Annotated in this window: 55 protein-coding genes and 4 tRNA genes (2 of these 59 running past the window's edge); 28 read left to right on the forward strand and 31 right to left on the reverse strand. The window is 60.6% G+C overall.

The window, feature by feature from the left end; all coding sequences use genetic code 11:
• Together H559_RS21625 and H559_RS0108345 are read left to right on the forward strand one after the other, a co-directional pair.
• A protein-coding gene (locus tag H559_RS21625) for an SUMF1/EgtB/PvdO family nonheme iron enzyme (RefSeq protein WP_051279124.1) crosses the window boundary here: on the forward strand, nucleotides 1–905 show its 3' portion. It extends 787 nt beyond the left edge of the window; only the last 905 of its 1692 coding nucleotides appear in the window; its start codon lies beyond the left edge, outside the window; the stop codon is at nucleotides 903–905.
• Nucleotides 906–1114: 209 nt separating this feature from the next.
• Nucleotides 1115–2323: a hypothetical protein gene (locus H559_RS0108345; protein ID WP_028452334.1), complete on the forward strand. Its 1209-nt coding sequence runs from the start codon at nucleotides 1115–1117 to the stop codon at nucleotides 2321–2323.
• A 105-nt stretch (nucleotides 2324–2428) separates the two neighbouring features.
• Here H559_RS0108345 and H559_RS0108350 read toward each other — a convergent pair whose 3' ends face one another.
• From H559_RS0108350 to H559_RS0108360, 3 genes are all read right to left on the reverse strand, one after another.
• Nucleotides 2429–2920, reverse strand: a complete 492-nt coding sequence (locus tag H559_RS0108350; RefSeq protein ID WP_028452335.1) for a 2-thiouracil desulfurase family protein — start codon at nucleotides 2918–2920, stop codon at nucleotides 2429–2431.
• Nucleotides 2921–3120: 200 nt separating this feature from the next.
• Entirely contained in the window at nucleotides 3121–4053 is a 933-nt protein-coding gene (locus H559_RS19530; RefSeq protein WP_051279128.1) for a TIGR01777 family oxidoreductase, read from the reverse strand.
• A 137-nt stretch (nucleotides 4054–4190) separates the two neighbouring features.
• Complete coding sequence (locus tag H559_RS0108360) at nucleotides 4191–4592, reverse strand: hypothetical protein (RefSeq protein WP_028452336.1); 402 nt, start codon at nucleotides 4590–4592, stop codon at nucleotides 4191–4193.
• Nucleotides 4593–4790: 198 nt separating this feature from the next.
• Between H559_RS0108360 and H559_RS0108365 the strand changes: the two genes are divergently transcribed.
• A complete protein-coding gene (locus H559_RS0108365; protein ID WP_034640403.1) occupies nucleotides 4791–5156 on the forward strand; it encodes a VOC family protein in 366 nt (121 codons plus the stop codon).
• An 80-nt stretch (nucleotides 5157–5236) separates the two neighbouring features.
• On the opposite strand, the gene H559_RS0108370 is transcribed toward H559_RS0108365, so the two are convergent.
• From H559_RS0108370 to folD, 12 genes are all read right to left on the reverse strand, one after another.
• The gene (locus H559_RS0108370) at nucleotides 5237–5806 is read right to left on the reverse strand and encodes a DUF922 domain-containing protein (protein WP_028452338.1); all 570 of its coding nucleotides are present in this window, start codon (nucleotides 5804–5806) and stop codon (nucleotides 5237–5239) included.
• A 2-nt stretch (nucleotides 5807–5808) separates the two neighbouring features.
• Entirely contained in the window at nucleotides 5809–6459 is a 651-nt protein-coding gene (nth, locus tag H559_RS0108375; RefSeq protein WP_028452339.1) for an endonuclease III, read from the reverse strand.
• Complete coding sequence (locus tag H559_RS0108380) at nucleotides 6456–6704, reverse strand: hypothetical protein (RefSeq protein WP_028452340.1); 249 nt, start codon at nucleotides 6702–6704, stop codon at nucleotides 6456–6458. The genes nth and H559_RS0108380 overlap by 4 nt, the downstream gene beginning before the upstream one ends.
• 10 nt (nucleotides 6705–6714) lie before the next feature.
• A complete protein-coding gene (locus H559_RS0108385) occupies nucleotides 6715–7437 on the reverse strand; it encodes an electron transport complex subunit E (RefSeq protein WP_245579350.1) in 723 nt (240 codons plus the stop codon).
• 13 nt (nucleotides 7438–7450) lie between these two features.
• Nucleotides 7451–8077 carry an electron transport complex subunit RsxG gene (rsxG, locus tag H559_RS0108390; protein ID WP_028452342.1) on the reverse strand — a complete coding sequence of 209 codons (627 nt, stop codon included), beginning with the start codon at nucleotides 8075–8077 and terminating at the stop codon, nucleotides 7451–7453.
• Nucleotides 8074–9135: an RnfABCDGE type electron transport complex subunit D gene (locus H559_RS0108395; protein ID WP_028452343.1), complete on the reverse strand. Its 1062-nt coding sequence runs from the start codon at nucleotides 9133–9135 to the stop codon at nucleotides 8074–8076. The genes rsxG and H559_RS0108395 overlap by 4 nt, the downstream gene beginning before the upstream one ends.
• Before the next feature lie 10 nt (nucleotides 9136–9145).
• Entirely contained in the window at nucleotides 9146–9688 is a 543-nt protein-coding gene (locus H559_RS0108400) for an RBBP9/YdeN family alpha/beta hydrolase (RefSeq protein WP_028452344.1), read from the reverse strand.
• The gene (rsxC, locus tag H559_RS19535) at nucleotides 9685–11955 is read right to left on the reverse strand and encodes an electron transport complex subunit RsxC (protein WP_245579351.1); all 2271 of its coding nucleotides are present in this window, start codon (nucleotides 11953–11955) and stop codon (nucleotides 9685–9687) included. Before rsxC ends, H559_RS0108400 begins: the two co-directional genes overlap by 4 nt.
• Nucleotides 11952–12509 carry an electron transport complex subunit RsxB gene (gene rsxB, locus H559_RS0108410; RefSeq protein WP_028452345.1) on the reverse strand — a complete coding sequence of 186 codons (558 nt, stop codon included), beginning with the start codon at nucleotides 12507–12509 and terminating at the stop codon, nucleotides 11952–11954. The genes rsxC and rsxB overlap by 4 nt, the downstream gene beginning before the upstream one ends.
• Before the next feature lie 15 nt (nucleotides 12510–12524).
• The gene (rsxA, locus tag H559_RS0108415) at nucleotides 12525–13103 is read right to left on the reverse strand and encodes an electron transport complex subunit RsxA (RefSeq protein WP_028452346.1); all 579 of its coding nucleotides are present in this window, start codon (nucleotides 13101–13103) and stop codon (nucleotides 12525–12527) included.
• A gap of 166 nt (nucleotides 13104–13269) precedes the next feature.
• On the reverse strand, nucleotides 13270–14298 hold the full coding sequence (locus tag H559_RS0108420; RefSeq protein WP_028452347.1) for a quinone-dependent dihydroorotate dehydrogenase: 1029 nt from the start codon (nucleotides 14296–14298) through the stop codon (nucleotides 13270–13272).
• 3 nt (nucleotides 14299–14301) lie between these two features.
• Nucleotides 14302–15156 (reverse strand): bifunctional methylenetetrahydrofolate dehydrogenase/methenyltetrahydrofolate cyclohydrolase FolD, encoded by an 855-nt coding sequence (gene folD / locus H559_RS0108425; RefSeq protein WP_028452348.1) that lies wholly within the window; start codon nucleotides 15154–15156, stop codon nucleotides 14302–14304.
• Between the two features lie 135 nt (nucleotides 15157–15291).
• Between folD and H559_RS0108430 the strand changes: the two genes are divergently transcribed.
• From H559_RS0108430 to H559_RS19540, 6 genes are all read left to right on the forward strand, one after another.
• Nucleotides 15292–15368: transfer RNA gene (locus H559_RS0108430), tRNA-Pro, on the forward strand.
• 21 nt (nucleotides 15369–15389) lie between these two features.
• Nucleotides 15390–15466, forward strand: a tRNA-Arg gene (locus H559_RS0108435).
• A 58-nt stretch (nucleotides 15467–15524) separates the two neighbouring features.
• Nucleotides 15525–15600, forward strand: a tRNA-His gene (locus H559_RS0108440).
• A gap of 173 nt (nucleotides 15601–15773) precedes the next feature.
• Complete coding sequence (locus H559_RS0108445) at nucleotides 15774–16196, forward strand: hypothetical protein (protein WP_028452349.1); 423 nt, start codon at nucleotides 15774–15776, stop codon at nucleotides 16194–16196.
• A gap of 123 nt (nucleotides 16197–16319) precedes the next feature.
• Nucleotides 16320–17762 carry an exodeoxyribonuclease I gene (sbcB, locus tag H559_RS0108450; protein ID WP_028452350.1) on the forward strand — a complete coding sequence of 481 codons (1443 nt, stop codon included), beginning with the start codon at nucleotides 16320–16322 and terminating at the stop codon, nucleotides 17760–17762.
• Between the two features lie 124 nt (nucleotides 17763–17886).
• Entirely contained in the window at nucleotides 17887–18198 is a 312-nt protein-coding gene (locus H559_RS19540; protein ID WP_081412951.1) for a carboxymuconolactone decarboxylase family protein, read from the forward strand.
• A gap of 188 nt (nucleotides 18199–18386) precedes the next feature.
• Here the strand turns inward: H559_RS19540 and H559_RS0108460 are convergent, their stop codons facing one another.
• A complete protein-coding gene (locus tag H559_RS0108460) occupies nucleotides 18387–19529 on the reverse strand; it encodes a hypothetical protein (RefSeq protein ID WP_028452351.1) in 1143 nt (380 codons plus the stop codon).
• A gap of 98 nt (nucleotides 19530–19627) precedes the next feature.
• Here H559_RS0108460 and H559_RS19545 point away from each other — a divergent pair, with 98 nt between their 5' ends.
• Nucleotides 19628–20569: a LysR substrate-binding domain-containing protein gene (locus tag H559_RS19545; protein ID WP_051279131.1), complete on the forward strand. Its 942-nt coding sequence runs from the start codon at nucleotides 19628–19630 to the stop codon at nucleotides 20567–20569.
• A gap of 505 nt (nucleotides 20570–21074) precedes the next feature.
• Here the strand turns inward: H559_RS19545 and H559_RS23005 are convergent.
• From H559_RS23005 to H559_RS0108490, 5 genes are all read right to left on the reverse strand, one after another.
• On the reverse strand, nucleotides 21075–22829 hold the full coding sequence (locus tag H559_RS23005; RefSeq protein ID WP_155845340.1) for a glycoside hydrolase family 19 protein: 1755 nt from the start codon (nucleotides 22827–22829) through the stop codon (nucleotides 21075–21077).
• Nucleotides 22830–23141: 312 nt separating this feature from the next.
• A complete protein-coding gene (locus H559_RS0108475) occupies nucleotides 23142–24101 on the reverse strand; it encodes a glycosyltransferase family 2 protein (protein ID WP_028452352.1) in 960 nt (319 codons plus the stop codon).
• Between the two features lie 33 nt (nucleotides 24102–24134).
• Nucleotides 24135–24515 (reverse strand): GtrA family protein, encoded by a 381-nt coding sequence (locus H559_RS0108480; protein WP_211230911.1) that lies wholly within the window; start codon nucleotides 24513–24515, stop codon nucleotides 24135–24137.
• Between the two features lie 26 nt (nucleotides 24516–24541).
• Entirely contained in the window at nucleotides 24542–26581 is a 2040-nt protein-coding gene (locus tag H559_RS0108485; protein ID WP_028452354.1) for a DUF2298 domain-containing protein, read from the reverse strand.
• Between the two features lie 18 nt (nucleotides 26582–26599).
• The gene (locus tag H559_RS0108490; protein WP_028452355.1) at nucleotides 26600–28648 is read right to left on the reverse strand and encodes a DUF2298 domain-containing protein; all 2049 of its coding nucleotides are present in this window, start codon (nucleotides 28646–28648) and stop codon (nucleotides 26600–26602) included.
• A 775-nt stretch (nucleotides 28649–29423) separates the two neighbouring features.
• Here H559_RS0108490 and H559_RS0108500 point away from each other — a divergent pair.
• The 12 genes from H559_RS0108500 to H559_RS0108555 all read left to right on the forward strand — a co-directional run bounded on the left by H559_RS0108500 (nucleotide 29424) and on the right by H559_RS0108555 (nucleotide 40807).
• Nucleotides 29424–31412 carry a glycosyl hydrolase family 18 protein gene (locus H559_RS0108500; RefSeq protein WP_155845350.1) on the forward strand — a complete coding sequence of 663 codons (1989 nt, stop codon included), beginning with the start codon at nucleotides 29424–29426 and terminating at the stop codon, nucleotides 31410–31412.
• A 259-nt stretch (nucleotides 31413–31671) separates the two neighbouring features.
• The gene (gene gspG, locus H559_RS0108505) at nucleotides 31672–32103 is read left to right on the forward strand and encodes a type II secretion system major pseudopilin GspG (protein WP_028452358.1); all 432 of its coding nucleotides are present in this window, start codon (nucleotides 31672–31674) and stop codon (nucleotides 32101–32103) included.
• A 16-nt stretch (nucleotides 32104–32119) separates the two neighbouring features.
• Nucleotides 32120–33301, forward strand: coding sequence for a type II secretion system F family protein (locus tag H559_RS0108510; protein ID WP_028452359.1), 1182 nt, complete (start codon nucleotides 32120–32122; stop codon nucleotides 33299–33301).
• Nucleotides 33298–34956, forward strand: coding sequence for a GspE/PulE family protein (locus H559_RS0108515; protein WP_028452360.1), 1659 nt, complete (start codon nucleotides 33298–33300; stop codon nucleotides 34954–34956). The genes H559_RS0108510 and H559_RS0108515 overlap by 4 nt, the downstream gene beginning before the upstream one ends.
• 34 nt (nucleotides 34957–34990) lie before the next feature.
• Complete coding sequence (locus H559_RS21630) at nucleotides 34991–35731, forward strand: hypothetical protein (protein ID WP_051279132.1); 741 nt, start codon at nucleotides 34991–34993, stop codon at nucleotides 35729–35731.
• The gene (locus H559_RS0108525) at nucleotides 35728–36390 is read left to right on the forward strand and encodes a hypothetical protein (RefSeq protein WP_028452361.1); all 663 of its coding nucleotides are present in this window, start codon (nucleotides 35728–35730) and stop codon (nucleotides 36388–36390) included. The genes H559_RS21630 and H559_RS0108525 overlap by 4 nt, the downstream gene beginning before the upstream one ends.
• Nucleotides 36387–36920, forward strand: a complete 534-nt coding sequence (locus H559_RS0108530; protein ID WP_028452362.1) for a hypothetical protein — start codon at nucleotides 36387–36389, stop codon at nucleotides 36918–36920. The genes H559_RS0108525 and H559_RS0108530 overlap by 4 nt, the downstream gene beginning before the upstream one ends.
• Nucleotide 36921: 1 nt before the next feature.
• Nucleotides 36922–37446, forward strand: coding sequence for a recombinase family protein (locus H559_RS22630; protein WP_155845342.1), 525 nt, complete (start codon nucleotides 36922–36924; stop codon nucleotides 37444–37446).
• Nucleotides 37443–39443: a secretin GspD/PilQ domain-containing protein gene (locus H559_RS19570; protein WP_051279141.1), complete on the forward strand. Its 2001-nt coding sequence runs from the start codon at nucleotides 37443–37445 to the stop codon at nucleotides 39441–39443. The genes H559_RS22630 and H559_RS19570 overlap by 4 nt, the downstream gene beginning before the upstream one ends.
• 8 nt (nucleotides 39444–39451) lie before the next feature.
• Nucleotides 39452–39934 carry a type II secretion system protein gene (locus tag H559_RS0108545; RefSeq protein ID WP_245579352.1) on the forward strand — a complete coding sequence of 161 codons (483 nt, stop codon included), beginning with the start codon at nucleotides 39452–39454 and terminating at the stop codon, nucleotides 39932–39934.
• A 5-nt stretch (nucleotides 39935–39939) separates the two neighbouring features.
• Complete coding sequence (locus H559_RS0108550) at nucleotides 39940–40338, forward strand: type II secretion system protein (protein WP_211230912.1); 399 nt, start codon at nucleotides 39940–39942, stop codon at nucleotides 40336–40338.
• A complete protein-coding gene (locus H559_RS0108555; protein ID WP_028452365.1) occupies nucleotides 40313–40807 on the forward strand; it encodes a membrane protein in 495 nt (164 codons plus the stop codon). The genes H559_RS0108550 and H559_RS0108555 overlap by 26 nt, the downstream gene beginning before the upstream one ends.
• 153 nt (nucleotides 40808–40960) lie before the next feature.
• On the opposite strand, the gene H559_RS0108560 is transcribed toward H559_RS0108555, so the two are convergent.
• The 3 genes from H559_RS0108560 to H559_RS0108570 all read right to left on the reverse strand — a co-directional run bounded on the left by H559_RS0108560 (nucleotide 40961) and on the right by H559_RS0108570 (nucleotide 43672).
• Nucleotides 40961–42019: a bifunctional nicotinamide-nucleotide adenylyltransferase/Nudix hydroxylase gene (locus H559_RS0108560; protein ID WP_028452366.1), complete on the reverse strand. Its 1059-nt coding sequence runs from the start codon at nucleotides 42017–42019 to the stop codon at nucleotides 40961–40963.
• A 59-nt stretch (nucleotides 42020–42078) separates the two neighbouring features.
• A complete protein-coding gene (gene nadA / locus H559_RS0108565) occupies nucleotides 42079–42996 on the reverse strand; it encodes a quinolinate synthase NadA (protein WP_028452367.1) in 918 nt (305 codons plus the stop codon).
• A 211-nt stretch (nucleotides 42997–43207) separates the two neighbouring features.
• Nucleotides 43208–43672, reverse strand: coding sequence for a hypothetical protein (locus H559_RS0108570; protein ID WP_155845343.1), 465 nt, complete (start codon nucleotides 43670–43672; stop codon nucleotides 43208–43210).
• A gap of 104 nt (nucleotides 43673–43776) precedes the next feature.
• Between H559_RS0108570 and H559_RS0108575 the strand changes: the two genes are divergently transcribed.
• On the forward strand, nucleotides 43777–44928 hold the full coding sequence (locus tag H559_RS0108575) for a pyridoxal-phosphate-dependent aminotransferase family protein (protein ID WP_051279146.1): 1152 nt from the start codon (nucleotides 43777–43779) through the stop codon (nucleotides 44926–44928).
• 171 nt (nucleotides 44929–45099) lie between these two features.
• Entirely contained in the window at nucleotides 45100–45843 is a 744-nt protein-coding gene (locus H559_RS0108580; protein ID WP_155845344.1) for a hypothetical protein, read from the forward strand.
• 106 nt (nucleotides 45844–45949) lie between these two features.
• On the opposite strand, the gene gltX is transcribed toward H559_RS0108580, so the two are convergent.
• A complete protein-coding gene (gene gltX / locus H559_RS0108585; protein ID WP_034640412.1) occupies nucleotides 45950–47341 on the reverse strand; it encodes a glutamate--tRNA ligase in 1392 nt (463 codons plus the stop codon).
• A gap of 112 nt (nucleotides 47342–47453) precedes the next feature.
• Nucleotides 47454–48917, reverse strand: coding sequence for a membrane-bound lytic murein transglycosylase MltF (gene mltF / locus H559_RS19575; RefSeq protein ID WP_081412952.1), 1464 nt, complete (start codon nucleotides 48915–48917; stop codon nucleotides 47454–47456).
• A 109-nt stretch (nucleotides 48918–49026) separates the two neighbouring features.
• Between mltF and H559_RS0108595 the strand changes: the two genes are divergently transcribed.
• Nucleotides 49027–49116, forward strand: a tRNA-Ser gene (locus H559_RS0108595).
• Between the two features lie 257 nt (nucleotides 49117–49373).
• Here H559_RS0108595 and H559_RS0108600 read toward each other — a convergent pair.
• Complete coding sequence (locus H559_RS0108600) at nucleotides 49374–50252, reverse strand: ATP-binding protein (protein ID WP_034640414.1); 879 nt, start codon at nucleotides 50250–50252, stop codon at nucleotides 49374–49376.
• A gap of 364 nt (nucleotides 50253–50616) precedes the next feature.
• On the opposite strand from H559_RS0108600, the gene H559_RS0108605 reads away from it, so the two are divergent.
• The 3 genes from H559_RS0108605 to H559_RS21635 all read left to right on the forward strand — a co-directional run bounded on the left by H559_RS0108605 (nucleotide 50617) and on the right by H559_RS21635 (nucleotide 53553).
• A complete protein-coding gene (locus H559_RS0108605) occupies nucleotides 50617–50760 on the forward strand; it encodes a hypothetical protein (protein WP_155845345.1) in 144 nt (47 codons plus the stop codon).
• Between the two features lie 356 nt (nucleotides 50761–51116).
• Nucleotides 51117–52685, forward strand: a complete 1569-nt coding sequence (locus tag H559_RS0108610; protein ID WP_034640418.1) for a GGDEF domain-containing response regulator — start codon at nucleotides 51117–51119, stop codon at nucleotides 52683–52685.
• A 61-nt stretch (nucleotides 52686–52746) separates the two neighbouring features.
• Nucleotides 52747–53553 carry a class I SAM-dependent methyltransferase gene (locus tag H559_RS21635; protein WP_028452375.1) on the forward strand — a complete coding sequence of 269 codons (807 nt, stop codon included), beginning with the start codon at nucleotides 52747–52749 and terminating at the stop codon, nucleotides 53551–53553.
• Nucleotides 53554–53621: 68 nt separating this feature from the next.
• Here the strand turns inward: H559_RS21635 and H559_RS0108620 are convergent, their stop codons facing one another.
• From H559_RS0108620 to argJ, 4 genes are all read right to left on the reverse strand, one after another.
• Nucleotides 53622–53963: a hypothetical protein gene (locus H559_RS0108620; protein WP_028452376.1), complete on the reverse strand. Its 342-nt coding sequence runs from the start codon at nucleotides 53961–53963 to the stop codon at nucleotides 53622–53624.
• Nucleotides 53964–53981: 18 nt separating this feature from the next.
• Nucleotides 53982–54302 (reverse strand): hypothetical protein, encoded by a 321-nt coding sequence (locus H559_RS0108625; RefSeq protein WP_028452377.1) that lies wholly within the window; start codon nucleotides 54300–54302, stop codon nucleotides 53982–53984.
• Nucleotides 54303–54395: 93 nt separating this feature from the next.
• Nucleotides 54396–55031 (reverse strand): Crp/Fnr family transcriptional regulator, encoded by a 636-nt coding sequence (locus tag H559_RS21640; RefSeq protein ID WP_162143309.1) that lies wholly within the window; start codon nucleotides 55029–55031, stop codon nucleotides 54396–54398.
• 67 nt (nucleotides 55032–55098) lie between these two features.
• Nucleotides 55099–55470: the final stretch of a bifunctional glutamate N-acetyltransferase/amino-acid acetyltransferase ArgJ gene (gene argJ, locus H559_RS0108635; protein ID WP_028452379.1), read on the reverse strand. The gene runs 855 nt beyond the window's last position; only the last 372 of its 1227 coding nucleotides appear in the window; its start codon lies beyond the right edge, outside the window; it ends in the stop codon at nucleotides 55099–55101.

Raw genomic sequence — 55470 nt, forward strand, 5'->3', positions numbered from 1 at the left:
CAACCATCGCCAGCAAAGCTACTCGCGGCAGCTACACGCTGCCCGCCTATGCACCGGGCAAGTCCTTCCGGGAATGCGACGACTGCCCGGAAATGGTCTGGCTACCGCAAGGCAGCGGCATCATGGGCAGCCAGCCCGGAACCGATAACCGCAGCGAAGAACAGCCACAACACGCGATCCGCATTGCCTACCCGCTGGCAATGGGGCGCAGCGAAGTGACACGCGGTCAATGGGCGGCCTTCGTCGAGGAAACCGGCTACGACGCCCCGCTGGGTTGCTGGGTCTTCAACGGGCGCGAGCCGCAGAAACAACCCGACAAATCCTGGCGCAATCCCGGCTTTGCGCAGAGCGAGAACGACCCGGTGGTCTGCGTGAATTATGAAGATGCCGAGCGCTACCTGGCCTGGCTCAGCCGCAAGACCGGCGGCAAATACCGCCTGCCCAGCGAGACGGAATGGGAATACGCCGCCCGCGCCGGCAGCAAGACCAGCCGCCCCTGGGGCGACAGCCCGGACGAATCCTGCCGCTACGCCAACGGACTGGACCAGAGCAGCATCGGCAAGCTCGCCGGCACCGCCGCCGAAGCTCGCCCGGCCTGCACCGACAAGGCGATCTACACCAACGCCATCGCCAGCTACCAGCCCAATGCCTTCGGCCTGTACGACCTGATCGGCAACGTCAGCGAATGGACGGCGGATTGCTGGTTCGCTGACTACACCAAGGCACCGAGCGACGGCAGCGCGCGCAGCGAAGGCTGGGGCTGCGATGCAGCCAGCCTGCGCGGCGGCGACTGGCTGACCAGCAGCACCGAATTGCGTACGGCAGTACGCGACCAGCGCCTGCGTACCTACCGTGGGCAATATTTCGGTTTCCGCGTCGTGCGGGAAGTGGCATCTGGGCGTTGAAAAAATAGCTCCGGATAATAAAAACCCCTGGTTCTGAGAACCCGGGTTGCCCCGGATATGGCAAACCACCAGCCCTGATGCACCACTTAGCACGAGGCAGGCAGAGGGCCGGCTGCATTGTCTTCCCGGCCCCCCACTGCAATCCCTCTCCCGGCGTGGCAGCCGCCTCTGCCTCGCTCTATGCTGGAATGGCAGCGCAGGAGCATGCCATGACCAGCACACAGCCAGCCCAAGCCAATAAAGAGCAAAAGCAGAACCAGGATTTCTCTCTGGTGCTGGGTGGGCCGCTTTTCCAGCTCTGGTTGCGCTCCCGCTTGTCCGACGATGCCGAAGGGCTTTTGCAGCGGCGCATCGTGGTGATTGCACTGCTGACGTGGCTGCCCTTGCTGCTGATCTGTGCAATCAGCGGCGAGGCGCTGGGCGGGGCAGTTGCCATACCCTTCCTGCTTGATGCCGAAGTGCATGTGCGCTTGCTGCTGGCCATTCCAGTCCTGGTGTCAGCCGAGCTGCTCGTGCACCTGCGCCTGCGCAAGGTAATGCAGCAGTTTCTTGATCGGGGCCTCATTGCCGAGGCCGATCTGCCACACTTTCACAACGCGATTGACAGGGCAATGCGGTTGCGCAATTCGCCGCGCGCCGAGCTGCTGCTGATTGGCATCGTTTATGCGTTCGGGCTTTTGATCTGGCAGCAATTTGTCGTGCTCGACACCAGTACCTGGTACGCGCACTCTGGCCCGGACGGGCTGCACTTCACGCCTGCCGGCTGGTGGTATGTGCTGGTGAGCCTGCCGGTTTTCCAGTTCCTGCTGCTGCGCTGGTATTTCCGCATTTTCATCTGGGCACGACTCTTGTGGCAGATTTCGCGCCTGCCGCTGCAGCTATTGCCCACGCACACCGACCATCTGGGCGGGCTGGGCTTCATTGCCGGTACCTTTTATGCCTTCACACCACTGGCCACCGCGCACGGGGCGATGCTGGCAGCGATGCTGGCCAACCGCATTTTCTTCGATGGTGCGGTACTGACCGACTTCAAGGTGGAAGTCCTGCTGATGGTGGTATTCATGGAGCTGTTGGTACTCGGCCCCCTGTTGCTCTTCACCCCGCAGCTGGCGCAGGCCAAGCGTGACGGCAATCGGGAGTATGGTGCACTGGTAATGCGGCACAACCGTGAGTTCGACAATAAATGGCTGCGTGATGGCACGCAGGATGGTGTGGAAATGACGGGCAATTCCGACATGTCGTCACTCGTCGACCTGGGCAGCGCCTATGAGGTGGTACGCGCAATGCGCACCGTACCGGTCACCCGCGATGCCATCCTCATTCTTGCCGCCAGCACTGTCGCACCACTGCTTCCACTGTTGCTGACCATGATGTCGGCCGAAGATCTCCTGCGCAAGCTCGCCGGAATGCTGTTCTGAGCGCGGGTATGACATTCAAGCCCACTAATTGCAAGGGCTAGCAGCCTATACAAACGCAAGTATCAGTTCATGCAGCAATGGACGGCATGGCCGGCCGTGTACCGGTCAAGCTTGTTCCGCCTCCTGCAGCAGTTGCTCAAGCTCCAGCTCACTGAATACCGCCAGGCCAGCGCGGCGCAGAGCAGCCGCGCATACACCGTCACCGTTCTTGTGCCGGCCATCAAAGTCGCCGCTGTAGATCGTACCGCTGCCACAGGATGGACTATTGGCTTTCAGTAGCGCGACATGGCAATCATGCTCGCGCGCCAGATCTGCCGCGCGTGTGGCACCACGGCAAAAGGGCAAGCTGAGATTATCCCCTGCAGCAGTCATGACCTCCGCCCGGCCAGCGAGCACATCGTAACCATCACCGCCGCGAATCTCGCACGGCGCACGCGGGGCGGGCAGCCCGCCAGCCATTTCCGGGCAAACGGGAACAATGGCAAAGCGCGCGGACAGCCTAGCCGCCCATTCCGCAGGCAGCGGTTTGCCAGTGGCGTCGTAGCGCACGGCCTGTCCGCACAGGCAGGCACTCATCAGCAGGGCCGGTTTGCTCATGGCTTTATCCTCGGCGTATTCAGGGGAAAGATGAAAATCCGCCCCGGCCACGTTTCTGTCAAGCGCAGGATGGGAGTGCGCGGCCACGGAGAGCCTGCCCTGCCATTGCGGCGAATCTCGCAGACAGAACAGGGTATGCCCATGCAGCCTTTTCAAATAAATGGCCACATGAATATACCCGAATCAACACCACTGCCAGTTTATGCGGCAAGATAGTCGGCCAGTGCCTTTTCCAGATCGGGGTAGAGGAACACATAGCCCTCGTCCTGCAAGCGCCGGGGCACGACGCGCTGGCCGCGGGTGAACAGTGCGCCCATTTCGCCGGCCAGACCATCGATCAGCCATGCCGGCGTGGCAAAGAGATTCGGCCGGTGCAACAGCCGAGCAGCCAGCGCGGCGAATTCGCCTTGCGTCAGCGCTTGCGGCGCGGTCAGGTTGTAGGCGCCCTGCATGCCCGGATTGGCAATCGCGCGGGCAATCACCGCCAGCACGTCGTCACGGTGCACCCAGCTCATCACCTGCCTGCCGTCACCCATGCGCCCGCCCACCCCCAGCCGGAAAGGCAGTAGCAGCTTCGGGAAGGCGCCACCGGGGCCGAACACCAGGCCGAGGCGCAGGCGCACGACACGAATGCCGAAGGCCTCGGCCTTGATCGCCTCGGCCTCCCATTCGCGGCACAGCTGCGCCTGGAATTCGCCAGCCGGCGAATCGGCGCTTTCATCAATTTCCTCATTACCACGGCAGCCGTAGTAGCCGATGGCCGAGCCATTCACCAGCACCGCCGGCTTGTGCCGCGCCCGCGCCAGCCAGCCAAGCAGCCCTGCGGTCGTTCCCAGGCGGCTGTCGAGCAAGGCTTGCTTGCGCGCTGCCGACCAGCGCGGTCCGACCACTGGCGCGCCAGCCAGATTGATGATGGCGTCGAAGTGTTCGGTATCGCTCAACTCATCCCAGCGCGAAAACGCCCCGACCCGCCCCTGAAAGCAGGACTTCGCAGCGCCGGGCTGGCGCGAATACAGCATGACGATATGGCCGGCGGCGAGCAGTTGCCCGACCAGCGCGCGGCCGATGAAACCGGTGCCGCCGGTGACCAGCAGGCGCTGCTCGGGCAATGAGGCAAAGGGGTTCTGATTCATTGCATGCTCCACGGACTCAATCAGTGCAGCATAACAAGATGCAGGGGAAATCGTGCAAGTCTTGCGCAGCACCGGCAGACAATCAGCGACGCGAATTGCCTGTTTTGGCCCCATCAGTCATTGCGACCTCGCCGGCCTCAATCCAGCTCCAGCTCGATTTCCTGATCGCGCAGGCGCTGCTCTGTCGCCAGCACTTCGCGGTGCAGGCTGATCACGGAAGCCACGATCAGGCACTGGCTGCGGGCGCTTTGCAGGGTGAGCGTGTAATTGCCGTCCTCGTCCTCGAAGGCCCAGACGAAATTGTCGAAATCGCGCCAACCGTCCGGGCCGGTCTTGCGCTGCAGGAGCTGGACCAGATCATCCAGCCTGGCGGGCAGGAAAAACACCAACTGGTGTTCGCCACAGGGGCTGACAGCCGGGGTGTTGCCGTCGAAGAGGTAGTCAAGTCGCTGCTGCAGCGTGGCAAGGTCGGTCACCCGACCCAGCCGCCGCAAGCGGGCAACCTGCAATTTCTGCCTGAGATGCTCTGCACTGCTCATGCCTGATCCTTGGTCATGCCTGGCAGCGGCACAGCCCTGTGCCACCGCGCTGTAAGCAAGTGTCCGGCAGATGGATTGCGGTGGTCAAGCACCGTGTGGCGGAGCTCACCAGGATGCTACTGACACCACGTTGTCAGGAGCCTGCGTGCATGCTTCATCCCGCTGCACCTGCGGCCCAACATCAACAAGGAGAATCTCATGCACGCCATCAACTGGTTCGAAATTCCGGTACTTGACCTCGAACGCGCCGGCCATTTCTACGCCACCCTGTTTGCCACCCCGCTCACCCGCACCGAGTGCGGCGAGGGCGGTTTCCTGCTGCCCTACCAGGAACCGGGCGTAGGTGGCGCCCTGGTTTCGGGCGAAGGCACACCGGGTCGCACTGGCGTCATGCCCTATCTGAATGCCGACGGCCAGCTTGATACGATGCTCGCGCGCCTGCAGGCGCTGGGCGCCGAACTCGTCTGCCCGAAAACCGAAATCAGCCCCGAAATCGGCCACATGGCGATCTTCATCGACTGCGAAGGCAACCGCATCGGCCTGCATTCGGCTCCCGCCGCCTGATCGGCCCGCTCCGGCCCGCCAAGCGCCAATGGTGAGACGATGCGGGCCGTGCCAACGCAATGACCGGATGCAATGCAGGCTCAGTCGAGAAAGGCCCCCTGGCTGCGTCCATAGCCGGTGCGCAGGTCGTAGTCACGCTGCGCCTGTGCGGCATTGCTGGTGATGAGCGCCGTTTCCCGGTTTATCGCCGCCTCCAGTGCGTCGCAGGAGGCTGCAGCCGGCATGCCCATGATGCGCTGATCAATCCGCGCGGCAGCGTCGGTCCCGATCTGCACATGGCCCAGCTCATGTTCCTTGAGGCGCGGTAGAAACACATCAAACCGGGCCTTCTTGGCGGGTGTCGCCTGAATGAGCTGCGGCAGTTGCACGACACAGCGCACCGTAGTGAGCGAGCTGGCGATCCTGCACTCACCGGATGGCGCACTATTCCAGCGGTAATCCCAGCGCGTATGGCAAGAGGTATAGCCATAGAAGATCTTTCCCTGCTCGCGAATTGGCGATGCCCGGTTCAGGTCGTCAGCCAGGCGGCCCGTGCCAAGTGCGTATAGCGGATATGGCTCGTATTCGACACTCTGTCGCAATTCAGCGCCGGCATGGCCGCTCAGCAGAACAGGGACAAGCGCAAACAGCTGCAGCCATGAATGCCGCATGATCAGCGGCCTGGCGGCGGAGTTAGCGGCTTGGATTTGTAGTCGCACACGTCATTGACCACGCATCGCCAGCATTCGGGCTTGCGGGCCTTGCACACGTAGCGGCCGTGCAGAATCAGCCAGTGGTGCGCGTTCAGCAGGTATTCGGGTGGCGTTACTTTCAGCAGCTTGTCTTCGACCGCGCGCACGTCCTTGCCGGGAGCAAGACCGGTGCGGTTGCCCAGGCGGAAGATATGCGTATCGACGGCAATCGTCGGCACGCCGAATGCGGTATTGAGCACCACGTTCGCGGTCTTGCGGCCGACGCCGGGCAGGGCCTCAAGGCTTTCGCGGTCGCGCGGCACTTCACCGCCGTGCTGTTCGATCAGGATGCGACAGGTCTCCAGCAGATGCTTCGCCTTGCTGCGAAACAAACCGATGGTATTGATGTAGGACTCAAGCCCCTCCTGGCCAAGCGCCAGTATCCCCGCCGGGGTATTGGCAACCGGGAACAGGATTTTCGTCGCCTTGTTCACACCGACATCGGTCGCCTGCGCGGAAAGCAACACCGCAGTGAGCAGCTCGAACGGCGTGCTGTAATTCAGCTCGGTGGTCGGATTCGGATCCAGCTCGGCCAGCCTGGCGTAGAAAATGCGGCGGGTTTCCTTGTTCATGACTGCGCCTCCCGCTCCTTGCGCTCCATCTCGCGCAGATCTTCGTCAATCCCGTCAAACGGTGCCGACATCACCCGCAGATAAAGACGGATGGCGTACCCGAACAGCGCAACGCAAAGAATCAGTAATGTCCAGCGTCCCCAGCTTCCGGCCGACATCAGAAACCACACCAGCCCGAGCACCAGCAGGTAGGCCAGGCCCTCGGCGATCAGGGGCAGAATGCGGAAAGGCAATGCACCTTTCATGGCAGCAAACTCAGCAGTGGCTCTGGCCTTCGACTAGGCCCGCCGGCTCGGCCGCTTTCGCTGCGAGCCTGGCGCGGGCTTCGGCACGACGATCCAGCGCCATCTTGCCGGCAATCAGGAAACCCAGGCCGATAAAGGCGCCCGGAGGCAGGATGGCCAGCAAAAACTGGTAGTTCCATTCGGCAGGGATGACGTGAATCACCCAGCTTTTTGCGGCCGGACCAAACACCAAATCAATGCCGGACAAGAGCGTGCCCTTGCCGATCAGCTCGCGACCGGCTCCCAGAATACCGAGCACCACGGTGAGGCCGATGCCCATGAAAAAGCCATCCAGCGCAGAATGCGCGACGCCGTTCTTCGACGCAAACGCTTCGGCGCGCGCCAGCACGATGCAGTTGGTGGTGATCAGCGGGATGAAAATCCCCAGCACCACGTATAGATCGTGGACATACGAATTCATCAGCAGATCGACCATCGTCACCAGCGCGGCGATGATCAGGATGAAGATCGGACTGCGCAGTTCGTTCGGAACGAATTCACGGATTGCGGCAATTGCGGCGCCAGAGACCAGCATCACCAGACTGGTCGCCAGCCCCAGCGAGACGCCATTGATGATGTTGTTCGACATCACCAGCACCGGGCACATGCCGAGAATGGCAACCACGCCCTGGTTCTGCTTCCAGATGCTGTTGTGAATGATGGCCTTGGCTTCGGCCCAGCTCATGATGCTCATCGCGTTTCTCCGTTTACGCGCCGAACAGGCTGGCGCGCTGCTCGTTCACGAAACCCAGTACATTGTGCACGGCCTTGACGACCGCTCGCGGGCTGATGGTGGCGCCGGCGGTCGAATCGAACTGGCCGCCATCCTTTTTCACTTTCCAGCCGTTATCAGCCGGATTCGTCAGCGACTTGCCGCCAAACTGTTCGCTCCAGGCCGATTTCGCTGCATCGATGTAGTCACCCAGCCCCGGGGTTTCCTTGTGCGCGATGACGCGTACGCCCTGCACCACGCCATCGCGGTTCACGCCGACCAGCAGCTTGATCTTGCCGGAATAGCCATCGGGCGCCACGGTTTCGATGACGGCGGCGACGGTCTTGCCGTCTTTTTTCGCCAGATAGATCTGGCAACCGGCCTCGTTATTAAGCCGTTTGCAATCCGCTGAGCTTGCCGCCTTCACATCCTGCAGCAGATTGTTGTCGTAACTGCCCTTGGGCAGCACCTGCGCCAGCAAGGCGGTTTTGGCATCCAGCTCGTTCTTCTGCACGATGTTGCGCGTGAAGGTGTACGTGCCTGCCATCAGCGCGGTAAATACGACGGAGAAGGCCAGCAGGGTCAGCGCGCCACGCGTGCTGTTTTTCAGCATGGTTTTCATGGTTTCGCCCCCTTCTTGCTGCTGTCGTTCTGTTTGGCCTTGCGGCCAAAGACTGCCGGCTGCGTGTACTGGTCAATAAACGGCGCGGCAATATTCAGGATGATCACGGCAAAGGCCACGCCATCGGGGTAACCGCCAAACACGCGGATCAGGTAGGTCAGCACGCCAATGCTGGCGCCGAAAATCAGGCGGCCGCGCGGCGTGGTCGGGCCGGATACCGGATCGGTAATAATGAAGAAGGCGCCCAGCATCGCCGCACCGCCAAACAGATGGAAGAGCGGCGAGGTGTAGTGGTTGGGGTCGTACAGATGCATGGCTGCGGCCATCAGGCCAAGCCCCGCGATGAAGGACAGCGGCGTCTGCCAGGGAATGATGCGGCTGAAAAGCAGATACAGGCCCCCGGCCAGATAGGCGAGCGCAATCCAGCCCATCTGGCTGGGCAGCAGGCCGCCACTGGTGAACAGGGTTGTCTGCAGCACGTCCCCCAGCCCACCGTGCTGGATCAGCACCGTTTTCACCGTATCCAGCGGCGTAGCCGACGCAATCGCGTCAAAGCCGATGCCGCCCGGCAGCCTGCCGGTAAAGATGTACGCCAGCTGTGCGCCGGCATCGAGTGGGCCGGACTGCAGCGCCAGCGGCGCAGCCCAGCGCGACATCTGCGCCGGAAACGACACGATCATCACCGCAAAGCCGATCATCGCCGGGTTGAACGGATTCTGCCCGAGACCACCGTAGAGATGCTTGGCCACGGCAATGGCGATAAGGGTTGCCAGTACCACCATCCACCAGGCTCCCAGCGGCGGCAGGGACAAGGCCAGCAGCCAGGCGGTGACAATCGCCGAGCCATCCAGCAAGAAAGGCTTGACCGGGTACTTGCGCAGCTTCAGGCAGGCCGCTTCTGTAGCCAGCGCAGTCAGCGTGGCCAGCGTGAGCTGCACCAGAATGCCGATGCCGAACACATGCACATACACGGCAATCGCCGGCAGCAAGGCGGCAGCCACTTTCAGCATCACCACCTGCAGCGGCGTCGGCTTAACAAAAAATGGGGAAGTAATCATCGTTGGTCCATTACTCGGTCACGGACTGCGTTTGCAATTGTTCAAACAGCACCCAGCCCTGCGGCCAGTCGCCCAGTTTCGATTCGGCGTTGATGTGGCCAGCCTCGCCCGCATCGACCAGCTGCGCCCCCCAGGCGGCAGCCAGGGTTTCGCTGAAATCGAAAGCGGCATAAGGATCATTGCGGCTGGCGACAAGCAGGCTGGCAAACGGCAGTTGTGCCAGCTCCAGCGAGGCAAAACTCGCGGCGGCAGCAGGGAAACCGGTACGCCAGGGATTGGGGGGCGCTACCATCAAGGCCGCGGCGACCTTGCCGGCATCATGCCGCGCAGCCCAGTGCGCCACCAGCAGACAGCCAAGGCTGTGGGCGACCAGATATACCGGCGCAGCGGCAGCGGCAACCGCGGCATCCAGCGTCGCGACCCACTCGGCAACAGCCGGCTGCTCCCAGCTTTGCTGTTCCACGCGGACAAGCCCCGGGTACAAGGCTTCCCAGCGGCTTTGCCAGTGCGATGCGCCCGAACCCTGATAGCCCGGCAGGATCAGCACACTCATGCCTCGCCGCCCTCTTTGGCCGCCTTGCGTGCCTTGGCGGCTTCCATCGCGGCACGAATCTTGGCGGCCTTGTCCGGATCGATGGCAGGTTTTGCCTGGGTATCCACCTGCCCCACTTCACTCGCAAGGGCCGCGGACGCAGCCCCTGCAGGGGTATCAGTCGGCACGGCTGGCGCAGGTGCGCGGCCTTCCTTCTTGGCCTTGGCGGCTTCCATCGCTGCGCGGATTTTCGCGGCCTTTTCGGGATCGAGAGCAGGTTTAGATGGGGTATCAACCTGCACCTCTTCATTTGCAAGGGATCCAGCAACCTCCCCGACGGGGGTATTATCCGATACAGAGGGCGCGAGGGCGCGTCCTTCCTTCTTGGCCTTCGCAGCTTCCATCGCTGCGCGGATTTTTGCAGCCTTTTCCGGATCGATGGCCGCTTTGGCGACAGGCTCGGTCGCATCGGCAGCAGGCGCTGTCACGCCACCGTCAGTGGCGGCCTTGCGTGCTTTGGCCGCTTCCATCGCGGCACGAATCTTGGCGGCCTTTTCCTCGTCCAGCGCAGCGGCCGGCTTGGTCGCCGGCGTTTCGCCACCCGCTTCAGCAGCAGCCCTGGCGGCCTTCTTGGCAGCGGCGGCTTCCATCGCGGCGCGGATTTTGGCGGCCTTGTCGTCGTCGACACTCACGGCTGGCGCAGCGGTCTCGTTAGCGGGCGCGGCACCGGCCTTCGCGGCTGCGGCGCGCTCCATCGCCGCCTTGATCTTGGCGGCCTTGTCCGGATCAACCGCAGCCGCGGCAGCTTCCGGCTTGGGCGCGGCGCGCGCAGCGAGGCGTGCGGCCTTTTCTTCCTGCTCCCGCTCTTCGCGGAACTGCTTGAATTCGTGACGCTGCCGCGCCAGATCGGCGGCTTTCTTGGCCGATTCGGCAGCCCAGATTTCCGACTTGGCAAAGCGGTAATAATCGACCAACTGGATGCTGGACGGGCAGACATAGGCGCACGCCCCGCATTCGATGCAGTCAAACAGGTTCCATTCCTGCGCCTTGCCGAAATTCTTGCTGCGCGAGAACCAGTACAGGTCCATCGGCTGCAGTTCCTGCGGGCAGGCCGTCGCGCATTCGCCGCAGCGGATGCACGGCATTTCCGGCGCCTTAGTAGGGAAATGCGCGGCAGAGCGCGCGATCACGCAGTTTCCCGCCTTGGTCAAACCCACCTGGGTATCAGGCAGCTCGAAGCCCATCATCGGGCCGCCATAGATATACCCCTCGGAATCACTCTGATTTCCAGCAAAATCGAGCAGATCGGCAATCGGTGTACCGATCAGCGCCTCGACATTGCCCGCACGCGCGACATTGCCGGTCAGCGTCACAATCCGGCTGATGACCGGCTCGGCATGCTCCAGCGCACGGAAAATGGTGTAAACCGTCGCCACGTTGAAACACTGCACGCCCAGATCGGTCGAGCGCACGCCGCTGGGGACTTCCTTGTTGGTCAAGAGCTTGATCAGCTGCTTGGCGCCGCCCGAGGGGTACAGCGTCGGCACCACCACCACATGGGCATTGCCAATGTCGCTGGCCGCCAGCGCTTCGCGCATGGCCGCGACAGCCTCGGGCTTGTTGTCCTCGATACCAACCAGCACCTGCCGGGCGACCAGCAACTGAGCGACAATCGCAATGCCGGCGACGATCTCGCCGGCGCGTTCGCGCATCAGCCGGTCATCACAAGTGATGAAGGGTTCGCATTCCGCGCCGTTGATGACCAGTGTTTCCAGCCCATCGCGGCCGCCGAGCTTCAGGTGCGAGGGGAACACCGCGCCGCCCAGTCCCACCACTCCCATGTCGCGCAGATAGTCGCGAATAGTCTTGCCGTCACCGTTGGCGAGGGCTGCACGCCAGTCGAGTGGCGTGCGATCGCCCCAGACATCGAAGCCGTCAGTTTCAATCGTCACGCACAGCTCAGCCAAGCCCGAGGGGTGGGCGACCACCTGCTCATCAATGGCGACCACGGTTCCCGAGGTCGGCGCATGCACCGCGACGGAAACGGTGCCGTCGGCAGCAGCGAGAAGCTGGCCTTTTTTGACCAGATCACCGACTGCCACACGGCACTTGGCACGATTGCCGATGCTCTGCTGCAGCGGAACAACAAGCCGCGCCGGCAGCGGAGCCGGCACAATCGGTGCAGCATTCGACAGATGCTTCATTTCCGGCGGATGCACGCCGCCGTGGAAACGGTAAACGGGCTGGGTATTGGCAGGCAGGCTTGCTTTCATGGCGGGCGCGTTCATGCGGTCACCTTCAGCTTGATCACGGGGTAGCGCCACTTCCACGACTGCACGGTTTCGCCAACCGGCTGCATGGAAATGCAATCGACCGGACAGGGGGCGAGACACAGTTCGCAGCCGGTACATTCTTTTTCAATGATGGTATGCATGTGCTTGGCCGCGCCGACAATGGCATCCACCGGACAGGCCTGGATGCACAGCGTGCAGCCGATGCAGGTGTTCTCATCGATGACCGCGACACTCTTGGGTTTCTCTTCGCCGTTTTCCGCATTCAGTGGCTTGAAATCGACCCCCAGCAGGTCGGCGAGCTTGCGCACGCCATCGTCCCCTCCGGGCGGGCACTGGTTGATGTCAGCCTCGCCGTCGGCAATTGCGGTCGCGTAGGGCTTGCAGCCGGGAAAGCCGCACTGGCCGCATTGCGTCTGCGGCAGGATCGCGTCGATCTTGTCGACGAGCGGGTCTTCGTCAACCTTGTACTTGATGGCCGCCCAGCCCAGCACGGCGCCCAGGATCACGGCCAGTACGGCCATCAGCGCAACGGCAAGCAGAAAACTCATGTCATGCAACCTTATTTAAACCAGGCCGGCAAAGCCCATGAAGGCCAGACTCATCAGCCCGGCCGTAATGAAGGCAATCGGCGTTCCCTTGAACGCCGCCGGAATGTCGGCCCCCTCCAGCCGCTCGCGGATCGACGCGAACAGGATCAGGATCAGCGAAAAACCGAGTGCCGAGCCGAAACCGAAAACCAGCGATTCGACAAAGCCATATTTGGCGGCCGAATTGATCAGCGGTACACCCAGCACCGCGCAGTTGGTGGTAATCAGCGGCAGGTAGATACCCAGCACCTGGTACAGCACCGGGCTGGTCTTGTGGATGAACATCTCGGTGAACTGCACGATGGCGGCAATCATCACGATGAAGGCCAGGGTGCGCAGGTATTCGAGTTGCCACGCAATCAGCAGCTGGTCAATCAGCCAGGAGGTGCCGGACGCGAGCGTCAACACGAAAGCGGTGGCGAGGCCCATGCCGATCGAGGCCTCCAGCTTTTTGGACACCCCCATGAAGGGGCAGAGGCCGAGAATGCGCACCAGCACCACATTGTTGACCAGCACCGCGCCAATCAGCAGCAAGACATAATGACTGAAATCCATGACGGGTAGCGGATCCTATGCAGGCAATGGTCTGACAAGAGCAGGATTATCAGCCCATATCAGCACTTTCATCAATAACGACTGGAACTATCCAAATAACCGATAAACTTCATAGAGTGCGGCGATCAGGAGGCGGATGCATGCAGCATGCCGCCACCTGCAAGACTCAGCGCGCCATCACAGGCATCAGCGCCTCGACACAGTCGCGCACCAGATGCGGGCCGCGATACACCATGCCCGAATACAGCTGCACCAGTTGTGCTCCTGCCTTCACTTTCTCGACGGCATGTTCGCCTTCCAGAATGCCGCCCACACCGATGATCGGCACAGCACCATCAAGCGCAGCAGCCAGCTCGCGGATCACGTGCGTGGACTTGGTGCGCACCGGCGCACCGGAAAGCCCGCCTGCTTCCGTACCATAGCGCAGATGCTCGACACCGGTACGCGACAGCGTGGTGTTGGTCGCAATCACGCCATCGATGCGGTTTTCGATCAGCAAACGCGCCACATCCTGAATCTGGTTGCCATCCAGATCCGGCGCAATTTTCACCGCCAGCGGCACGTAGCGGCCATGCTGCTGCGCCAGCTTTTCCTGCTCGGCTTTCAGCTTGGCCAACAGGCCACCCAGCTCATCGGCCTGCTGCAGCTGACGCAGGTTCTTGGTATTCGGGCTGGAGATGTTAACCGTCACATAGCTGGCGTATTCATAGACCTTGCGCAGGCAGATCAGGTAATCGTCGGCGGCATTTTCGATCGGTGTATCGAAATTCTTGCCGATATTGATGCCGAGCACGCCACGGAAACGCGCTTTCTTCACGTTATCAACCAGGGCATCGACACCGTCGTTGTTAAAGCCCATGCGGTTGATGATGGCCTCGGCCTCCGGCAGGCGGAAGAGTCGCGGCTTGGGGTTGCCCGGCTGCGGACGCGGGGTGATCGTGCCGATTTCGATGAAACCGAAACCCAGCTCGCCCAGCGCATCAATGAAATCACCATTCTTGTCCAGCCCGGCTGCGAGCCCCACCGGATTGGGAAACTCGATGCCCATCACTGACACCGGGCAGGCCGGTGCTTCGCTGACCGTGGCACGCAGCAGATTGGCGCTATGCAAGGCCTTCAGGCTGGCCAGTGCCGCATGGTGCGCGCGCTCGGCATCGAGCATGAACAGGAAGGGTTTTGCAAACTGATAGGCCATCGCTCAACCCCGGCGCTTTTCGCAAGCGTCGATGGTGTTCTGCATCAGCGTAGCGACCGTCATCAGGCCAACACCACCCGGCACCGGTGTAATCCACGACGCGCGCTCCTTGGCGGTGTCGAATTCCACGTCGCCGCACAGCTTGCCGCTTTCCAGACGGTTGATACCCACATCGATCACCACCGCCCCTTCCTTGATCCACTCGCCCTTCACAAAGTTGGGGATGCCCACGCCGGCCACCACCACATCCGCACCGCGTACCTTGTCAGCCAGATCCTTCGTCTTGCTGTGGCACACCGTCACAGTGGCACGCGCCAGCAACAGCTCGAGCGCCTGCGGGCGGCCGACAATATTGGAGGCGCCGATCACCACGGCATCCTTGCCGACCAGATCGATGCCGGTTTTTTCCAGCAGCGTCATCACACCGCGCGGGGTGCACGGGCGCAGCAGCGGCATTTTCAGCGTGAGACGGCCGATGTTGTAGGGATGGAAGCCATCGACATCCTTGTTCGGATCGATCAGCTCGATGATCTTGTCGCCATCCAGATGTTTCGGCAGCGGCAGCTGCACCAGGATGCCGTCGACATCATCATCGGCATTGAGCTTCGCCACCAGATCAAGCAATTCCTGCTCGGACGTTTCCGCCGACAGATCAAATGCCAGCGAACGGATGCCGGCGTTTTCGCACTGGCGCTTCTTGTTGCCGACGTACACCTGCGAGGCCGGATCGGAGCCCACCAGAATTACCGCCAGCTGGGGGGCCGGCTTGCCTGCAGCCACGCGGGCATCGACGCGGGCACGAACGCCGGCAATCAGTTCCTGGGAAATCGCCTTGCCGTCAAGGATTTGTGCGGTCATCGGTGTACTCCGTAAATGGTAAAAATCGGTGGAAAATTGGCGCGGATTTTCGCATTTTTGCCGCGCCGACTCAATCAAAATGCAAAAAGGGGGTTGACCAGCTTCGGCGGCTGACGCTATAGTTCGGCCTCTGTTCGGGGCGTAGCGCAGTCTGGTAGCGCACCTGTTTTGGGAACAGGGGGTCGTGAGTTCGAATCCCACCGCCCCGACCAGACCAGCCTAAAAACCAGTACGTGCCCGTAGCTCAACTGGATAGAGCAACGGCCTTCTAAGCCGTAGGTTACAGGTTCGATTCCTGTCGGGTGCGCCAAGGCCTGACAAGTTGCAAAAAACGCCGGCATCGTTATAATGCCGCACCGGTTTCAGCGGTGGCTGTAGCTCAGTTGGTAGAGTCCAGGATTGTGATTCCTGTTGTCGTGGGTTCGAGCCCCATCAGCCACCCCAAGTTGAAAAGCCCAGTCGCAAGACTGGGCTTTTTGCTTTCCACTTCCGCCTTCTCTGCCAGCCCCGTAAGCTCCCGTCATATTTTTTACGGCAAGACAAGTAATGCGCAACACAGCATGAATGCTTCATTTCGTCTAGCATGCCCCCTTTCATCCAACTCGAAGGGAAAGCAGATGCTATCCACCATGCTGACCGGCGCGATTGTCGGTGCGACGTTTGGTTTTCTGATGTTGCTGGTTATGGCTCTTATCGCAAAAGGCAAAAAACCGCGCTCGATTGTTTCAATTGAATACGCAGGCGACCTCTGGCCCCAGATTGAAAGCTGGTGCGCGCAACATGGCTATGCACTACGCGAGCAAAATGGGCAACAGCGCCTTTATCAACATGGCAAAGGCTTCTTGCAAGCAGCAGCCCGCTTCCAGGTCAGCCGCAACGGCAACATCTGGCAACTGGAAGGCTGGATGCATATCAACGCGCTCATTACCCGTGCCGAGCTGGCGCTGGATGAAACCGGCCCGCTAGTCAAATTGCCGCGCGACAAACGCAAGAACGAATTCAATATCCTGCTCGGCCAGCTTGGCGCTCCGGCACTCTGACAGTAAACATCAAAGCACCGCCTCGCTGATTGGCTGCCTCACCTCTGCCTGTGCAGCCAGATCAGCGAACAGGTGCGGCTGCAAGTACAATGTGCCGCTGTTATCCATTAACGGCCTGTGCACATGAGCCTCACCTTCTTCTGGCACGACTACGAAACCTTCGGCGCGGTGCCGCGCCGCGACCGCCCTTCCCAGTTTGCCGGCATCCGCACCGACGAAAATCTGAATGAAATTGGCGGCCCGGTGATGGTCTATTGCCAGCCCGCGCCCGACTACCTACCCTCCCCCGAAGCCTGCCTGCTCACCGGCATCACGCCGCAGCTCTGCCAGGAGCGCGGCGTCAGCGAGGCCGATTTTGCTGCGGTCATCGAAGCCGAACTCGCTACTCCCGGCACCATTGGCGTCGGCTACAACTCGATCCGCTTTGATGACGAAGTCACCCGCCACCTGTTCTGGCGCACCTTGCGCGACCCGTACGCGCGCGAATGGCAAAACCACTGCGGCCGCTGGGATCTGCTCGACGTAGTGCGCACCTGCTTCGCGCTGCGCCCGGAAGGCATCCAGTGGCCGACGCACGACGACGGCCGACCGTCCTTCAAGCTGGAAGACCTCAGCCGCGCCAATGGCCTACTGCACGAAGCCGCGCACGATGCGCTCTCCGACGTGCGCGCCACCATCGCGCTGGCGCGGCTGATCCGCGATACGCAGCCCAAGCTGTTCGACTTCTGCCTGGCTCTGCGCAAGAAAGAACGCGTGCAGGAAGAGATCGGTCTACCGCAAAAAAAACCCTTCATCCACATCAGCGGGATGTTTGGAACTGAACGCGGCTGCACGGCCATTGTCTGGCCACTGGCGATGCACCCGACCAACAAGAACGAAGTCATCGTCTGGGATCTGGCCTTCGACCCGGCGGAACTCGCCACACTCGACGCGGAAAGCGCGCGGCTACGCATGTTCAGCAAAGCCAGCGAGTTGCCCGAAGGCATCACGCGCCTGCCGGTGAAAACCATCCACATCAACAAATCACCCATCGTGATCGGCAATCTGAAAGTGCTCAGCGACGAGCGTGCCGAGCACTGGGGCATCGATAAAACCCAGGCACTGCGACACGCCGAATGGCTGGCTGGCAACGAACCGGCGGCCGATTTGTGGGCGCAGGTTTTCCAGCGCGACAACGGCGGTCAGAAGGCCGACGTGGACGAAGACCTCTACGGCGGCTTTGTCGGCAACAACGACCGGCGCGTGCTCAATCGCCTGCTGGAGCTCGACGGTGCCGCGCTCGCAGCGCACCGCCCGAGCTTCGCTGACTTCCGACTGGAGGAGCTGCTGTTCCGCTTTCGCGCCCGCAACTACCCGGACACACTATCGGAATCGGAGACCCAGCGCTGGCAACAGCACTGCGTAGCTAAGCTGATCAATGGTGAGGGGAATGCCCGCACGCTGCAGGGCTTCATGGACGAACTGGAAACGCGGTTCGAAACCGTTTCGGAAAATGGTGATAAACGTTCTGAAGCGATTCTGGAGGCGCTGAGCGACTACGCGGAGCTGATTGCGCCGGAATACTAAGTGGCTGGGCATACAAACAAACTAGAGACTTTCAAATACGGATGCTCGGCCGAACAGACTACCAGATGGTCGAGCAGTACACGTACGCGTGCCGGCATAACCAGACGGTGCGCGCTGCTTTTAACTGCGTGTCTCGCAGATCAATGGCTGCGCGTTCTGCTTGGACACGCACGCCAAAGCCCTGCACGCCCGTGGCGAAAGCCAGGAGCGGCTCGATGCGCTGGCCGGCTGGCAGGTCAGTGAGCACTTTGACGACAGTGAACGCGCAGCACTGCGCTGGGCCGAGGCACTCACCAATATCCGCCATGGTCATACCAGTGATGATGACTACACCTGTTTGCTGCCCCACTTCAATGAGGAGGAGATTTCAGAACTGACCATGGCGATCGCCGGCATGAACGGGCTGAACCAGCTGGCAATCGCGATGCGGCAATAAGCGGCTACAGAGCCGTTTTGCCAAGGGGGCACGCAGTCAATGCCATGGGCAGAATTGGCCTGAGACTCATGCAATCTCGCTCCATTCAAGGACTGGAACCCAACCACACCGCCCCCCCCCAAGGGGAAAAATCAAAGCAAGCAGCCCGACTCCGTCAGAGCATCGTCTTTCGCCCCTGGAGACAAGGATCAGAACGACAGACACAGCAGCACCAGCAGCCCGCTGCACGCCATTAGTACAGAGCCTCCGCCCAGCGCCAGCAGTACCGAGGATTCCGGATACTGCTTGAGCGCATCCTCCCTCAACAGGCAGTAAAAACTGTCATTCGGCAGGATCGCCAGCATCGACCCCAGGCAGATTGCGGCAACGACCAACGCAGGTGGCAAGCCCATCCCCCCGATCTGGGGCGCCAGCATGGCTGTCACGGCAGCAAAGGTCGCCATTGAAGACCCTTTGACGAGCTTGAATAGCGCGGTGATTGCAAACAGCAGCAAAACCAGCTCCCAGCGCGCCGTGCCAGCCAGGGTGACAGCGGAAAGCGGGAACAGATGGACAATCACTCCACCCAGTGCACTGGCAGCTCCAATCATCATGACCAGATAGCCGGTTCGTCGCCAGGCCGACTGCAAGCAGTCCCCCGCCTGCGCCCCCGAAAATCCGCGCAATGCCAGCGCAGCGCCCAGCGCCAGCGCCCCCTTGGCAGTGAACAGGAAACCGATTCCCGGCATACTGCCCAGCGAGGTAAACAGCCCGGCCAGCGACAGCAACACCAGCAGCAGCAAGGGCAACGCAAGTCCCTGCCATGAGGTGGCGCCCGGTTCCGTGACGGCATGGCCGCCCACATTCTGCCAGCGCGCCGCCCACAACATGCCGACCAGCCAGACCGGGAAAAAGATCAATGCCACATAGAACAAATCACCCACCTCCGTCATGCCCAGTCCGGCAAGGACAATCAGGGCTCCAGCCGGATACAGCAGCTTGAACCCCGCATACGCCCCCATTGCCACCGCCAGCTTGCGCCGGCGCAGCAAGGGGGACAACGTGGCATACGCGGTGTCCGGACAGACAAACAGCGCCCCCGCCAACGGAGCGAGCAGCACCAGCAGCTTTTCAGGCAGCACCGGTGCACGGCGGAGCACCACCTCGGCCAGCAGAAAGGCCGGAAACATCAGCAGGGCAAATTCGCCCAGCGCCCGCCCGAATCCTTCGTTGAACAGCCTGACCAGTTCCGGACCACTCATCCCCGCTACGCCACCAGCCAGCAAGGCCAGCAGTGCGAGCAGCAAGGGAAAAGGAATCGGCGCCAGCCATTGTTTGATCGTTCGCAGCATGTCTTGCTCCAGCTCACCCTAAGATGGGCCCATACTAGTTTTCTGCGCAGTGGCAGAGAAACGATTTCCATACTGGGCTGGATTGAGAAAAACTCATCGTGCGCCGACTCCCCTCCCTGCGAAGCTTCGAAGCGTTCGCCGCCGCAGCAAGGCATCAGCATTTCACGCAGGCTGCCGAAGAGCTGTGCGTCACACCCGGCGCGATCAGTCGTGCGGTACGGCAACTGGAAGACGAACTGCAGGTCATCCTGTTCGAGCGGCAGGGAAGCCGGCTAAAACTGTCCCGTGCAGGCCTCGTCCTCAGTCAGCACCTCGAGCAGTTGCTAGCGCAGCTGGCGCAAACTATGGACCAGCTGAAAAGCCATCCGGCCGAAGTGCGCCTGACCCTGCTGCCCTCGCTGGCCGCCTGCTGGCTTGCCCCGCAGTTGCACGCCTTCATCGCACAGCATCCGGACATCTCACTGTCCATTCACGCCAGCCAGCAATCCGAAAACCTTGCTCGCAAGGGGCTTGATCTCGCCCTGCGCTTCGGCCCGGGAGACTGGCCCGGACTTCAAGCGGTTGAACTGGGTGAAGACTGGCTGATTCCGGTCTGCACAACGCGCATTCTTCAAGAGGCGTGCCCCGCCCCTGCGCTACTGCAACAGCAGTTGCTGCATCCGCAAAGCCTGGAAACCTGGACACACTGGTTTCAGGCCTGCGGCATGGACATCGGCGCTTTGTCCGGCCCCCGCTTCAATGATGCCAGCTCATTGCTGCAAGCCGCGCAGGACGGTGCAGGCATTGCGCTGGTCAGGGCCGTGCTGGCCCTGAGGCCTTTACAGACCGGACAGCTGATCATTGCCAGCCCGCACGCCCTGCGCTGTCAATATCGCTACTGGCTGGTTCGCCCGGAAGGAGCGTCGCCCGATCCGGCCGTGGCCCGTGTCGAGCAATGGCTGAAGCATGCACTGGCCAAAACCTATCAAGATCTGGTGCCATTGCTTCGTGAGACCCAAATCCACACGGGGAAAGGACACGCCCTTGGCGTAGAAAATTGAATCTACTCAATACCCTGCAAGCAACATGCAACGGACAGGCAGCGATGATGTGCATACAGGAGCACGAACGGCACCTATAATTAATTCAAATGCAAGGTAATAAAAGATTAAAAACATGAAATATTGACCAAAGCAGTCAGCATCGACACAATGCTAGGGAAAACACCAATACGGTTCCCTTATGCGCGCACATGCTTTTGCTCTTCCCGCACTATTCCTTCTCGTCAGTGGTGTAGCGATTGCCGCATTCAGCATGGCCCCTGCGCCACGCTCTCTCAAGGTCACACCTGACTGGAGAGCTCCTGCGCCGGTTTGCTGGAATGACCAGTCAGCACAAAGCTGCGCTCAAGCCACCGAAAAGCATCTGCGCATTCAGGAGGAGCGACTGGCTGCGCGCGCGGAAGAAGTCCGGTGATCCGCAAATGCTCCGAGCCACGAAGCGAATAAGGAACGACAAAGAAAAAACGGGAGGCCGCAGCCTCCCGTTTTTATTGGTGCATTCCGCTTACTTCAGCGTTACGCCCCAGTTTGCTTCCACGCACTTGGTGTACTGACCGTCGATCAGGGCGTTGTACGGGGTCTGGTAGCTGACCAGCTGGCACTTGTTGTCACCGCCAACCTTCCAGTCCTTTTCCCAGTAGATGTTGAACGCAGCCGACGAACCACCGTCGAAGCGGCCCATGCCGGCACACTTCATCGATTCCTTCTTGATGTCCCAGCCCAGTTCGCGGGAGAACTCGGTGTAGTAGTCAAGACGGTTCTGCGCAGCAGCCTTGGTCGGGCTGTCCTGGCACTCGGCGTTGATGATCTGGATGGTGGTCGGGAAGTCATTACCCAGCTGGCGTGCCTTGTCGAAGTCGTTCGGCACCCAGGTACCATCGATCACATGCAGCATCGAGGGCTTCGGCGGTTGCGGGTAGATGAAGAAGAACACGGCAGATGCCAGGTTCAGCCAGGTATCCGCTACCAGCTCAGGCTGATTCAGCAGCTTGAACTGGTCGCCGTCAAACATGGCCTGCGAGAACGGACCGTAGTTGTAGTTGTAGGACAGCTGCTTGGCGCCACGGCCGAAGTAGCCCTTGAACTTGCCATCCGGCAGCTTGCCGCAGGTCCAGGTCTTGTTGAAGACCGGGTCGTTGCACTCGGCGTTGTAACCGGACATGCCCTCAGTCCAGCCCATTTCACGCACGTGCACCAGTGCCTGGCGCCATTCCGGAATGCCGAACTCGACGATGCTGTGACCACCGGTTTCCTGCGCGAAGTGCGCAAACATGCCGGCGAGCGAACGGCGGCAGATTTCGTCGCTGTTGCGGCCATCGGTATAGGTGTCGCAGAAGCCCGGGAACTTGGCCACGGCCTGGAGGAAGCCCTGATAGGTATAGGCCTTGTTGCGGACCTGGAAGAAGTAGTCGAATTTCTGCTGTGAAACCAGCGCTTCGACACGCTTCACGTTGTCCGGATTGGTCGCCTTGCCCGGCGCAACCGCTTCGACCACGCTATTGGGCAGGGTGCGTACCGATGCCTTCACCTTGCGGAAGATGTCGGAGTTGGTCAGGGTTGCTGCGTAGGCTTCGGCTTCAGCCTTGGTCGGCACACCGCACGAAGCTGGGGTCGATACGTTGCAAGGCAACGGTGTAGGAGTAACCGTGCCGCCATTGCTGCCGCCCGAGCAGGCGCCGCTGCTCACCCATACACCGCCTTGCGACGGATCGTTGCCTTGTGTCCACCACTTGGCGCTGTAGTTGTAGCCCAGGTAAGAAACCTTGGCGCCGCCCTGGTAAGCGGTTGCCGCGCTCCAGCCGGCTTCACACGGACCAGTCACCACCGGGGGCTGAGTCGGTACGGCAGTAGGTGTTGCGGTAGGAGCAACCGTCGGTGCAACAGTTGGCGCAACGGTCGGCAGCGGGGTTGCTGTCGGTGTTACGGTCGGCTTGGGCGTCGGCGTTGCCGTCGGTGTCGCGGTAGGCAGCGGAGTGGCGGTCGGGGCCACTGTCGGCTTGACGGTCGGTGTTGCAGTCGGAGCAACGGTAGGAGCAACAGTCGGCACCGGAGTCACGGTACCGGCCACTTCACCCCAGGCGCCCCACTGCTGCGATCCCGGAACTTCACCCTGGGTCCACCACTTGGCCTTCCAGGTCTTGCCCTGGTAGGTCACGGTCTGACCAGCGGTATACACGGCTTTGGCGTCCCAGTCGGCGGCCATTACGGACACGCTGAGGAACAGCCCGGCGACCAGCGCCGAAACTTTATGTCGAGTCATCACTTTTCACACTCCACGCCCGGATCATTATGCCGTTGGGTACGCAAGCGCACCCCGACTGCAGGCTTCCGGAACCCGCAGGCCGGCCTTTGCTTTTATGGGAGTGTGTGACTGGTCGGACTATGTTTGTGTTTTCATCCGGTCTTTGCCGGACATTGCGCATCGGTTATGGATAGCGCCTACAAATCACACTGCGGGCAATGGTATCAGCTTGTAGTCGCCAGTCAACAATTACTTACAGGCGGTTGGAAAGGCGGCAAACCCATATCCGGTAACGGCTCCGGGCCATTGCGGGCTCCGGGTGCCATCATTTCATTCTGACTGCTTGCTGCTGCCGGACGGCGTGTGCCCTTGCACAAAATACAGCGGCCTCTGCTTGGTTTCACCGAAAATACGTCCCAGGTATTCGCCCAGCACACCGATGAAGAACAACTGCACCCCGCCCAGGAAAAGCACGGTAACCATCAGCGTCGGGTAGCCGCGCACGGCATCACCCCAGATCAGCGTCTTGGCAATGATCCAGATGCCGTCGGCAAACGCCAGCAGCGCAGTCAGCAGGCCGAGATAGGTCGCCAGTTTGAGCGGAGCGATGGTGAAGGAGGTAATCCCTTCCAGCGCAAAATTCCACAGCTTCCAGTAATTGAATTTGGTTTCACCGGCCGCACGCGGGTCGCGGCGGTATTCGATGGCCTTGGACGGAAAACCCACCCAGGCAAACAGGCCCTTCATGAAGCGGTGCTGCTCGCGCAGCTGCAGCAGTGCATCGACCGAGCGGCGGCTCATCAGACGGTAATCACCCACGTCGCGCGGGATTTTTACCTTGCCGGAAACCTTGTCCATCACCTTGTAGAATGCACTCGCCGTCGCCTTCTTCAGCCAGGTTTCGCCGTCGCGGTGCGTGCGCTTGGCATAGACGATATCGTAGCCGGCACGCCATTCGCGGATGAAGTCATGAATCAGCTCGGGCGGGTCCTGCAGGTCGGCATCGATCACGATCACCGCGTCGCCCTTCGCATGATCAAAACCGGCGGTCATCGCGATTTCCTTGCCGAAATTGCGCGAAAGGTTCACACAGGCGACGCGCGAATCCAGCGCGCACAGTTCGTCGATGATGGCTTGCGTGCGGTCACGACTGCCGTCATTCACGAAGATCATCTCGCAGCGGTAATCGGCCAGTTCGTCAAACAGGGCACTCATGCGCGCATGAAATGCGCCCAGTACGGCCTCTTCGTTGTAGGCCGGTACCACGACAGAAATCAGCGGTTTCATCATATCCACTCCATCCATGGCCGTCGCACGGCCTCGTTATTGTTCTGCTGCCGGGTGGCGGAAGGCCCAGAGCTTGCTGCCGGCAAAATTCCACAGCAGACACAGGCCGGTCACCAGCAGCTGCGCCAGCCAGTGATTCCAGAGCAGCACCCCGGTCAGCATGGCCATCAGCCCGGTATTGATCACCCAGCCCGCGCCGGCAATCACGTAAAACTTGCTGGCAGCCTCGAAGTGGCTCTTGCTGCTGGCAAAGGTGAAATGGTAATTCAGCAGGTAATTCACGACCGCCCCCAGCAGATAGCCCAGCGCCGAAGCCAGCGCCGCCGGCCAGCCCAGAAGATCGGCCCCCAGCCACAGTACCGCGTACTGCGCCAGGGTACCCACTCCCCCTACCATCGCAAAACGCAGGAATTGCAATAGCCCTGCTGGCATGCCCCTAAACATCATGGCCGGCGTACCCACAGGCCTACATGCACGTCCGGATTTCCCTGGAATTCGATCCACGCATACTTGCTGCCAACGGCCTGATTGATCTGCGCCCAGGCGGCCGGCTGCTGCGAATGATCCTTGTAATTCCAGACGATGTATTCAACCTTGTTGGCAACCAGCCAGTCCGCCGCATCCGGCAGCGTGCCGGCATAGAACTGGCGGATCTGTTCTTTGAGCGCCCAGGCCTGGCCGACACTGCCATGCCAGGTCATCAGGTGCGAGGGCCAGCCCAGCAGGTTCGGCTTCACCGCGAAAACGGCATAGATGCCGGAGTCGGTGTAGGCGTCGCCATACCAGTTTTCCAGCACGATGCCGTAGGGCGCTTTTTCCAGATAGCGGAACATGTCGCGCACCGTCGCATCGCGCGTGTAAAGGCCGTGCGCTTCCAGCTTGCCGAGATCGCCCTTGCCGGTATAAATCCAGTAGCGCGCCACATCATAGGCGTAGATGTTGATCAGCAGCAGTGCGCCCACCGTCACCCAGCGCACCCAGCTGCGTACGCTCATCAGCAGCGTCACCGTCATGGCGACGACAGCGCCACTCCAGATCCAGCCCCACCACTTCATCGTGGTATTGGTGCGCTCGTAGCGCCCTCCTGTCGGGTCATCGACATAGATCAGCTCGGAAATCAGCAGCAAACCGAGGAAAACGACCGAGAACAACAGCGCAAGACGGCGGGTTTCCTTCTGCCACACACCCAGCGCGGCGAACAGCAGAATCGGCCAGTGCTGCGCGATGAATTGCATGAAGGGCGTGTGATCTTGTGTCTGCACGAACTTGATCGGGGTCGCCAGCGCCTTGCCGGCAAAACCGGCCAGGAAAGGATAGAGCAGCAGGAAACCGCCGATGCCGCCGACGAGCAGCGCACGCCAGTCCGGCGGCTGCCGGTTCAGGTAGCGCCAGGCGATCCAGCCCAGCACCAGGGCGCCCTGCAAGGGGAAAGTCCAGGTGTTGGTAGCAATCATCACCGGCACGGTCAGCGCCAGCAGGGCCTCGTACACAAAGGTCGATTCAGCCGGCTGTTCGACCTCGACATCCGTTCCGCGCACCGACGGCCGCGCCGTTTCGATGGCACCGATAGCGGCAATCGCCAGCAGCAGCAGGAAGAAGCCGCCGAGTGGCGGGTGATAGTCGCCAACGTAATACTGATAACCGAAATCTTCCGAAGGCAGCTCGCGCGGCTCCCAGCCGCCGACCGCCTTGTTCGGGAACCAGCTGCGGCCGAATTCGGTATTCAGGCGCTGGTCAAACAGGCCGATGAAGCGCTGGCTCGACCACATGCCATCATTCGCATAGTTGACCATGTCCTGTTCAGTGGCATTGGCCGGTACCGTGTGCGAGAGATGCACGAAAGGCGTCGCGCCCGTGCCGCCCAGCGTAAAGGTGATCACCACCAGCCAGCGCGCCCATTTCTGCGCGAGGAAGCGCGCGGCAAAGTCCCAGGCCAGCGTGATCGGCAGCGCCATCAAGAGGGCAAAGGCGATGTTGTAGGTCAGGCCCGGCCCCATGCCGAACATCCGCCCCATCAGCGCAGCCGCGTAATGCTGGAAGGCGTAGTAGAAATCGAACTTGTTGGGCGGGAACCAGTGGTCGAGCGGCGGCAGCTGCGCCCCCGGCAGGTAGTTGCCGATGAAGAACAGATCGGTGACGCGTTCGGACGTCGGGTAGATCACCGGAAACGCCCATTTCCACGCCAGCCCGTAGGCAAACGCCAGCAGGAACACGAGCTCGGCGCGCCAGAAGGCCTGCTCGCACAGGCGTTTGCGCTCCGCATACAGCAGGAACACCGACACGGCCGTCGTGAGCGGCCACAGCCAGGCCAGTTTGCCAAGGCCGATGAAATGCTCCAGAAAGAACATCGCCAGGCAGAACAGCAGGATGCCAGCTGCCCGCGCCAGTGCAAAGGACGGAATCCAGCGGCTGGCGAGCGTGGTGACGCCGGCAATGTTCACCACCAGCAGCAATAGCGTAAAGAGGAAATAAATCAGGTTCATGGTGTGCTCTCTCGTGCCTCAGCGCGCGCTGCGGCGCTCCCAAATGCCGGCCTCCTGGCCGTTGTTCTGATAGAAAGGACGCCAGTTGAAATCACGCCCGATAGTCATGTGCAATTGCTGGCGCGCGCCCGGTGTACGGGTTTCATCCCCCCAGGTCCAGACGATGTAGCGCACATTCTGCTGATTGAGCCAGCCCAGCGGATCGGGCAGCTGCGCACGATAGAAGGAGCGGATCGCCGCCGCCCGCTGCGGCACGAAACTCGGCATGCCGCGCCATTGCGCCACATGGTCCGGCCACCCAAGCACGACGCCCTTGCCGGCATTGAGTGCCAGGGCGGATGCCGGAGAATACGCGCCCTGCTCCACCGCCTCCAGCACGATACCGTCCGGCGAATTCTTCAGGTGCGTGAGCATATTGCGCGCCATTTCATCCTGCTTCAGCCAGCCGTGCCCCGCCATCTGCCCCTTGTTGGGCTTGGGCGTGTGCAGCCAGTAGGAACCAATCGCCACGGCATACACCAGCAACGCCGCCATCATCGCGCCCACCAGCAGCCTGACGGCACGGTGGCCCACGCCCAGCGCGACGCTGCCCAAGCCGACGAGCGCCGCCGGCCACAGCCACGACCACCATTTGAGCGTGGTATTGAAGCGCTCGTACTTGCCCCCCATCGGGTCGTCAACGACGATCAGTTCCGAGAGCAGCAAAAGCCCGGCCAGCGTCAATGCCAGCCAGCCAGCCCAGGGCACGCGGCGCGACAGGGCAAGCCCCAGTCCGATCAGCAACAGCATGGGCCAGTGCAGCGCCAGAAAATACGGCAGCGGCGAATGATCGCCACCTTTTACCCAGGCCACCGGCGTGCTCAGCGAAGCCGGTGCAAAATGGCTGAGAAAAGGGTAAATCAGCGCAAAACCCAGCAGCAAGCCGGTCAGCAGCGAGCGCCATTCCTGCGCCAGCGTCTTGCGACGGAAAACCAGCCAGCTGGCGAGCAGCAGCACCTGCAGCGGAAACACCCAGGCATTGGTCGCCAGCACCAGAGCTGGCGTCAGGCCGAGCGCAATACCAAGCACTGTATCGCCACACAGCCATTTACCTTCAAGGGCCGTAGAGTCATACCCATCACCATCTGTCAGCTCCTTGCGCTGCGCAATACCCAGCGTCAGCGCCAGCGTCCACAGCAACAGCACGAGGCCACCCAACGGCGGGTGGTAATCACCCAGATAACTGAGGTAGGCCACCGTTTCCAGCGGCAGCTCGCGATTTTCACGGAAATCCGGCTCGAGCGGATTGCCGGCCACGGCACGCCCCAAATCGGTATTGACCCGGTCATCGAACATGCCGGCAAAGCGCGTGCTCTCCCACAGGCGATCGGTCGCAGCCTGCTGGGCGCTGACTTCCGGCGCTTCCCTGATCATCAGCGGCATCAGCGGAGAAAGACCGTTGCCGCCAAGCAGCAGCGTGGCCACCAGCGCGGCACGCACCCAGCGGCGGACAATGAAAAACGAAGCGATTTCCCAGGCGAGGCTGGCCAGAAACGCAATCAGCAATGCCCACGACAGATTCATCGCCAGGCCAGCTTCCAGATTGAAGACGCGCCCCAGCAGAGCGGCGGCGTAGTGCTGGAAGGCATAGTAGAAGTCGAACACGCTACCGGCCAGCCAGCGATCCGGCGGCGGCAGTGTATCACCAGCCATGTAATTGCTGATGAAGTAGAGATCGGTCAGGTGTTCCGAACCGCTATCGATATTTGGAAAGGCAAAGCGCCAGGCAAAACCGTAGGCAAAGGCGCACAGGAAGACCAGTTCGCCCCCCCAGAATCGGCGGTGCTGACGCCAGTTGCGCTGCGGCCAGAGTGCGGCAGCAGCCAGCAGCGAGGTCAGCGGCCACAACCAGGCCAGGGAACCGAGTCCGATGAAATGCTCCAGCGCGAACAGGAACAGCACAAGTCCCAGAACACCAAGCAGGCGCGCACTGGCGAGCCCCGGCAGGCATCGCATTACAAATGCGGTCAGACCAGCCAGATTGAACAGGATCAGGCCAACGGTCAGTAGCAGATAAATCAGGTGCACGCTTACAACCTCCCTCCATCGCGCCCCGCCGCCAATTAATGCATTCAATTCCGCGAATAGCGAAATAGCGGAGGCGAATTTATGTAGTAGTGCGGGGCATTCTACGGAACAGCGATTTATACGGGCAAGACTTGCTTACATTTTTCCCGCCACATGCGACAAAAGGCAGTCATCACCCTCCAGACGGTCTTGCAAAACAGGAGGGCATCGCCAGGCAGACAAGGACACCGTTCGCCGTTTACTCAGGAAAAACAACAGCTCCAGCAAGATGGCATCAAAAAGCAACACCAGCAAAAACAGTGCAACGGGAGCACCGGTACGGGGCAGAAGAATCAAATTCCTGAGCACACAGTGACTTAGCCGGCACATTCCGCATTCCGCAATGCACCATTTCTTACGCATATAAGAAATCGCTAAATTAATGAAATTTGTAGTCGTTTTTTTTTGCATACATTTCGATTGACAGACGAAATGCATTCTGCAAAAAATACGTCCACGCCAAACGAACAAGGCATTGAATTCAAAAAGCCTTATAAGCTTATTTCAATACCTTTTCAGGTAATTGCATTTCGCTTACATAAAACATAAGACACCACCCCTACCGGGATGAGTGAACGAAGCGCAATATAATTGACCACCAATATCAATTCTGGTGATCAATAGCGAGACGCGAATTTCCAGGCACCCAGGCTGAAGCCTGCCCAGGCAGGCCGAAGCAAGAGGCGGAGAATATACTCCGCAGAAAAACAGGAAGATGAGGAAGCTCCAAATGAAGATGTTCCGCTTGGCCGCCCTGCCGGCCGCTCTCGCATTCGTTTGTGTCACCGCGTTCGCTGCCGACTGGCAAGAAGGCAACACGTACAACGCCGGCGCTCAAGTTACCTATGCCGGTAAAACCTACCAGGCTCTGGTTACCCACACCGCCTATGTCGGTGCCAACTGGACTCCGTCCTCCACCCCGACCCTGTGGAAGGAAGTGAGCGGCTCCACTCCGACGGCCACTCCGGTTCCGACCGCGACTCCGGCTCCGACTGCCACCCCGACCGTAGTTCCGACTGCAACCGCAACTCCAACTACCGCACCGACCGCCACTGCCACTCCGGCTGCCGGCTGCTACGCAGCATTCAAGTCCGGCACCGCCTACACCGGTGGTCAGAAAGTAACTTATAACGGCCGCAACTACGAAGCCAAGTGGTGGACCACCGACACCCCGAGCAACAGCGAATGGGGCCCGTGGAAAGACCTGGGCGCCTGCTCCGGCAGCACTCCGACTCCGACTGCCGTAGTGACTCCGACCCCGACTTCGGTTGTGACCCCGACACCGACCGGCGTAGTCACTCCGACTCCGACTTCGGTTGTCACTCCGACTCCGACCGCCGTCGTTACCCCGACTCCGACCGCTGTTCCGACCCCGACCCCGACAGCCGTACCGACACTGGCTCCGGGTGCAGAAGTTCCTGCACCGACTTCCGCTCAGGTCGGCTCCTACTTCACGCAGTGGGGCGTATATGGTCGTGACTATCAGGTAGCCGACATCATTTCCAACGGCTCTGCAGACCAACTGACCTTCATCAACTACGCCTTCGGCAACATCTACGAGAAGAACGGTGGTTATGAATGCGGTATCGTCAACAAGCTGGAACCGGGCGCGACCAATCCGGATGCTGCTGGCGCCGGTACTGGCGGCGATGCCTGGGCTGACTTCGGCCTGACCGCCAAGCGCCGTGTTGATCCGTCCGACACCATCAAGTGGGACGACAAGCTTGCCGGCAATTTCCGTGAATTCGTTGCCTACAAGAAGAAATATCCGAACACCAAGCTGTTCATCTCGCTGGGCGGCTGGACTTGGTCCAAGTGGTTCTCCAAGGCATCCGCTACCGATGCCCTGCGCAAGCAACTGGTCAGCTCTTGTATCGATATCTATATCAAGGGCAACCTGCCGACCCTGGATGGCCGCGGCGGTCCGGGCTCCGCACCGAACCTGTTCGACGGTATCGATATCGACTGGGAATTCCCGGGCGTAATCGGTCAGCCGTACAACACCGTATCCGCTGCCGACAAGCAAAACTTCACCCTGCTGCTGGCCGAGTTCCGCAAGCAGCTGGATGAACTGGCTGCCGTCAACAAGAAGGAATATCTGCTGACCGTTGCGATCGGTGTCGGTAAAGACAAGATCGAAATGACCGAGCCGCAGGCGTACAGCAAGTATCTGAACTGGATCAACATGATGTCGTATGACTTCAATGGCGGCTGGGCAGCGCAAGGCCCGACCGACTTCCAGTCGCACCTGTATCCGGATACTGCCAGCGCCAACTACTGGGATCCGAAAGATCCGAGCAAGCGCAGCCTGACTTCGTACTACAACGTCGATGATGCAGTGAACCTGCTGATCAACGCCGGCGTGAATCCGAAGAAACTGGTTGTCGGCATTCCGTTCTACGGTCGTGGCTGGACCGGCGTGACCAACGCCAACAACGGTCTGTACCAGAAGGCCACCGGTGCTGCTCGCGGCACCTACGAAGCCGGTATCGAGGACTACAAGGTACTGAAGAATGCTCCGGGCAATGTGTTTGTTCACCCGGTAACCAAGCAGTCCTGGAAGTTTGACGGCTCGACCTTCTGGTCCTACGACACTCCGGAAGTGATCCAGACCAAGATCGACTACGCCAAGGCCAAGGGTCTGGGTGGCATGTTCAGCTGGTCGCTCGACGGCGACGACAGCAACGCTACCCTGATGAAGGCCATGAGCAAGGTCAAGCAGTAAGGGTTCTGCCTGCAAGACAAAACCCTCCCGTTCGCGGGAGGGTTTTTTTTAGCGGACACGCTTGCGAGCCATAACTTACAACCCCTGACACGCAACAGCACAACGCGCCGCAAACAGCGCCGAAACCCGCGTCAATTCTGGCTTTTACCGAAAAAAATCTTGCCACCAAAGCTGACAGGCAGTTAGCATGAACGAATCTGCCCATCGTCCGTGCCCGGTGTACGAGCATGGATACCACAGCTAAAAATGGCCACGTCAAATGACTAGTAAACGCATTCATTCCATCCGGGGCTTTACCCTGCTCGAACTGCTGGTTGTACTGCTGATCATCGCCCTGCTGGCGGGGTATGTCGGCCCGAAGCTGTTCGGTGAAGTCGGCAAGGCGAAAAGCAAGACGGCCATGAGCCAGATGAAGTCGATCTCCGGTGCGCTTGATCAGTACAGGCTGGATACCGGCCGCTATCCGAGCACAGAGGAAGGATTGCCGGCACTGACCCGCAAACCGGCCAATGCCAGCAACAAATGGGCTGGACCCTATCTGATGAAGGATGCGCCGAACGACCCATGGGATCGTCCTTACGTCTACAAGCTGCCGGGTGAGAACGGGCACGATTACGAACTCCTGACCTATGGGCTGGATGGCCGCCCGGGAGGTGAGGGTGAAGATGCAGATATCAGTTACTGGCAATAAGCGATAAACATTAACCATGCGCTACCAGGTCAAGGCACTCGCAAGCGGTGTCATGCAGGATCTCGTTGTCGAAGCCGGCAACGAACAGGATCTGCGTGAGCAACTGCGCCAGAAGGGCATGCAGCTTATCGCTGCACGCCCGGCTGACCGCATGCGACTGCCTGCCCTGAGCAAGAAAGGTTTCCAGCTCTCGCTCTTTACCCAGGAACTCATTGCCCTGCTGGATGCTGGCCTGACACTAATCGAAGCCGTCGAAACGCTGAAAGAAAAAGCCGAGGCCGATGAACACGGGGCCGTCCTGGGGCGCATGATCGAAAGCCTTTATGAAGGGCTGCCCCTTTCCAGGGTTATGGGCAAGATGCCCGAACATTTCCCGCCGCTTTATGTCGCGACGGTCGGCTCTGCCGAGAAAACCGGCCATCTTGCCGATGCGCTGAAGCGCTACCACCACTACGAAACACGGCTGCAGGGCGTTCGCAAGAAAATTGTGTCGGCACTGGTTTATCCGCTGGTCATCATCACGATCGGCGGCGGCATCATGCTGTTCCTGCTGTTTTACGTCATTCCGAAATTCAGCCAGATCTATGCCTCCATGCGCAATCTGCCATTTGCCGCACAGCTGATGCTCTGGTGGGGCGAACTGGTGCACAAGCAGGGGCTGATTCTGTTTGCCGGCATCATCGGCTCGATCAGCGTGGCTGTCATGCTGCTGCGTTCACCAGCGGTAAAAGGGCGCCTGAAGGAGATGTTCTGGCGCCTGCCCAAAATCGCTCAGTATCAGCGGCTTTTTGCGCTGACCCGTTTCTATCGCACGGTCGGCCTGCTGCTGTCCGGCGGGCTCTCGATCATTGCAGCCATGGAACTGGCCGCGCAACTGCTGCCACCGGGAATGAAGCTGGCGCTAACCCAGGCCATCACCGATATCCGTACCGGGCAATCCCTCTCGGCCACTCTGCCACGGTATGCGCTGACCACGCCCGTTTCCGAGCGGCTTTTGCGCGTGGGCGAACAAAGCGGGGAACTGGCAACCATGTTCGAGCGGGCTGCCCAGTTCTGTGATGAGGAACTTGATCGTGCCATCGAAATGTTCACCCGACTGTTTGAACCGATCCTGATGCTGGTCATCGGCGTTCTGATCGGCACGATCGTCTTCCTGCTCTATATGCCAATCTTCGAGCTGGCCGGAAACATGCAATGAGCGCCCTTACGCTTGATTTTATCCTTGCTCTGCGCCAGAACGCAGAGGGCAAGGAATTGCCACCGCTGATTGCCCAGTTGCTGGGGCTGGATGCCCGCACCTATGTCAGCGAAGTCTCTGCCCTGCTCGGCATGCCCGGCTTCGTGCGCGATGAACTTGAACATCTGAAGCTGCGTTATGACATCCTTGGTTTCACCGATGCGGTAGCCCGCCGCTGCGTCGTGGCCGAACACCCGCAGGGTGGTTACTGGTTTATCGTGGCGGACCCGTTCGACCCGCTGATCCGCAACTGGGCACTGCAGAATCTGGGCATACCCTTCAGCATGGCATTTGCCCATTACGATGATTTGCTGGGCTTTTTTACCGAGCTTGAAACCTCGCACCGGGCGATGGACCAGCTCGCGCTGAGCGAAAACGCAGAAAGCAACACCGATGGCATCCCTGAAATTTCACTGGCCGCGCTTTCGAAAGACAGCAATCCCGTCGTCAAGCTGGTGAATTCCACGCTGTACGACGCACTGAAATCCAAGGCGTCGGACATTCACCTGGAGAGTACGCCGCAAGGGCTGACAATCAAGTATCGGATCGATGGCGTCATTCTTGGTGCCGGTGGCGCGAATGGCGTAGAAACGGCCGAACAGGTCATTTCCCGTCTCAAGGTGCTGGCCGACCTCGATATTTCGGAACACCGCGTTCCGCAGGATGGACGCTTCAAGGTACTGCTCAATGGCCGCGAAGTGGATTTTCGTGTTTCCATCATGCCGTCGATTCATGGCGAAGATGCCGTACTGCGGATTCTGGACAAGCAAAGCACAAACAGTTCCTTCAAATCACTGCAGCTCGATATTCTGGGGCATGAAGAAAGCACCATGGAGGCAATCCGCTCCCTGGCACGCGAGCCCTATGGCCTTCTACTGGTAACCGGCCCCACGGGTTCGGGCAAATCAACTACGCTCTACGCTACACTTTCCGAAATCAATACGGGCGATGAAAAAATCATCACCATCGAAGACCCGGTCGAATACCAGTTGCCCGGCATTCTGCAGATTCCCGTGAACGACAAGAAAGGCCTGAGCTTTGCTCGCGGCCTGCGCTCGATCCTGCGGCATGACCCCGACAAGATACTGGTTGGCGAAATCCGCGACGGCGAAACCGCCAATATCGCCGTGCAGGCGGCGCTGACCGGCCACCTGGTGCTGACTTCGGTACACGCCAACAATGTATTTTCCGTGCTCGACCGCTTCATGCACATGGGCGTTGAACCCAACTCGTTTGTCGATGCGCTGATCGGTGCAGTAGCCCAGCGCCTGATCCGCAAGGTGTGCCCACATTGCGTCACTGACGACTATCCGACCAACGAACTGCTGGCCCAATCCGGCCTGACACCACAGGATGTCGTGGGCTGGACATTTCGCAAGGGCTCCGGGTGCTCGCACTGCCGCGATACCGGCTACCTTGGGCGCAAGGCGATTGCCGAAGTGCTGCGCCTCAGCGACGAATTGCGTGAAGCGATTGCCAGCCGGGCGCCCGCTGTACACATCAAGCAGATGGCCATGCAAACCGGCTTTCAGTCCATCCGGAAGGTGGCATTGATGTCCGTCGCCCGGGGAGAAACCACCTTGCAGGAAGTAAACCGTGTCACATTTGTTGATTAGGCATACCGTCTGGCTCAACGGCCACGAGTGCCAAATGGTGAGCTACCCTCTGGGGCAGCGCCAGCCATGCTGGCACGGCGTTCAGACGCTGGATCGTGAAGGCACCATGCTGCTGACCCAGTTGCAGGATCTGGTCAATGGGGCACCACGTGGCAAATTCGGCCAGGACAGCCTGCAATTCGTACTCGGCGCGCCGCTGGTTCGCCACACCCTGCTTCCCTGGCAGGACAGCCTCAATACCGACAAGGACTGGCGCAATTACGCCGGTGCACTGTTTGCACAGCAGTATGGTTCCGACATCAGCCAGTGGCGCATCCAGATCGCGGAAGAAGGCTACGGCCACCCACGGCTTGCTGTCGCAATTGACGAACTGGTGTATCAGACCATGCTCGACACGGCCCGCAATGGCAAGCTGCGCCTCAATGGCGTCGAACCACTGCTGGCACACACAGTCAATCACTATTTCCGGCAGATCCGCGGGGCGGAATTTGCACTGCTGATTCTTGGCAAGCACTATGCACATGTTGGCTTCTGGCGCGACCGGCAATGGCAATCCGTCATCTGCCAGCCCTTTATCCATCCGGAAGCCTACGATCCGGAGCAGTTGTACGCACTACTCCGCGATACGGCCATTCTGACCGGCCAAGCAATGCCCGCTGAAATTTATCTGAGCTCAGCCGAACTGGACGGCTCGCACCTCGACGTTCACAGTGACCGGATCATCTGGCTCGGCCATCCGTTGCCCGCCTTCGCGTCATCCCAGGTTAAGCCATGAAGCCGCTCTATCTTGACTTCCACCGGCCACGCCATGTCGTCCCCTGGCTGGGGCTCGCACTGATTGCTTCAGGCGTAATCGCCCTGCTTGGCGTGATGACGCAGCTCGATGTCATCGCCCAACAACGCGTCCAGTTGCAGCAGGATGAGGATGACCTGGCCATCCGAATTCGCCGCAGCCAGGCACAGGAACAAAGCCAGCAGGCCTCATCACCGATTACCGGAAAGCAGATCGAACTGCGCACTGCGCAACTCTTTTCTCCTCTGCCTTTGCTGGAAGATCTGTCCGCTCACTGGGCTTCCGACGTTGCCTTTACCCGTCTGGACCTGGATACAACGGCGCGCAATGCCAAGCTGGACCTGGAGGCACGAGACCTGAACCAGCTGCTGCTGTTTATCGACCGGCTTGAATCCGATCCGGCAATCGATCTGGTCACTCTGGCCCGGAGCGGGGCGAAACCGAACGACCCGTACAAGCCCACCGTTGCCGCCATCGAGATCAACTGGCGCAAGGCATCCGAGTTCGCCAATATCCACAACCCGTTTACCGGTGCATCTGCGGCATCAAGTGCCAGTGCCGCAAGCAAGGCCGCCAGCCTGCCAACACCCGGGACGGCAAGCAAACCGGCCAGTTCGCCAGTGACCCGAGGTGTGCGATGAACAAGGCCCAGCTTCAATGGTATTTGCGCCAGCTCCCGCGCTATGGCGGCTTGCTGGCATTGATTGGTCTGGCACTCCTGGTGCTGTCCGGCATCCTGTATCTGCAGAAACTGCAGCCCGCGCGCCTGTCGCTGCAGACCCGGGAGCTTGAACTCGAGCGCCAGTTTTACCGCTTGCGCAGCATGCCGGTCGCCAGCAGCAGCGCCAGTGTTCCCATTGGCGAAATTCGCCTGAACCAGCCGGAAACCTACACCTTTTTCCTGCGCAGGCTCAATCTGCTCAATGAACAGTACCGGATCACGCCTGCCCAGATGGATTACAAAACCAGCATCGAGCAAGAAGGCCACTTTGTCCGCTACAGCCTGCAGTTTGGTGCCAGTCTCAGCTACCAGCAGCTTCATCCCTGGCTTGGCAGCATGGAGGCCATTCCCGGCGTGCGCATTGAAGCCATCAATCTGAGCCGCAGCCAGATCAGTGAAGAGCAGCTCACGGCCCAGATCCAGCTGTCCTATCTGACAGAGGTGCGCTGAGATGCTATCCCGCCCTCTTGTCATTGCATTGGTGATTACCGGAGGTCTGAGCTTCTACGCCTGGTGGAAGGATAGCCAGGAAAGCGAGCCAGAACTCGATGCCAGACCACGCAGCACCGCTCCGCGTGCGAGTACTGCAGCTCAAGCCGTGCCGTCCCATGCCGTACAGGCCAGCGCAGCGAGTACCGCAGCCAGCGCGGCAATGGTCAACCTGTTCCCGCGCCAGAACTGGGCGCCACCACCGACGCCAACCCCGGCTCCTCCGCCACCGCCACCACCAACGGCCCCTCCCTTGCCGTTTGTCATGGTCGCCAGCTGGCACGAGAATGGAGCGGACCAGTATTTCGTCGAAGCGCAGGGACAGCAGATTGTGCTTTGTACCAGTTGCAACAGCATGGGGCGGGTACGTCCCGGTGACACCCTGCTGGGTGTGTACCGGCTCGACAAGATTAGCCGCGACATGCTCCATTTCACCTATTTGCCCTTGAATCAGCAGCAACAGCTGCCCACAGGAGGAACGCCATGAAGCGTGCCCTGATTTATTCGATGCTCAGCGTAAGCATCCTCGCCGGCTGTGCCGCAGAAATGGCTCGCAAGGAAGGTGAAAACCTGATCGTGCAGGGCGACCCGGAAACCGGACTGCGCGTGCTGAAGGAAAAAGTGGCCAGCTACCCGGAGGATATTCCGCTGCGTACTGCCTATGCCTCGCAGCTGAACAACTATCTTGCCCGCCTGCAGGCAGAGGGTGATGCCGCACGCAATGCAGGCAATACAGCGGTGGCGATCTCCAAATACCAGCTGCTTCTTTCCTGGGACCCGAACAATACGCGCGCACGCGACAGCGTCCGCCTGATCGAACTCGGAGTGCGCCATAACTCGATGCTGGCCTACGCCAACTCGATCAAGGACACCCAGCCAAAAGAAACGATGGCGATTGCCCAGCAGATACTGAAGGACGATCCGGGCAACAAGCAGGCACGCACGCTGTACTACTACGCCGAAGCCAAACTGTCCAAACAGGCGCTCAAGCCTGCGCTGGCTGCCAATCTGCAAAGCCCGATTTCACTGCAGTTCCGCGACCAGCCGCTGATGAGCGTCTTTGAAATCATTTCGCGCGCAGCCAACGTCAACTTCATTTTCGACAAGGATGTGCCGCCCAACCTCAAGGCCACCATTTTTGCCCGCAACACCACGGTGGAAGACGTCATCAACCTGCTGCTGACGACCAACCAGCTTGACCGCAAGATCCTGAACGAAAACACGATCCTGATTTTCCCGAAACGCCCGGACAAGGACAGGGATTACAAGGATCTGACCATGCGCACCTTCTACCTGAACAATGCCGACCCCAAGCAGGTGCTGGCAATGATCAAGCAGATGATCAAGACTCGTGACGTTTACATCGACGAGCGCCTGAACATGCTGGTGATGCGGGACACGCCCGATGCCATCGCCGTTGCCGAACGCCTGATCGCGGCGCAGGATCTGCCGATGCCGGAAGTCGAACTGGATGTGCAGATCCTCGAAGTCAACAGCTCCGATGTGCTGAATCTGGGCATCGAATACCCCGGGTCGGTCTCCGCGACGGTTTACGACCCGAATTATGGTCTCACCGGAACACTCAAGGACCAGCTTGCCGCAGGCAAGGTGGTGCTGGATCAGCTTAGCAACATCAACAAGGGTGATGTTCTGGTCAATCTCGGGAGCCCGACTCTGACCGCAAACCTGCAGCAGGTCAGCAACAAGGGCAATATTCTGGCCAACCCCAAGATCCGCGTGAAAAACAAGGACAAGGCCAAGGTGGTCATTGGTGAACGTGTACCGGTGGTGACCACCACCAACTCCAACGGGGTGGTAACCGAGAACATCAATTATCAGGATATCGGCCTCACGCTGAATGTTGAGCCGGCGCTGTCGCAGGATACCGATGTGAGCGTCAAGCTGAGCCTGGAAGTCTCGAACATTACCAAGCAGATCGTGACCAAGAGTGGCCTGGTGGCTTACCAGATCGGCACCCGTCGCGCCGAAACCAATATGTCGGTCCGCGATGGCGAAACGCAGGTACTGGCTGGTTTGCTGAACAAGGTGGACAAGAACGATGGCTCGGGGTTGCCCTTCCTGAGCTCGATCCCGCTGCTTGACCGGATTGCCGGCACCAAGAAAACCCAGAACGACCGTACCGAAATTGTCATGTTGATCACGCCGCGGCTGGTTAAGACTTTGAACCCGCCACCTGCGCACATCATGGAGTTTGAGAGCGGTACCGAGGGCAGCATCAATACCGATGCCTTGCGCCTGCGCCCCGCTTCAACGGTCAACATCAGCTCACAGGGTGGCAGTTCGGGCACGTATGTACCGCCACCGGCCCCACAACCTGCTCCGGCGCCGGCACCGACGCCCCAACCGGCACAGGCTGCAGCTCCAGCACCGCAGAGCATCCCTGCCAACGCAGAACCTCAGCACCCATCTCCAACTCCAGTACCAGAAAACAAGGGCTACGGTGGCGGCATGGGGCGCCGTTAAGACATCTGATGATGCATATGCAATACCAGCGTGGCTTTACACTGATCGAGCTGATGGTGACGCTCACCATCCTCGCCGTGCTGGCCACCGTCGCCCTGCCGCTCTCGCAGATTGCTGCCACGCGCAATCGCGAGGATGAACTGCGCCGCGCACTCTGGCAGATTCGCAGCGGGATCGACGATTACAAGAAAGCCTCCGACGAGGGTCGCGTCCGCAAGAATCTGGACGATTCCGGCTATCCGCCAACACTGGAGGCGCTGGTTGAAGGCGTGAAAGATGCCAAGGACCCATCCGGCAAGATGATCTATTTCATGCGCCGCATTCCGCGTGACCCCTTCTGCGATTGCCCGGCTCAGAGCAATGCCGAAACCTGGGGCCTGCGCAGTTACGCCAGCTCGCCCGATTCGCCGGAAGCCGGCAAGGATGTCTTCGACGTGTACTCAACCTCCCGCGGCATCGCCCTCAATGGCGTGCCCTATCGCGAATGGTAGCCGGCATGATCCGCTCATCTCGCCGTCGCCACCTGCTCGCCCGCCTGCTCGGCTTCACGCTGATCGAACTGCTGGTGGTGCTCGCCATCATGGCCAGTCTGCTCACGCTGGTGGTGCCGCGCTATTTCCAGCAGACCGACCGCGCAGCCGAAACGGTACTCAAGCACAATCTGGTGGCCGTCCGCGATGCGATTGACAAGTTCTTTGCCGACACAGGCCGCTATCCGGCCTCGCTGCAGGAGCTGGTCGACCGTAAATACCTGCGCGAAATCCCGCTTGATCCGGTCACCAACAGCCGCGATACCTGGATCATCGTTCCGCCCGAAAGCGGGGCCGGCGTCTACGACCTGAAATCCGGCGCCCCGGGCGCGGACAAGAATGGCTCGCCATACAATAACTGGTAAGCACCGGCAGGGCGGCTTCGCCTATGGCTGGGTGCTGATGCTGGTCCTGGTCATGGGCGTTTATCTGGCCGAGGTCGGTGAAGTCTGGCAGACCCGCATCCAGCGCGATAAGGAAGCCGAATTGATGCGGGTTGGCAATGAAATCCGCCTGGCAATCAAGGCCTATTCGGAACAGAACACCGGCTCAGGCCCGCAATACCCGCGCGAACTCGCCGACCTGGTCAAGGATCCGCGCATGCCGGTTACCAAACGCTATCTGCGCCGCGCGTACAAGGACCCGATCACGGGTGAAGACTGGCAACTCATTCCGGCTCCGGGTGGTGGCTTCATGGGCGTTTACAGCAAATCAATGATGCGCCCGCTGAAGCAGGACGGCTTTCCGAACGACTATGCCTCCTTCAAGGACAAGCAGAGCTATAACGAATGGCGCTTTGCATGGTGGCCGCAGGGCAACAGCGGGCGCCGCTGAACCGGGCTGGCTCATACACCACCACCTATCAATCCACAACCATTTCTCTTAAATGGCTGCCGCCACATACCCACAAAAAAGCCGTCATTGCGTGACGGCTTTTTTGTTTTCTGCTGCCAGCAGGCGCGGGAAACCGCACGCCTCCTCACCCTCTCAGATCTGTCCGAGAAACCAGTTCACGATGTAGAAGTGATCCTCGAACAGCTCCGCTTCCATGCGCTGGAATTCGTACAGCGGCACCCATTTGGCACGATCCGCATCGTCGCTGCCGCGTACCTTGGGCAGCCCCTCGCCGGTCGGCGTCAGCTCGATCAGATAGGCATGCGTGATGGTACGGCCCCGCAAACTGCGCCGCGGATGATCAAACACCCGGCTGGCGCGTATTGATCCCGCCAGCACCGGAGCCGGCACTTTCAGCCGGGTTTCCTCGCGCAATTCGCGGATCGCCGCATCGCGGATCGGCTCGTTCTGGTCGACAAAACCGCCCGGCAAGGCCCACAGCCCCTTGCCCGGCAGATTCTTGCGGCGAATCAGCAGGATGTGCCCGGAATGGATGACCACAGCATCGGCAGTGACAAAGGTCGGCGGGTACGGCGCCACTGCCCAGGACTGGCGGAACGCCTGCACATAACGCCATTCTTCTTCAAGCTGGGCATAGGTTTCCGTTTGCCGGAAGGCGTCGAGCCAGGCAAACACCGGCGCTGGCAGCTGCGCCACGCAATCAGCAAAGCCGCCACCCTGTTTATCCCAGAGCGCCCAGCGGATGCTAGATGCCTGAATGCCCGGCACTTCGGGCACTTCAACCCGTGACCACTGCGGAAACAGGTCAAGGTAATACGAGGGCTTGCTCTGCCCGCAGCCGATGATGCCGACCCGGAATCCGGTCGCGCGCTGCTCGACACTGGCGGTATCCACCGCCACTACCTTGTCAACCAGGCTCTGAACTTCAGTCACCCATTGCTGGTCGTTGTACATGCGATCCGAGCATCCGACGACGAAGACGCGCGCCTGCTCCTCGGGAGTCAGTGCCGCGCGAATCAGCTGCTCGCGCTCAGAAACATTGAACGGGTTGCGCGGGCTGCGCGCCTGCCGCGCCGAGCCGCAGATGATGATGAGCTTGCCCGCTTGCGCCAGCGCCTGACGCACCACCGCAAGGTGGCCGGCATGAAAGGGCTGGAAGCGGCCGATGAACACCAGATAATCGAATTTCATGTTCTTCCTGTTCCTGATCAGCAATGAAAAAGGGCGACCGCGTCGCCCTTTGCCACTGATTACTGGTAGTAGCGCTTGGAGAAGTCGAGCATGCGTTCGATCGGCAAGCGCGCTGCGTCCATCAGCTCCGGCGTCAGGTAATCAATCTCGATGCCACCCTCGCCACGTTGTGCACGCTCGACTGCGGCGATGGTGTTCATCTTCATGTACGGGCAGGAATTGCACTGGCAACCGGCGTAGATCGGCGCCTGCTGGATGTTCAGGTCCGGACGGGCCTGGTGCATGTTGTAGAGAATGCCATCCTCGGTCGCGACAAAGATCGCCGCATCGGGCTCTTTATCGAAGGTCTTGATCCAGTTGAGCATGCCGGAAGTCGAGCCGACGTAATCGGCCTGCTGCAGCACCGGGAGCGGGGATTCCGGGTGTGCGATCAGGTATTTGGCAGTGGAAACTGCGGCAAAGGCTTCATCCAGCGCCGCCTGGTTGAACTTGTCGTGCACTTCGCACACCGCCGACCACAGCGGCATGTCGTAGCCGTACTGGAAGTTGAGATACGCGCCCATATTGCGGTCGGGCGAGAAGATCACCTTCTTGCCCTCGGCGTAGATGCTGGCAATCAGGTCATCGACGTTGCGGCTGGTGCAGATCCAGTCCGACAGCGCCTTGTGCTCGGCCGAGCTGTTGATGTACGACACGTGCACGTAATCGGGGTGTTCTTCACGCCACTTTTTCAGCGCAACCACATCGGTTTGCGTCACCAGCGAACAGGTCGAACCGGAATCAGGCAGGATAACCTTCGCCCCCGGGTTCAGAATCTTGGCCGTTTCGGCCATGAAACGCACACCGGCAAACACGATGACATCGGCGCCGCATTCCTTGGCATACAGCGACAATTCCAGACTGTCGCCGACCTTGTCAGCCATCTGCTGAATTTCGGGATGGGTATAGTAATGGGCAAGCGTGACCACTTTGGCCATGGGAATTCCTCCGGGCAAGAATGGGCGGGCTATCCCGCACCAGGCAACGCCCTTGCTTGCTCAATAAAATGAGAGAACGCGGCAAGGGCAACAGGGTATGCCCTCGACAACCGCACTGCGAATCCCGCAGCACCCGAGCATGGCCGCGATCATACGCCGATTTGCCGCCCGCGACAGCCCGCCGGAATGCAACAAAGCGTAGCCTGGATGGTTAAATCGCCGCCGCTGCTGCCCGATATCGCAGTTCGATCCAGCAATCCAGATTCTGCAATACCGTGCGCACCAGCACCTCGCCCCAGGGCAGGTGAAAGCGAACGACCGGATTACTGCGTTCATCCGGCCCGCGCCCGAGCTGACGGGACAACAGGCGTACCAGCAGATCGCGCTCCGCCTCACAGCCCGGAGCCTGTGGTTTAACCGAGTCATCCCAGACCGCCTGGCAATAACCGTCCAGCCAGCGCAAGCGCACACTGCGCCGCCCCCCCTCGTCGCGCAGCAGGATGACCCGCCAGCGCTTGCCGGCCCATAGGCCTGAGCCATCGAGCGCATAATCTCCCTCAGCATCTCGTAGCCACGGCCTGGCCGGCTCTACAGCGTTCAGCAAAGGGCCGGATAATGGGAACTCTGACGCGCTCACCTCGCCCGTCGCCAGATCAATCGCCAATACGTGGTTCATCATCCCCCCTGTGTTGCGCCCTTGCTGCATGGCAGCAGATTTGTTTTAACCTGCGACAAGGCCAGCCATAATAAAGCCGTCGCCCTCCTTCCGCCGAGATTGTCATGCAGCCGCCTCTTTCCCAGCCGCATATCCAGCCCTTCTTCCCGCCGCAACGCACGCTGATGGGGCCCGGCCCCTCCGACGTTTACCCGTCTGTACTGGCCGCTTGCGCCAAACCGACCCTGGGCCACCTCGACCCGCTGTTCGTCGGCATGATGGATGAAGTGAAACAGCTGCTGCAATATGCCTTCCAGACCCGAAACGAGATGACGCTGGCCGTGTCAGCGCCCGGCTCGGCCGGTATGGAGGCCTGCTTCGTCAATCTGGTGGAACCGGGCGAAAAGGTGATCGTTTGCCGCAACGGTGTTTTTGGCGAGCGCATGCGCAGCAATGTCGAGCGCTTGGGCGCGGTAGCCGTAACGGTCGACGACGACTGGGGCAAGCCGGTGGACGTGCAGAAAGTGGCGGATGCCATCAAGACCAATCCGGATGCGAAATTCCTCGCCTTCGTGCATGCCGAAACCTCGACCGGCGCGCGCTCGGATGCAAAGGCGCTGTGTACACTGGCCAAAGAACACGGCCTGCTCACGATTGTCGATACCGTCACCGCGCTGGGCGGAATCGAGCTGCGGATCGACGACTGGGGCATCGACGCCGTGTATTCGGGCAGCCAGAAATGCCTGTCCTGCGTGCCTGGGCTCTCACCCATTTCTTTCTCGCCGGCGGCGGTCGAAAAACTGAAAGCACGGAAAAGTCTGGTGCAGAGCTGGTTCCTCGATCAGACGCTGGTCATGGGCTACTGGGGCAATACCAGCGGCGCCAAACGCACCTACCACCACACGGCGCCGGTTAACGCCCTGTATGCGCTGCACGAGGCGCTGCGGCTGCTGGCCGACGAAGGTCTGGAAAATGCCTGGGCGCGCCACGCCATGCTGCACACCGAGCTGCGCGACGGCCTCGCGGCCCTCGGCATCGAATTCGTGGTCGAGGAAAAGTACCGGCTGCCACAACTGAATGCCGTGCACATTCCGGCTGGGGTCGATGACGCGGCGGTACGCAGCTGGTTGCTGAACGACTACAACCTGGAAATCGGCGCCGGCCTGGGCGCGCTGGCCAGCAAGGCCTGGCGCATCGGCCTGATGGGCTACGGCGCGCGCCGCGAAAATGTCGCGGTGCTGCTGGGTGCGCTGGGTGAAGTCCTGAAACAGAGATAGATATGCACCTATATGCCCATGGCCTTTTATACAAAAAGGCTGCGGGCACATACCCATTAAGAAGCAAGTAGTCAGCACCGGCAAACCCGGCGCGGTATCCTCGCAGCCCTCACACAAACTCCATCGTCCCTCCACATTGCTCATGCAGGATGGCGGGATCGAAGGAGGTGAATGATGCTACTGACACTTGCCCTGTGTCTGGCCAGTTTTCTGCCGGCCGTATTGCTGCCGCAACGGCCGTTGCTGATGTGGCTGGCACTGGTCGGCATGGGCATGTTGCGCATGCTGGGCCTGCGCGTGGAAGACCCGGCCTTTATAGGCATCCTGCTGGCCATGAGCGGCATCACGGTCGTTCTGGCGTTCCTGCTCTGCATCCGCGGCCTGATACGTCATTATTGGCTGCGACTGCCTGCGATCAGCGTTTCGGCACCGGATACTCGCAGCAGGGATTACCTGCTGTTCGCGGTCTTGCTGCTCCCTGCACTGCTTTGCCCGATGGCCGCCTGCCTCTATCTGCCGGGCATCGGCCCGCTGCTGCTGCTGTCTTTCCCAAGTGAACCGCAGTTCCCGGTGTGGTTTGCGCAAGCGGTACTGGGATTATCGCTACCCGTCAGCCTGCTGCTCGGAATGCCGGCACTGCTGCTGCGCCCGCTGCGCCGTCATGCGCCAGCCTGGCTGCTCGGTGTTCTGCTACTAAGCAGCCTGCTGGCCGCCGAGCACGTGAAACGCGCAGAAATCATCAAACATGTGCCTGAGTCCGCACGCACGAGCCTGATCACACAGTCCTTTCTGGCCGACCTTCGCGAATATGGTCACGAACGGGGCAACAACCCGCACGCCAGCTACCAGCTTGATGGCGTTGAATACCTGTGGAGCTATCGCCTGCGCAAGTTCGTGCGCGAGGATGCCGGATAGCCAGAAGCAGCACGTGGCGCGGCAAGCCGCAGGCATGAAAAAGGGGATACACATAGATGTATCCCCTTATAGCCTTTAATTTAAAAGGGCCACAATCACATACCCATCAAGCCAGACGACGCAACACTTCCTCGCGACCGATCAGCGCCAGCACGGCGTCCACCGACGGGGTGTTGGTAATCCCGCACACCTTGGCGCGCAGCGGCATGCCGACCTGCGGCATCTTCACGCCCTGCTGCTTGACGAAGTCCTTGATGAAGGCGCCCAGGCTCGCCGCATCCCAGCTTGGCAGCTGCGCCGCGCCTTCGGCAAACAGCTTCAGGCGTTCTTCGTCTTCCGGCTGCAGGTGCTTTTCGACAATTTCGGCCGTCGGGTTCAGCGGCTGGTAGAAATACTCGGCCTGATTGGCCATCTCGATCAGCGTCTGGCTGCGGTCCTTCAGGAGTGTGACGACGTCGGCGAGCGCCGGGCCGCTGGCGGTGTCGATATTGCGATCAGAAAGGAAGGCGGCAACGCGTTCGGCCAGTCTGGCTGCATCGGTCGCCTTGATGTGCTGGGCATTGAGCCACAGCAGCTTTTCGCGGTCGAAGCGGCTCGGCGCACTGGATACGTCCTTCAGGTCAAACCATTCAACGAATTGCTCCATGCTGAAGAATTCGTCGTCGCCGTGCCCCCAGCCCAGGCGCGCCAGATAATTCAGCAGCGCCTCCGGCAGGATACCCAGCGCATCGTAATCCACCACCGACACTGCGTCACGGCGCTTGCTCATTTTCTGGCCCTGATCGTTGTGGATCATCGGCAGGTGGGCAAAGGTCGGCACCGTGGCGCCCAGGGCCTGATAGATCACGATCTGGCGCGGGGTGTTGTTCACGTGGTCGTCGCCACGGATGACATGGCTGATCTGCATGTCGTAGTCGTCCACCACCACGCAGAAGTTGTAGGTCGGTGTACCGTCCGGGCGGGCGATGATCAGGTCATCAAGTTCAGAAGCGGCAATCTCGATACGGCCCTTGACCGCATCATCCCAGGCAATCACGCCATCCAGCTGGGTCTTGAAACGCACGACCGGCGGCACGTCCGCAGGGGGCACCGGCAGGGTCTTGCCGGCTTCGGGGCGCCAGCGGCGATCGTAGCGCGGCTTTTCGCCCTTCGCTTCGGCCTCGGCACGCATCGCTTCCAGCTCTTCCTTGCTGGCATAGCAGTAATAGGCGTGGCCGCTCTCCAACAGCTGCGCAATGACTTGCTTGTAGCGGTCCATGCGCTGCATCTGATAGAACGGGCCTTCATCGTAATCCAGCCCCACCCAGTGCATGCCGTCCAGAATGGCCTTGACCGATTCCGGTGTCGAGCGCTCCAGATCGGTATCCTCGATGCGCAGCACGAAAGTACCGCCGTGCTTGCGGGCATACGCCCAGGAGAACAGCGCGGTGCGTACGCCACCAATGTGCAAGAGACCAGTGGGGGACGGGGCGAAACGGGTACGGATGGCAGAGGTCATGGAATGATCCGGTATCTGTAAAAACGCAAGGCTGCCATTTTAGCGGCAGCCTGTGCGTATGGGTGAACAATGCGAAATATCGCTGCGGCCTGAAGCGGTCCGCAGCAATCGCTCAGAGCGAGGCGGACTGCACCGGACGGGCGGCAGCGCCCTTCAGCCGGCTGTTGATCGCCAGCGGCAGATTGCCCGGATTATCGATCACGACAAACTCGGCCAGCACCGGGTGGTCGAGCTGCGCCGGCGCTTCATGGCGCGCCAGAATGTCATAGTAGGTGCGCAGCTTGCCGACGTAGTACACCGGTTCGCCTCCACGCGCATAGCCATATTTCACCGTGCTGAAATACTCGGGATTGCGCAGCAGCGGCAGCGTGGTCTTCACGTCGGCCCACAGGTCGGGATTCTTGCCCTGCCGGCGCGCCAGCGTGCGGGCGTCCTCCAGATGGCCGAAGCCGACGTTGTAGGCGGCCAGCGCCAGCCAGGTGCGATCCGGCTCGGCAACGTCCTTGCCCACCATGTCGCGCAGCTCGTTCACCAGCCGGGCCGCCCCCATGATGCTCTGGTAGGGATCAAGCCGGTCAACCCCCAGATAACCTGCCGTATTGTTGGTCAGCATCATCAGGCCGCGTACACCGTAGGGCGATACAGCCTCGGGGTTCCAGTGCGATTCGGTGTAGCCGAGAGCAGCGAGCATGCGCCAGTCGATGTCATATTTGGCACCGGCCTCCTGGAACCACTTGCGGTATTTCGGCAGGATGGTATCGATGCGATCCTGGAACACCTGCGCATCGCCCATGCCGACACGGTTGACGTGGCCATAGTAGCGGTCAAGCAGCACGCGCATCGAGCCGTCCGCCATTTGCTGGCCAACGAATTGGTTGATCATGGCCAGCAGCTCGGGATCTCCATCGGGGACCGCCCAGGCCAGTTGCTGCGAGTCGCCACGCTGCTCGGCCACGGCCACATTCGGGAAATAGTTCTGCGCCACATCGGCGGCATGCGATTCGACCAGTGCGTAGTCGATTTCGCCACGGGCAACGCGCTCGATCAGCGTCTCGCTGTCGCCGTCCTCGATCACCTCCCAGGCCAGCCCCGCATTGCGGGTCTTGAGCTGGTTGAGCGACTGCACATACTGCGGCAGCGTTTTCACGACGGCATCGCCGTTGTATAGCCGCTTCCAGACATTGGCCTCGTTCAGCCCGGCCTTGTAGACCAGTACGGGCTGGATGCTCTGGTAAGCCGGGCCGAACATCAGCGACTCGCCTTCAAAGCCCTTTTGCAGTGCCACGCCCAGATGTGCCTCGCCACGCTTGAGGCGTGCGCGCACATCGCCGTGATTGCCGGTTACGACAAAACGGACTTTCAAGCCATGCTGCTCGGCAAAGCGGGTCACCAGATCGTACTCGAGGCCGGCGTAATTGCCTTCGGCATCCACATAGAGCGTGGTCGGGCCATTCTGGACCAGCACGACCAGTTCCTTGGATTCCATCCACGGGAGTACTTTCTGGGCGGGAGCTTCCTGCAGCTCGCCACAACCAGACAAAAGCAGAGCAGCCAGTGCCATGAGAAATCGTTTCATGCATCTTCCGAAAGTCTTGACCGGGCGCAGTGTGCCAAAAAGATGACAACAGGACAAACATGGCACTTGGCCGGAAGGAAAAAGTTGGTTACAATCTCGCCTCTTTGCTGGAGAGGTGGCAGAGTGGTTGAATGTACCTGACTCGAAATCAGGCGTAGGTGCAAGCCTACCGGGGGTTCGAATCCCCCCCTCTCCGCCAGCATTCGAAAAAGCCGCACACTGTGCGGCTTTTTCTTTGCCCGTAACTCACGCAGCAAACCTGTAAGCCACTGATTACACTACAGGAATTGCCCAGTGTAGAAGACTGCGGCGCCATGTCCAGAAATTTGTTGCAAAGCAGCATTTCAGCGAATACTACTTTCCCGACCCTATCGCGCCGCAGCCTGTGCCATGTCTTGGCTGCAGCCGTACACCCCGGAAAAAGCTGCCGCAGCATCCCGACCAGCGGTCAGCCGCTCAGTTTTCTGCGCTTTCCTGCCGCCCCGACCAGTCTCGGGCGAACTGCCAGGCCACCCGGCCGCTGCGCGCGCCCCGTCCGGTCGCCCAGATCAGCGCTTCGCGCTGCAGCGTTTCATCCCAGCCGGCCACGCCCATCACCGCCAGCCAGTGCCGCACGGCGCGCAGGTAGTCATCCTGGCTGAAGCTGTAGAAGGACAGCCACAGCCCGAAGCGCTCGGAGAGGGCAACCTTCTCCTCGATTGCCTCGGAGAAGTGGATTTCACCGCCCTCGTAGCGCGTGGCGGCGTTTTCGCTGAAGTATTCCGGCACCAGATGGCGACGGTTGGATGTGGCATAAATCAGCACATTGGCTGACGGTGCCGCGACCGAGCCATCCAGCGCGGTCTTCAGCGCCTGATAGCCGTGGTCGCCCTCTTCGAATGACAGGTCATCGCAGAACACAATGAAGCGCTCCGGCCGGCTGGCGACCAGTTCGACGATATCGGGCAGATCGTTCAGATGCGCTTTCTCCACTTCAATCAGCTTCAGCCCATCGGCACGGAATGCATTCCACGCCGCCTTGATCAGCGAGGATTTGCCCGTGCCGCGCGCGCCGGTCAGCAGCACATTGTTCGCCGTGCGCCCCGCGACAAACTGCCGCGTGTTTTGCAGCAGAGCAGCACGCTGCCGGTCAATATTCTGCAAATCCTCCAGCGCCACGCGGTGGGGATGACGCACCGGCTGCAGCACGCCCCCCTGCCCCAGGTTGCGCCAGCGAAACGCTTCGGCCTGCCAGTCGGGCGCGGCCGGCTTGCCGTGCAGTTCCAGCCAGCGCGTCAGCGCTACTTCCCCCAGCGCCAGAACCCGCAGCAGGCCTTGCTCCAGCTCATGATTCATCGCATTGCTCTCCCGTAATTGACGCGCCAGTGTAGCGCGTTTGCGACGCAGTCCAGCAAGGGGCGGGCACATCACCATATTGCAAGATGCTGATTTTTATATGCAATAAAATTTGGTTACAAATTGACGGCACACAAGAGGAGGTGCTAGATTGATTTTGCCGTCGCGGCATGGGGCTGCGGCGGACGTTCGGTTGTGTTAACAGGCCGGCTTTCCCCAAAGGATTGCCGCGCGGCCGGAGACGACACTCCGGCAACGAGTCGTGCGATCGCGGGATGCTTTTTCAAGGATTCCGGTGGGCGCGACACCTGTCAGCAAAATCTGCGACGTAGATAGTGAAACCTTCGTTAAAAGGGAGATCGCCATGCGATTCGACTTCATGGAAGGCTTAGCGAGTACGGTCAACGATGCGTTGATGAACTTGTTTCGGGCCTTCAAACCCTCTACTTATCTGGACCACGACGACTCGAGGAATCTCGCCCTCGAAGAGGCGGAACCCTTCCGGTAAATACGGGCGGTCTGAAACTTGAATCCCGCAAGGGGCACGGGGGCGCAAGCCCCCTTGTTTTTTGCGCGATCCGGCAAGCCTGCCTGCCGGCGGTACTTATATATAAGCAAACGCTTGCTGCCGCTATGCAGACTTCACACCTGGGTGGTGATGCCCCTGTCCCGACAAACGGCAGCTGATCAGGGTATATATACATAATCATGTATTGCCATACACCCGTCGTTTCCCGATAGTTACATCAACATACCCTGCACACTTCATTCACACCACATGGCAGTCGGCTACAGACAGCAAGCGACACTTTCACGTAAACTTGCATTCATCAAAAGCTAGCGCACTTGCCGCCAGGTTCCTGCATGACCACCCCGAACACGCGAACCAAACTGAGCACGCTGCTTTCCGCATGGGAAGCCTACTGCCGCGATCCGCATTTCGAACACTTTGTCGAGTTTGCGCTGGGCGTCAATACGCTCGCCGAAATCCTGCGCACCGGTAGCAGCGTCGGGCTGGCACGCATCAGCCAGGACCTGGAACAGGAAGCACTCGGTCTCTTCGGCGGCCCCGACAGCCATCCGATCAGTGATGAAGCCCGCAGCCAGCTCGCCGAACACATCCGCGGCCTGACCCAGTTGCTGGCGGGCGACGCGCCGGTCGCGCAGCAGGACCGCCGCCAGCATGGCAGCAGCGGCTGTACGCCGCCAGCCGCGCCCGGCCTGTATCTGGTCAGTGATCATGCGCTGCACTGGCAGGACCTGCAGGCCCAGCTGGGCTACTTCGGCCTGAATATCCAGCGCATAAGCTGGCAGAACCTGCCCCAGCAGGTGCAAGGCTTTTTCCTGCTGGACCTGCCAGCCTCACCGCACTGGCAGGCGCAGCTTGCCACGCTGCGCCGGCAAAATCCGGCCAGCCAGCTGATCGCGCTCGGTCTCGACAGTGAATTCGAGCTGATGCACGAAGCGCTCAAACACGGCTGCGATCACTGCTTCCCGCGCCACATGACCCACCCGGCGATGGTCGCACACATTCTGGAATTGCAGGATACGCTGCAGGAAGAAGCCTACCGCGTCCTGATCGTCGATGATTCCGTCACGGCGCATGCGCTGATCCGCCGGGCGCTGGCCGAACAGGGCATCGAAACCCGCGCCATCAGCGAACCCTCCCAGGTGCTTGATGCGCTGCGTGATTTCCAGCCCGACCTGCTGCTGCTCGACATGTACATGCCGGGCTGTACCGGTGTCGAGGTGGCGCGCATCATCCGCCAGCATCCCGAATACCTGTCCACGCCGATTGTCTACCTGTCCGGCGAAACCGACCTCGCCTTGCAGGTGGAAGCGCTGCGCCTTGGCGGCGACCATTTCCTCACCAAGCCCTTCAATCCGGTTTTCCTGAACGCCATCGTGAAAAGCAAGATCGAGCGCTACCGCACACTGCGGCGCTCGATGCAACACGACAGCCTTACCGGCCTCTTGAATCACACCAGCAGCAAAACCCAGCTCGACATGGCGCTCGAGCAATGCCGCCAGCAGCAGAAACCGCTGTGCGTGGCGATGCTCGACATCGACCATTTCAAGCTGGTAAACGATCGCTATGGCCACCCGGTGGGCGACCAGATCATCCGCAGCCTCGCCTGGCTACTGAAAAAGCGCGTACGCAGCCAGGATATTCTCGGCCGTTACGGCGGCGAGGAATTCCTGCTGGCCCTGCCGGGTGCCACGCTAAGCCAGGGCTTCACCGTGCTGGAACTGCTGCGGCAGGATTTTGCCGCCATCCATCACCCCTATGGCGATGGCTATTTCCAGCTGTCTTTTTCCTGCGGCATGGCAGCCTTCCCGGTGATCGACAGCCGCGAGGCACTGATCCAGGCAGCCGACGATGCGCTGTATCGCGCCAAGCACGCCGGGCGCAATCGGGTGGAATGCGCGTAACTTCAATATTTGATAATAATTCTCATTTGAATTAATCTGGTACTTCCTACCGGAGGTGCCCATGTCTGCCAGCCATCCCCTGCCCCACCCTCAGCAGCTGTACGCCATGGCTGCTCGCGCCAGCGCAGCGCGCCTGTGCCCCGAAATCGGCTTCAGCGATCCGACCGCCGAACGGCTGCTGTATCGCTGGCGCGAATTCATGGACGGGTTCAGGCCTGACCTGCCGGCCCTGCGGCGCTGCTGCCTGACAAGCGCCTGGCTGGACGGACAGATGCAAGCCTTCCTGCAGCAGTATCCCGACGCGCTCTGCATCAATCTTGGCGCCGGACTGGATGCCTGCCACGCTCGCCAGGCGAAACCTCACGCCAGCGACCAGTCGGACTGGATCGACGTCGACCTTCCCGACGTCATTGCCCTCAAGGCACGGCTGCTGCTGCCACGCTGCGGCTACAGCCTGGTGAGCGCAGACGTAACCCGCGCAGGCTGGACGCGCCATCTGCCACCGGCACGCAACCGTGCCATTCTGCTCAGGGCTGAAGGGCTGCTGGGGGCGCTCGACAGAGCACAGGTTCTGCAACTGTTGACAGAGCTGACCATCTGGAGCACGAATGCCTGCGCGGTGCGTCTGGCATTCGACTGGCACAGCCCGCTGCTCAGCCGCTGGCAAAGGCTCGCCGGAGCAGGCAGCCGACCCGGCTGGGCACTGGAAGGACTGGATGACCTGCCGATGGTGAATCCGCTCTGGCGACGGACAGCCGACTTCGATCTGCTTGCCGCCAGCGGCGGAGCATGCGGAGGCTGGAACCGGCTTTACCGGGCCTGCACCGGCCAGCCACTGCAGGGCTGCCAAACGCTGGAGCGGTACTGAGATTGCAAATACACAATGATGTATATAACCGTAGCCCTTTAAATAAAAGGGCTACGGGCACATACCACTCAGTCTCGATAGAAACGCTTCCATTCGCTCATGCGCAGCAGCGCACGGCATTCGCCCCGGTCAAGACGGTTACCCAGAAAAGCGCCGCGTTGGTAGGCAAAATCACGAGCGGTCAGAGCGCGCAGCTTGTTCGAGCCCGACATGCCATCCACCTCGCGGGCGACCCGCAAGCGCGCCCAGCCATAGCGACCCTCTTTCTCGTCATAACGCTCGGCACAATACTTCATGGCTCCGGCAAAAGCGCCCAGCCGGTGCGCATCCCTGACCAACGCACTGGCAGGCTCGGCCAGCAGTAACAGCAACGCGGCAAGTGTCGCCAGTAGATATTGCGAAATCTGCATCGTCATCTCCCGTCAGGCTCAATCCCAACGGGACTTGTGGGTTTCACGACGAATCTCGCGGCGCGCCTCGCGACGTTCGGCACGGACTTCACGCTCGGCCTTGCGCTTGGCGGCGCGGACTTCACGCGCACCTTCGCGGATTGCCTGACGGCGCTCCCAGGCATTGTCGGCGTTGTAATAATCACGGGCGGCTTCGCGGCGTTCGGCCATGACTTCGCGGGCACCATCGACCTTGGCCTGATGGACTTCGCGAGCACCCTCGCGGATTTCGGAGTGAACCCCGGCCATGGCCGGGGCAGCCAGCAGTGCAGCGGCCAGACAGATCAGCAGTTGTTTCATGATGGGCTCCTTGCAACATTCGGATTGCGATGGAACCCATGCTAAGCGCATGAAAGAAAAAGCTTAATAGCGTGTGCGGTTTCGCACACGCGCTCAGAACGCGTGCGGCAGCGGTTTGAGGATGAGAAAACGCCCGCGCTCGTCCTGGGTCAGGTAGCCGCCGCTGCGCAATTCTCCCAGCATGCGGTTGACCATCTCGCGCGACAGGCCGATGCGCGCCGCCAGCTCCTGCTGGCTGAGCGCAACCCCGCTGATGTCGTGCGAATTGCGTGCGCGCCGGTCCAGCCGCACCAGCAGCCGGCGCAGGCGTTGATAGCCATTGCTCTGCCCCAGCAGATTGAGTGAATTGACCAGATGGTAGACACCCTGCGCCAGTTCGCGCGCCACCGCCTCCCAGGCTGAGGGATGCGCGTCCAGTGCGCGGCGCAACGCCGTCAGTGGCAAGGCGAGATAGCGGCAGTCTTCCTGCACCACCAGATTGACCTGCGCGACCGGCTCGGAAAACAGGACATGCAATCCTGCAACCGCGCCGGCAGCCATATGGCCGTACAGATAGGCGCGCGGGCCATCGTCGGCATTGGCGGTTGCCCGCACGACGCCACTGCTTAGCAACAGCAGGCCGGTGATCGCATCGCCTTCCTGCCAGAGCAATTCGCCTGCTCTGGCCGAATGCCAGCCCCCTTCCGCCAGCAACGCAGCTCGAACATCCCCGGGAAAGGCATGCAGCATGGGAAAAAGCAGCAGCAGAACCGCTGCATCAGCCCTAGCGTCAGAGGCCTGGCCAGCAAGCATAAGCTTAGCTACGATAGTCGGCGTTGATCTTCACATAGTCGTAGCTGAAATCGCAGGTCCAGACCGTCGCCGCCACGTCGCCGCGGTTCAGCTTCACTGTCACCGCAATTTCCGGCTCGTTCATCACGCGCTGGCCCTGTTCCTCGGTGTAGCTGGCGGCGCGGCCGCCGTGTTCGGCGACGAGTACGTCGCCCAGCCAGACTTCAAGCGTGTTCACATCCAGATCGACCGGCGAGTAGCCGATCGCACACAGAATGCGACCCAGATTCGGGTCAGAGGCAAACATCGCGGTCTTGATCAGCGGCGACCTGGCAATGGCGTAGCCCACAGCCTTGCATTCGTCCCAGTCGCGACCGCCTTCGACGTGAATGGAGAT

The sequence above is a fragment of the Chitinilyticum aquatile DSM 21506 genome (assembly GCF_000430805.1).
Taxonomy (GTDB): Bacteria; Pseudomonadota; Gammaproteobacteria; order Burkholderiales; family Chitinibacteraceae; genus Chitinilyticum; species Chitinilyticum aquatile.

What these genes read in the sequence shown, in the direction of transcription:
- H559_RS0108345 (WP_028452334.1), top strand. Translation starts at nt 1,115, where the DNA reads ATGACCAGCACACAGCCAGCCCAAGCCAATAAAGAGCAAAAGCAGAAC.
- H559_RS0108350 (WP_028452335.1), bottom strand. Translation starts at nt 2,920, where the DNA reads ATGAGCAAACCGGCCCTGCTGATGAGTGCCTGCCTGTGCGGACAGGCC.
- H559_RS19530 (WP_051279128.1), bottom strand. Translation starts at nt 4,053, where the DNA reads ATGAATCAGAACCCCTTTGCCTCATTGCCCGAGCAGCGCCTGCTGGTC.
- H559_RS0108360 (WP_028452336.1), bottom strand. Translation starts at nt 4,592, where the DNA reads ATGAGCAGTGCAGAGCATCTCAGGCAGAAATTGCAGGTTGCCCGCTTG.
- H559_RS0108365 (WP_034640403.1), top strand. Translation starts at nt 4,791, where the DNA reads ATGCACGCCATCAACTGGTTCGAAATTCCGGTACTTGACCTCGAACGC.
- H559_RS0108370 (WP_028452338.1), bottom strand. Translation starts at nt 5,806, where the DNA reads ATGCGGCATTCATGGCTGCAGCTGTTTGCGCTTGTCCCTGTTCTGCTG.
- nth (WP_028452339.1), bottom strand. Translation starts at nt 6,459, where the DNA reads ATGAACAAGGAAACCCGCCGCATTTTCTACGCCAGGCTGGCCGAGCTG.
- H559_RS0108380 (WP_028452340.1), bottom strand. Translation starts at nt 6,704, where the DNA reads ATGAAAGGTGCATTGCCTTTCCGCATTCTGCCCCTGATCGCCGAGGGC.
- H559_RS0108385 (WP_245579350.1), bottom strand. Translation starts at nt 7,437, where the DNA reads ATGAGCATCATGAGCTGGGCCGAAGCCAAGGCCATCATTCACAACAGC.
- rsxG (WP_028452342.1), bottom strand. Translation starts at nt 8,077, where the DNA reads ATGAAAACCATGCTGAAAAACAGCACGCGTGGCGCGCTGACCCTGCTG.
- H559_RS0108395 (WP_028452343.1), bottom strand. Translation starts at nt 9,135, where the DNA reads ATGATTACTTCCCCATTTTTTGTTAAGCCGACGCCGCTGCAGGTGGTG.
- H559_RS0108400 (WP_028452344.1), bottom strand. Translation starts at nt 9,688, where the DNA reads ATGAGTGTGCTGATCCTGCCGGGCTATCAGGGTTCGGGCGCATCGCAC.
- rsxC (WP_245579351.1), bottom strand. Translation starts at nt 11,955, where the DNA reads ATGAACGCGCCCGCCATGAAAGCAAGCCTGCCTGCCAATACCCAGCCC.
- rsxB (WP_028452345.1), bottom strand. Translation starts at nt 12,509, where the DNA reads ATGAGTTTTCTGCTTGCCGTTGCGCTGATGGCCGTACTGGCCGTGATC.
- rsxA (WP_028452346.1), bottom strand. Translation starts at nt 13,103, where the DNA reads ATGGATTTCAGTCATTATGTCTTGCTGCTGATTGGCGCGGTGCTGGTC.
- H559_RS0108420 (WP_028452347.1), bottom strand. Translation starts at nt 14,298, where the DNA reads ATGGCCTATCAGTTTGCAAAACCCTTCCTGTTCATGCTCGATGCCGAG.
- folD (WP_028452348.1), bottom strand. Translation starts at nt 15,156, where the DNA reads ATGACCGCACAAATCCTTGACGGCAAGGCGATTTCCCAGGAACTGATT.
- H559_RS0108445 (WP_028452349.1), top strand. Translation starts at nt 15,774, where the DNA reads ATGCTATCCACCATGCTGACCGGCGCGATTGTCGGTGCGACGTTTGGT.
- sbcB (WP_028452350.1), top strand. Translation starts at nt 16,320, where the DNA reads ATGAGCCTCACCTTCTTCTGGCACGACTACGAAACCTTCGGCGCGGTG.
- H559_RS0108460 (WP_028452351.1), bottom strand. Translation starts at nt 19,529, where the DNA reads ATGCTGCGAACGATCAAACAATGGCTGGCGCCGATTCCTTTTCCCTTG.
- H559_RS23005 (WP_155845340.1), bottom strand. Translation starts at nt 22,829, where the DNA reads ATGACTCGACATAAAGTTTCGGCGCTGGTCGCCGGGCTGTTCCTCAGC.
- H559_RS0108475 (WP_028452352.1), bottom strand. Translation starts at nt 24,101, where the DNA reads ATGATGAAACCGCTGATTTCTGTCGTGGTACCGGCCTACAACGAAGAG.
- H559_RS0108485 (WP_028452354.1), bottom strand. Translation starts at nt 26,581, where the DNA reads ATGAACCTGATTTATTTCCTCTTTACGCTATTGCTGCTGGTGGTGAAC.
- H559_RS0108500 (WP_155845350.1), top strand. Translation starts at nt 29,424, where the DNA reads ATGTTCCGCTTGGCCGCCCTGCCGGCCGCTCTCGCATTCGTTTGTGTC.
- gspG (WP_028452358.1), top strand. Translation starts at nt 31,672, where the DNA reads ATGACTAGTAAACGCATTCATTCCATCCGGGGCTTTACCCTGCTCGAA.
- H559_RS0108510 (WP_028452359.1), top strand. Translation starts at nt 32,120, where the DNA reads ATGCGCTACCAGGTCAAGGCACTCGCAAGCGGTGTCATGCAGGATCTC.
- H559_RS0108515 (WP_028452360.1), top strand. Translation starts at nt 33,298, where the DNA reads ATGAGCGCCCTTACGCTTGATTTTATCCTTGCTCTGCGCCAGAACGCA.
- H559_RS21630 (WP_051279132.1), top strand. Translation starts at nt 34,991, where the DNA reads ATGGTGAGCTACCCTCTGGGGCAGCGCCAGCCATGCTGGCACGGCGTT.
- H559_RS0108525 (WP_028452361.1), top strand. Translation starts at nt 35,728, where the DNA reads ATGAAGCCGCTCTATCTTGACTTCCACCGGCCACGCCATGTCGTCCCC.
- H559_RS0108530 (WP_028452362.1), top strand. Translation starts at nt 36,387, where the DNA reads ATGAACAAGGCCCAGCTTCAATGGTATTTGCGCCAGCTCCCGCGCTAT.
- H559_RS22630 (WP_155845342.1), top strand. Translation starts at nt 36,922, where the DNA reads ATGCTATCCCGCCCTCTTGTCATTGCATTGGTGATTACCGGAGGTCTG.
- H559_RS19570 (WP_051279141.1), top strand. Translation starts at nt 37,443, where the DNA reads ATGAAGCGTGCCCTGATTTATTCGATGCTCAGCGTAAGCATCCTCGCC.
- H559_RS0108545 (WP_245579352.1), top strand. Translation starts at nt 39,452, where the DNA reads ATGATGCATATGCAATACCAGCGTGGCTTTACACTGATCGAGCTGATG.
- H559_RS0108550 (WP_211230912.1), top strand. Translation starts at nt 39,940, where the DNA reads ATGATCCGCTCATCTCGCCGTCGCCACCTGCTCGCCCGCCTGCTCGGC.
- H559_RS0108555 (WP_028452365.1), top strand. Translation starts at nt 40,313, where the DNA reads ATGGCTCGCCATACAATAACTGGTAAGCACCGGCAGGGCGGCTTCGCC.
- H559_RS0108560 (WP_028452366.1), bottom strand. Translation starts at nt 42,019, where the DNA reads ATGAAATTCGATTATCTGGTGTTCATCGGCCGCTTCCAGCCCTTTCAT.
- nadA (WP_028452367.1), bottom strand. Translation starts at nt 42,996, where the DNA reads ATGGCCAAAGTGGTCACGCTTGCCCATTACTATACCCATCCCGAAATT.
- H559_RS0108570 (WP_155845343.1), bottom strand. Translation starts at nt 43,672, where the DNA reads ATGAACCACGTATTGGCGATTGATCTGGCGACGGGCGAGGTGAGCGCG.
- H559_RS0108575 (WP_051279146.1), top strand. Translation starts at nt 43,777, where the DNA reads ATGCAGCCGCCTCTTTCCCAGCCGCATATCCAGCCCTTCTTCCCGCCG.
- H559_RS0108580 (WP_155845344.1), top strand. Translation starts at nt 45,100, where the DNA reads ATGATGCTACTGACACTTGCCCTGTGTCTGGCCAGTTTTCTGCCGGCC.
- gltX (WP_034640412.1), bottom strand. Translation starts at nt 47,341, where the DNA reads ATGACCTCTGCCATCCGTACCCGTTTCGCCCCGTCCCCCACTGGTCTC.
- mltF (WP_081412952.1), bottom strand. Translation starts at nt 48,917, where the DNA reads ATGAAACGATTTCTCATGGCACTGGCTGCTCTGCTTTTGTCTGGTTGT.
- H559_RS0108600 (WP_034640414.1), bottom strand. Translation starts at nt 50,252, where the DNA reads ATGAATCATGAGCTGGAGCAAGGCCTGCTGCGGGTTCTGGCGCTGGGG.
- H559_RS0108605 (WP_155845345.1), top strand. Translation starts at nt 50,617, where the DNA reads ATGCGATTCGACTTCATGGAAGGCTTAGCGAGTACGGTCAACGATGCG.
- H559_RS0108610 (WP_034640418.1), top strand. Translation starts at nt 51,117, where the DNA reads ATGACCACCCCGAACACGCGAACCAAACTGAGCACGCTGCTTTCCGCA.
- H559_RS21635 (WP_028452375.1), top strand. Translation starts at nt 52,747, where the DNA reads ATGTCTGCCAGCCATCCCCTGCCCCACCCTCAGCAGCTGTACGCCATG.
- H559_RS0108620 (WP_028452376.1), bottom strand. Translation starts at nt 53,963, where the DNA reads ATGCAGATTTCGCAATATCTACTGGCGACACTTGCCGCGTTGCTGTTA.
- H559_RS0108625 (WP_028452377.1), bottom strand. Translation starts at nt 54,302, where the DNA reads ATGAAACAACTGCTGATCTGTCTGGCCGCTGCACTGCTGGCTGCCCCG.
- H559_RS21640 (WP_162143309.1), bottom strand. Translation starts at nt 55,031, where the DNA reads ATGCTGCATGCCTTTCCCGGGGATGTTCGAGCTGCGTTGCTGGCGGAA.